The sequence below is a fragment of the Roseateles sp. P5_E8 genome (genome assembly GCF_054177665.1).
On sequence record NZ_JBGCUM010000045.1, the window covers coordinates 1 to 45295 of the forward strand.

At 69.0% G+C, this 45295-nt stretch carries 41 protein-coding genes, 1 tRNA gene and 1 pseudogene; 30 read left to right on the forward strand and 13 right to left on the reverse strand.

Annotation, left to right across the window (positions count from 1 at the left end):
* Window positions 1-477, reverse strand: a pseudogene (locus tag ACXRVZ_RS21005) (hypothetical protein); the annotation flags it as partial.
* Window positions 478-563: 86 nt separating this feature from the next.
* On the opposite strand from ACXRVZ_RS21005, the gene ACXRVZ_RS21010 reads away from it, so the two are divergent.
* The 7 genes from ACXRVZ_RS21010 to ACXRVZ_RS21040 are packed head-to-tail and all read left to right on the forward strand — an operon-like array spanning window position 564 to window position 10064.
* Window positions 564-4559, forward strand: a complete 3996-nt coding sequence (locus tag ACXRVZ_RS21010; protein WP_458232792.1) for a filamentous haemagglutinin family protein — start codon at window positions 564-566, stop codon at window positions 4557-4559.
* Window positions 4560-4577: 18 nt separating this feature from the next.
* The gene (locus ACXRVZ_RS21015; RefSeq protein ID WP_458232793.1) at window positions 4578-6263 is read left to right on the forward strand and encodes a DUF2341 domain-containing protein; all 1686 of its coding nucleotides are present in this window, start codon (window positions 4578-4580) and stop codon (window positions 6261-6263) included.
* Between the two features lie 3 nt (window positions 6264-6266).
* On the forward strand, window positions 6267-6677 hold the full coding sequence (locus tag ACXRVZ_RS21020) for an ExbD/TolR family protein (protein WP_458232794.1): 411 nt from the start codon (window positions 6267-6269) through the stop codon (window positions 6675-6677).
* A gap of 3 nt (window positions 6678-6680) precedes the next feature.
* Window positions 6681-7082 (forward strand): ExbD/TolR family protein, encoded by a 402-nt coding sequence (locus ACXRVZ_RS21025; protein ID WP_457422110.1) that lies wholly within the window; start codon window positions 6681-6683, stop codon window positions 7080-7082.
* Window positions 7082-7753, forward strand: a complete 672-nt coding sequence (locus tag ACXRVZ_RS21030; protein WP_457422108.1) for a TonB C-terminal domain-containing protein — start codon at window positions 7082-7084, stop codon at window positions 7751-7753. Before ACXRVZ_RS21025 ends, ACXRVZ_RS21030 begins: the two co-directional genes overlap by 1 nt.
* A 14-nt stretch (window positions 7754-7767) precedes the next feature.
* Window positions 7768-9438 carry a putative porin gene (locus ACXRVZ_RS21035; RefSeq protein WP_458232795.1) on the forward strand — a complete coding sequence of 557 codons (1671 nt, stop codon included), beginning with the start codon at window positions 7768-7770 and terminating at the stop codon, window positions 9436-9438.
* A 2-nt stretch (window positions 9439-9440) separates the two neighbouring features.
* Entirely contained in the window at window positions 9441-10064 is a 624-nt protein-coding gene (locus ACXRVZ_RS21040; RefSeq protein WP_457422104.1) for a hypothetical protein, read from the forward strand.
* A gap of 260 nt (window positions 10065-10324) precedes the next feature.
* On the opposite strand, the gene ACXRVZ_RS21045 is transcribed toward ACXRVZ_RS21040, so the two are convergent.
* Window positions 10325-10456: a hypothetical protein gene (locus tag ACXRVZ_RS21045; RefSeq protein ID WP_457422102.1), complete on the reverse strand. Its 132-nt coding sequence runs from the start codon at window positions 10454-10456 to the stop codon at window positions 10325-10327.
* A 525-nt stretch (window positions 10457-10981) separates the two neighbouring features.
* Here ACXRVZ_RS21045 and ACXRVZ_RS21050 point away from each other — a divergent pair.
* Window positions 10982-11605, forward strand: coding sequence for a tyrosine-type recombinase/integrase (locus ACXRVZ_RS21050; protein ID WP_457422100.1), 624 nt, complete (start codon window positions 10982-10984; stop codon window positions 11603-11605).
* Window positions 11606-11998: 393 nt separating this feature from the next.
* Here the strand turns inward: ACXRVZ_RS21050 and ACXRVZ_RS21055 are convergent, their stop codons facing one another.
* The gene (locus ACXRVZ_RS21055; RefSeq protein WP_056205443.1) at window positions 11999-12916 is read right to left on the reverse strand and encodes a LysR family transcriptional regulator; all 918 of its coding nucleotides are present in this window, start codon (window positions 12914-12916) and stop codon (window positions 11999-12001) included.
* Between the two features lie 181 nt (window positions 12917-13097).
* Between ACXRVZ_RS21055 and ACXRVZ_RS21060 the strand changes: the two genes are divergently transcribed.
* From ACXRVZ_RS21060 to ACXRVZ_RS21075, 4 genes are read left to right on the forward strand one after another with little or no spacing between them, the layout of a single operon-like run.
* On the forward strand, window positions 13098-13676 hold the full coding sequence (locus ACXRVZ_RS21060; protein WP_457422098.1) for a YceI family protein: 579 nt from the start codon (window positions 13098-13100) through the stop codon (window positions 13674-13676).
* Window positions 13677-13715: 39 nt separating this feature from the next.
* Window positions 13716-14324 carry an FMN-dependent NADH-azoreductase gene (locus ACXRVZ_RS21065; protein ID WP_457422096.1) on the forward strand — a complete coding sequence of 203 codons (609 nt, stop codon included), beginning with the start codon at window positions 13716-13718 and terminating at the stop codon, window positions 14322-14324.
* 46 nt (window positions 14325-14370) lie between these two features.
* Window positions 14371-14961 (forward strand): NADPH-dependent F420 reductase, encoded by a 591-nt coding sequence (locus tag ACXRVZ_RS21070; protein WP_457422094.1) that lies wholly within the window; start codon window positions 14371-14373, stop codon window positions 14959-14961.
* Between the two features lie 45 nt (window positions 14962-15006).
* Window positions 15007-15981: a pirin family protein gene (locus ACXRVZ_RS21075; RefSeq protein WP_457422092.1), complete on the forward strand. Its 975-nt coding sequence runs from the start codon at window positions 15007-15009 to the stop codon at window positions 15979-15981.
* Between the two features lie 454 nt (window positions 15982-16435).
* Here ACXRVZ_RS21075 and ACXRVZ_RS21080 read toward each other — a convergent pair whose 3' ends face one another.
* From ACXRVZ_RS21080 to ACXRVZ_RS21090, 3 genes are all read right to left on the reverse strand, one after another.
* The gene (locus tag ACXRVZ_RS21080) at window positions 16436-19408 is read right to left on the reverse strand and encodes a hypothetical protein (RefSeq protein WP_458232796.1); all 2973 of its coding nucleotides are present in this window, start codon (window positions 19406-19408) and stop codon (window positions 16436-16438) included.
* 12 nt (window positions 19409-19420) lie between these two features.
* On the reverse strand, window positions 19421-21655 hold the full coding sequence (locus tag ACXRVZ_RS21085; RefSeq protein WP_457422088.1) for a hypothetical protein: 2235 nt from the start codon (window positions 21653-21655) through the stop codon (window positions 19421-19423).
* A 128-nt stretch (window positions 21656-21783) separates the two neighbouring features.
* Window positions 21784-22149 (reverse strand): hemerythrin domain-containing protein, encoded by a 366-nt coding sequence (locus ACXRVZ_RS21090; protein WP_457422086.1) that lies wholly within the window; start codon window positions 22147-22149, stop codon window positions 21784-21786.
* A gap of 134 nt (window positions 22150-22283) precedes the next feature.
* Here ACXRVZ_RS21090 and ACXRVZ_RS21095 point away from each other — a divergent pair, with 134 nt between their 5' ends.
* From ACXRVZ_RS21095 to ACXRVZ_RS21105, 3 genes are all read left to right on the forward strand, one after another.
* Window positions 22284-22652 (forward strand): transposase, encoded by a 369-nt coding sequence (locus tag ACXRVZ_RS21095; RefSeq protein ID WP_457422084.1) that lies wholly within the window; start codon window positions 22284-22286, stop codon window positions 22650-22652.
* A gap of 620 nt (window positions 22653-23272) precedes the next feature.
* The gene (locus ACXRVZ_RS21100) at window positions 23273-23875 is read left to right on the forward strand and encodes a hypothetical protein (RefSeq protein WP_457422082.1); all 603 of its coding nucleotides are present in this window, start codon (window positions 23273-23275) and stop codon (window positions 23873-23875) included.
* Window positions 23866-24141 carry a hypothetical protein gene (locus ACXRVZ_RS21105; RefSeq protein ID WP_457422080.1) on the forward strand — a complete coding sequence of 92 codons (276 nt, stop codon included), beginning with the start codon at window positions 23866-23868 and terminating at the stop codon, window positions 24139-24141. Before ACXRVZ_RS21100 ends, ACXRVZ_RS21105 begins: the two co-directional genes overlap by 10 nt.
* Window positions 24142-24378: 237 nt before the next feature.
* Here ACXRVZ_RS21105 and ACXRVZ_RS21110 read toward each other — a convergent pair.
* From ACXRVZ_RS21110 to ACXRVZ_RS21120, 3 genes are all read right to left on the reverse strand, one after another.
* Window positions 24379-24455 (reverse strand) — tRNA-Val (locus tag ACXRVZ_RS21110).
* Window positions 24456-24499: 44 nt separating this feature from the next.
* Window positions 24500-26758 (reverse strand): RelA/SpoT family protein, encoded by a 2259-nt coding sequence (locus ACXRVZ_RS21115; protein WP_457422078.1) that lies wholly within the window; start codon window positions 26756-26758, stop codon window positions 24500-24502.
* Window positions 26759-26762: 4 nt separating this feature from the next.
* Window positions 26763-27644: an alpha/beta fold hydrolase gene (locus tag ACXRVZ_RS21120; protein ID WP_457422076.1), complete on the reverse strand. Its 882-nt coding sequence runs from the start codon at window positions 27642-27644 to the stop codon at window positions 26763-26765.
* A gap of 45 nt (window positions 27645-27689) precedes the next feature.
* On the opposite strand from ACXRVZ_RS21120, the gene ACXRVZ_RS21125 reads away from it, so the two are divergent.
* Window positions 27690-28460 (forward strand): 3-hydroxybutyrate dehydrogenase, encoded by a 771-nt coding sequence (locus ACXRVZ_RS21125; protein WP_457422074.1) that lies wholly within the window; start codon window positions 27690-27692, stop codon window positions 28458-28460.
* Here ACXRVZ_RS21125 and ACXRVZ_RS21130 read toward each other — a convergent pair whose 3' ends face one another.
* Window positions 28461-29147 (reverse strand): SIMPL domain-containing protein, encoded by a 687-nt coding sequence (locus tag ACXRVZ_RS21130; protein ID WP_457422072.1) that lies wholly within the window; start codon window positions 29145-29147, stop codon window positions 28461-28463.
* Window positions 29148-29281: 134 nt separating this feature from the next.
* On the opposite strand from ACXRVZ_RS21130, the gene ompR reads away from it, so the two are divergent.
* The 3 genes from ompR to ACXRVZ_RS21145 are packed head-to-tail and all read left to right on the forward strand — an operon-like array spanning window position 29282 to window position 32123.
* Complete coding sequence (gene ompR, locus ACXRVZ_RS21135) at window positions 29282-30016, forward strand: osmolarity response regulator transcription factor OmpR (protein ID WP_458232797.1); 735 nt, start codon at window positions 29282-29284, stop codon at window positions 30014-30016.
* Between the two features lie 18 nt (window positions 30017-30034).
* On the forward strand, window positions 30035-31354 hold the full coding sequence (locus tag ACXRVZ_RS21140; protein WP_457422067.1) for an ATP-binding protein: 1320 nt from the start codon (window positions 30035-30037) through the stop codon (window positions 31352-31354).
* Window positions 31355-31403: 49 nt separating this feature from the next.
* A complete protein-coding gene (locus tag ACXRVZ_RS21145) occupies window positions 31404-32123 on the forward strand; it encodes a substrate-binding periplasmic protein (RefSeq protein ID WP_457422065.1) in 720 nt (239 codons plus the stop codon).
* Here the strand turns inward: ACXRVZ_RS21145 and ispF are convergent.
* Window positions 32112-32609 carry a 2-C-methyl-D-erythritol 2,4-cyclodiphosphate synthase gene (gene ispF, locus ACXRVZ_RS21150; protein ID WP_457422063.1) on the reverse strand — a complete coding sequence of 166 codons (498 nt, stop codon included), beginning with the start codon at window positions 32607-32609 and terminating at the stop codon, window positions 32112-32114. The genes ACXRVZ_RS21145 and ispF overlap by 12 nt on opposite strands.
* A gap of 37 nt (window positions 32610-32646) precedes the next feature.
* Between ispF and ACXRVZ_RS21155 the strand changes: the two genes are divergently transcribed.
* From ACXRVZ_RS21155 to ACXRVZ_RS21185, 7 genes are all read left to right on the forward strand, one after another.
* Window positions 32647-34851 (forward strand): patatin-like phospholipase family protein, encoded by a 2205-nt coding sequence (locus ACXRVZ_RS21155; RefSeq protein ID WP_457422061.1) that lies wholly within the window; start codon window positions 32647-32649, stop codon window positions 34849-34851.
* Window positions 34852-34963: 112 nt separating this feature from the next.
* Complete coding sequence (locus ACXRVZ_RS21160) at window positions 34964-35530, forward strand: DUF4402 domain-containing protein (protein WP_458232798.1); 567 nt, start codon at window positions 34964-34966, stop codon at window positions 35528-35530.
* Between the two features lie 4 nt (window positions 35531-35534).
* On the forward strand, window positions 35535-35972 hold the full coding sequence (locus ACXRVZ_RS21165; protein ID WP_457422057.1) for a hypothetical protein: 438 nt from the start codon (window positions 35535-35537) through the stop codon (window positions 35970-35972).
* Between the two features lie 7 nt (window positions 35973-35979).
* Window positions 35980-36444: a DUF4402 domain-containing protein gene (locus ACXRVZ_RS21170; RefSeq protein WP_457422055.1), complete on the forward strand. Its 465-nt coding sequence runs from the start codon at window positions 35980-35982 to the stop codon at window positions 36442-36444.
* Between the two features lie 63 nt (window positions 36445-36507).
* Window positions 36508-37350: a fimbrial biogenesis chaperone gene (locus tag ACXRVZ_RS21175; RefSeq protein WP_457422053.1), complete on the forward strand. Its 843-nt coding sequence runs from the start codon at window positions 36508-36510 to the stop codon at window positions 37348-37350.
* Between the two features lie 28 nt (window positions 37351-37378).
* On the forward strand, window positions 37379-40423 hold the full coding sequence (locus ACXRVZ_RS21180; protein ID WP_457422051.1) for an MSCRAMM family protein: 3045 nt from the start codon (window positions 37379-37381) through the stop codon (window positions 40421-40423).
* Window positions 40424-40488: 65 nt separating this feature from the next.
* The gene (locus tag ACXRVZ_RS21185) at window positions 40489-41070 is read left to right on the forward strand and encodes a hypothetical protein (protein WP_458232799.1); all 582 of its coding nucleotides are present in this window, start codon (window positions 40489-40491) and stop codon (window positions 41068-41070) included.
* Here the strand turns inward: ACXRVZ_RS21185 and ispD are convergent.
* The gene (gene ispD / locus ACXRVZ_RS21190; RefSeq protein ID WP_457422047.1) at window positions 40976-41698 is read right to left on the reverse strand and encodes a 2-C-methyl-D-erythritol 4-phosphate cytidylyltransferase; all 723 of its coding nucleotides are present in this window, start codon (window positions 41696-41698) and stop codon (window positions 40976-40978) included. The two genes, ACXRVZ_RS21185 and ispD, sit on opposite strands and share 95 nt — an antisense overlap.
* An 11-nt stretch (window positions 41699-41709) precedes the next feature.
* Window positions 41710-42459: a class II aldolase/adducin family protein gene (locus ACXRVZ_RS21195; RefSeq protein WP_457422045.1), complete on the reverse strand. Its 750-nt coding sequence runs from the start codon at window positions 42457-42459 to the stop codon at window positions 41710-41712.
* A 73-nt stretch (window positions 42460-42532) separates the two neighbouring features.
* Between ACXRVZ_RS21195 and ACXRVZ_RS21200 the strand changes: the two genes are divergently transcribed.
* From ACXRVZ_RS21200 to ACXRVZ_RS21215, 4 genes are all read left to right on the forward strand, one after another.
* A complete protein-coding gene (locus ACXRVZ_RS21200; RefSeq protein ID WP_457422043.1) occupies window positions 42533-43567 on the forward strand; it encodes an RNA methyltransferase in 1035 nt (344 codons plus the stop codon).
* Window positions 43568-43686: 119 nt separating this feature from the next.
* Entirely contained in the window at window positions 43687-44286 is a 600-nt protein-coding gene (locus tag ACXRVZ_RS21205) for a chalcone isomerase family protein (protein ID WP_457422041.1), read from the forward strand.
* Between the two features lie 18 nt (window positions 44287-44304).
* Entirely contained in the window at window positions 44305-44634 is a 330-nt protein-coding gene (locus ACXRVZ_RS21210) for a hypothetical protein (protein ID WP_457422039.1), read from the forward strand.
* Between the two features lie 106 nt (window positions 44635-44740).
* Window positions 44741-45295: TolC family protein (locus tag ACXRVZ_RS21215; RefSeq protein ID WP_458232800.1), on the forward strand; the 555-nt coding region annotated here is incomplete at its 3' end.

Genomic DNA, 45295 nt, shown 5'->3' on the forward strand with positions numbered 1-45295 from the left:
CGCCGAGTCCGTCGCCCGCACCCGCACCCAGCCCGACCCCAGCACCTGTGCCGGCGCCATCGCCCACACCGRCCCCCGTCCCGGCACCGGTCCCTGCGCCTGTGCCCACACCTGCACCCGAGCCGGCACCGTCTCCGGTCCCAGCACCCTCGCCCACACCGGCGCCAACGCCCAGCCCGGCACCGGTCCCTGCCCCAGCGCCGGTGCCCACGCCTGCGCCCGAACCGGGTCCGGCACCAGCACCGACACCCGCACCGGTCCCTGCGCCGTCGCCCACACCAGCACCAACGCCCAGCCCGGCACCAGTTCCTGCCCCAGCGCCGGTGCCCACGCCTGCGCCCGGGCCTGGTCCGGCACCGGCACCGACACCCGCACCGGTCCCTGCGCCGTCGCCCACACCAGCGCCAACACCCAGCCCGGCACCGGTCCCTGCCCCAGCGCCGGTGCCCACGCCAGCGCCCGAGCCAGGTCCGGCACCGTCCCCGGTGCCCGCTCCGGCGCCTGTCCCCGCTCCCGTGCCTACGCCGGCACCGGTTCCCGCGCCTGCACCAACGCCCGCTCCCGTGCCTGTGCCCGCGCCGTCCATCGGCAACGGGCCGTCCACCGGCAACACGCAGCCACCCGCACCGCCGCTGCCGCCACCGCCGCGACCCTCCATCGGCGATGGCGACACGACGGGCACGGCGCAGCCGCCCGGCCCGCCCTTGGCACCCGCACCGCCCGCGCCCACTGCCCAGGGCAGCAGCCGCGCCCTCGCGCTGGCGCTGGCAGCCACAAGCACCGCCAGCATGCCGTCCGACGGCAACGGCCCATCCACCGGCAGCACGCAGCCGCCCAGCCCGCCTGGCGCTACGCCCTCACCGGCCCCGGCGCCCACAACACCGACACCTCCTCCACCCCCACCACCGCCGCCAGCCGCAACGCCCAACGGCCCACTGGGCCTGGCCCGTGTCGTGGCCGACAACGAGGCCTTCATGGGCGAAGGCCTGCAGACGGCCCAGGCCATCGCCGCGCGGGTGAGCGCAGCGCAGCCGGCACTGGCGGCGACGGTGCGCATACGCGCTGGCGTCGAGCTGCAGTCAGCGGGTGACCTGCTGCTGTCGGCCGACTGGCGGCTGCCCACCTTGAGCAACGCCCAGATCGCCGCAGCGCCGCACGCCGCCGAGGCCGCGCTGACCCTGCGCGCCGCCGGTGACGTGACGCTGCAGGCTTCCTTGAGCACCGGCCTGCGCGAGTCGCCGGCGGCGGCGGGCCAGTGGGTCGCGACCTCGTCGCGCGCTGGTGCCATCCGCATCGCGGCGGGTGCCGACCTGGGCGCGGCCGATGCGATGGCCACGCGCAACGACGCCACCGGCTCGGTGCTGATCGGCAGCGCCGACGCCAACGCCGCCGCCGTGCAGTTGCGCAGCAGCACCGGCCGCATCACGGTGGCCGCCGCGCAGGACATCCGCTGGCTGGACGGCCGCGCCACCATCGCCACGCTGGGCGTGCCCGTGACCGGCAGCAGCGCCGAGCCAGCCACCGTGCAAGCAGGCGCTAACGCGATGCGCGCGCTAACCGTCAACGGCAGCACCGGCCAACCCTCGCCCGGCAACGGCGACACGACCGGCAACACCCAGCCACCCGCCCCGCCGGGCAGCACGCCGGCACCTGCACCCACACCTGCCCCTACACCCGCGCCAACGCCGGCCCCCGCCCCTGCACCCGGCACGCCCGACCCACTGCCACAGACGCCCTACACGTCGCTGCTTGAGAACCTCGCGCCCGCGCTGGACGACTCGGGCCTGCTGCCCTTCACCCAGGGCGGCGGCGCCATCCGGCTGACGGCCGGTCGCGACGTCGTCGGCCAGGCGGCCAGCGCCGAGCAGCGCTATGGCACAGGCTGGATGTGGCGCGCCCAGGGCGTGCTGGACGGCACGGTGGCCTGGTTCGCACGCAGCGACCTGTTCGCGCAAGGCGTGGCCACGCTGGGCGGCGGCTCAGTCCAGGTGCAGGCCGGCCGCGACGCGGTGCAGGTGCATGCAGCAGCCGCCAGCTCGGGCTTCCTGGCAGCAAGGAGCAGCAGCACCAGCAACGACCTGCCGCAAACCTTGCAGCAGTTCGGCGGCGGCAGCGTGTCGGTCAGCGCCGGGCGGGACGTCGTCAGCGGCCAGTTGCTGGCCTCGCGCGGCGTTGACGTGTCGGCCGGCGGCGCGGTGCGCACGCAGGCGGGCGCCAACCCGCAGCTGGACCCGGGCCTGCAGCTGATTTACCAGGACGGTGCGCTGCGCGTGCAGGCAGGCGGCAACGCCACGCTGGCGAGCGCCCGCAACCTGGCGCTGGCCCTGCCGTCCAACGCCAACAAGGGCGCCCTGGGCGAAGGCCTGGCCACGCCGATGCTGGACGCCGACGCGCAGCTGCTGATGCAGAGCGCGGCCGGCTCGATCAGCTATCTGGGCGCCGGCCAGCCGCTGGAGAACAGCGCCGGTGGCCAGACGACGCCGGGCCGTGTCGTGCCGGTGGACCTGCGCCTGCTCGCACCGCAAGGCGGCATCAGTGCCAGCAACCTGTGGCAATGGAGCACCGCGGCCGACCCGCAGCGGGCACGTAGCTGGGTCGCCGCGCGCGACGCGGTCAGCCTGGACGGGCTGCAGGCGCTGGCCCTGGGCACGCCGCAGACGCCCGCCGCCGCGAGCATGGAAGACCTGGCCAACCTGACCCTGCCCGAAGCGCAGCGGCTGACACGCAACACGCTGGGTCAGGCCCAGTTGGACCAGAGCGGGCGCGCGCCCGTGCTGCTGTTGTCGGCCGCGGGCGACCTGCAGCTGGACAACCTCGTGTCGACCCGCCCGCTGACCGCCGCGGCCGGGCGCGACGTGCGCGTGTCTAACGTCACCATCCAGCAGCAACCCGCCACCACCGGCAACCCCAGCGAGCTGAGCCTGCTGCAGGCCGGCCGCGACATCCGCTTCAGCGCCGGCCTCGGCCTGGAGATCGCCGGCCCAGGCGACCTGCTGGTGCTGGCCGGCCGCGATGTGGACCTGTCCACCAGCACCGGCATCGTCGCGCGCGGCAACCTGTCCAACAGCGCGCTGCTGCCCGAGGGCGGTGCGCGGCTGACCGTCGTGGCCGGTCTGAGCGCCGAGGGCGACGACTACGCACGCGCCAGCGCCGCCGGCTTCCAGGTGCTGGGCGCCTCGGGCCTGACGGGCAAGCTGGGCCAGGCTTGGCTGCTGCTGGGCGGCACGGGCACGGCGGCGGCCTTCGATGCCGCCGCGCCGACAACGCAACTCGACCTGCTGCGCCAGCGCTTCGGCGCGCTAACGGTGGACCGCCTCGTCGCCGAGCAGGTGCGCTCCCAGCCGGCGCGGGCCGAGAGCCTCGACCAGCGCGCCCGTCAGGCCGCCCTGCTTGGCAAGCCGGTGGACGACCCGGCCGTGACGGCGGCGTTGGCCACGCAGACCAGCCTGCTGCAGCCCGCCTGGTCGGACCTAAATGACGCCCAGGCCGTGAAGCAGCTTGGCCAGCTCGGCACCGCCCAACAGGCCCTGCTCGTCAGCCGCGTGCTGATGGACGGCCTGGCGACGCAAGCCGCGCCGGCACGCGCCTCGGCGCTGGCCCAGCTCGCCGCGACGGTGGACCTGGCCAAGCTGGCCGACTACGTCGCGTTGATGGGCGGCGAGCGCGGTGTGGACGCGGCGGACACGCTGCGCCGCTTCGAGGCCCTGCCTCTGGAGCGCCAGATCCCATGGTTGAACCGCGTGCTGGTGGGCGAGCTGCGCAGCGCCGGCCGCGCCGCCTCGGTGCTGGAAGGTGACGAGCGCTGGTCCGCCTATGCCCGCGGCTACCAGGCGGTCAACCTGCTGTTCCCGCTGGGCCAGAGCGGCCGAGCGGCGGCCCAGGTTCGCATGCCCACCAGCCAGATCAAGACGCTGCAGAACGCCGACATCACCGTGCTCAACCCCGGCGGCGGCGTCAATGCCGGCGAGGTCACGGCGGGCGCCAAGTCGGCCACCGAACTGGGCATCGTCACCGTCAACGGCGGCGACGTGTCGGCCGTCGTGGCGCAGAACTTCGATGTCAACCAGTCGCGCGTGTTCACCCTCGGCCAGGGCAACCTGCTGATGTGGTCGTCGGCCGGCAACATCGACGCGGGCCGCGGCGCCAAGACCGTGACCGGCGCGCCGGCCCCGGTGCTGCGGCTGGACAGCAACGGCAACCTCGTCTTCGACACCTCGGGCTCGTTCAGCGGCTCAGGCATTGCCGTGCTGTCGGCCGGCAACGACCTGGACCTCTACGCGCCCACCGGCGAGATCAATGCCGGCGAGGCGGGCATCCGCTCCAAGGGCAATGCCTTCCTGGGCGCGGATCGCCTCGTCAATGCCAACGACATCCAGGTGTCGGGCACGCGTGCCGGCGCGACGGCCGACGTGGCCCTCGCCGTGCCCATCGCCGTGCCGACCACGCCCACAGGCGCCGCCCAGGCCGCCGCTGCGGCGGACAGCGACAAGGACAAGGACGAGCGCCGCCGCCGGCGCCGCAACCTGCTGCTGGAGTTCCTGGGCTTCGGCTCCTCCTGATTCGAGAAAACACAAGCCATGCGCAAAGCACTCACTGCACTCATCCTCGCTGCCCTACTGCCGGCCACCGCCCACGCCTGGTGGAACCCCGACTGGAGCGAGCGCGCCAAGATCACGCTGAACACGTCGAGCCAGGGGCTGGAGACCAAGGAAGCCGCCAACGGTGTGGCCGTGGCCGTGCGCCTGCACTCGGGCAACTTCGATTTCACGGCTGCCAAGGAGGACGGCAGCGACCTGCGCGTGGTGGCCGGCGACGACAAGACGCCGCTGAAGTTCAGCGTCGAGCGCTTCGACTCGGTCAACGAACTGGCCGTGCTGTGGGTGCAGTTGCCCAGCGTGCTGCCGGGCACGGACAAGAACGTTTTCTACGTCTACGGCGGCAATGCCAAGGCGGGCGCCGAAGGCGACGCCAACGGCTTTGACGCAGCCACCGTCATCGCGCTGCATTTCAGCGACAAGCCGGCGGGGGCCGACCAGCTCGGCGCCGTGAAGCCGCAGGGCACGCTGGTCACCGAACCCAACGGGCTGCTCGCCACCAGCGCCAAGCTGACGGGCGAGGCGGTCGTCTATGCGCTGTCCGACAAACCGGTCACTGACGCGGGCAACCAGCTGACGGTGAGCCTGTGGGTCAAGCTCGACGACGTGCAGCGCGCGACGCTGCTGAACTGGGGCGGGCTGACGCTGAGTCTGAACGGCGGCAAGGTCGTGGCGCGCGCAGACAAGGCCGAGGTGTCAGGAGGCGAAGTACCGGTGGCGCGATGGACGCAGGTCGCGCTGCGCATCGGCCTGGGCAAGGCGACCTTGTTCGTCAATGGCGCGCAGGTCGCGCAGGGCGACCTCGCCACGCCAGCCCTAGGCAGCAGTCTGCGCCTGGGCGAAGGCGCGCGCGGCCTGATGGACGAGGTGCAGGTGGCGGCCACGCTTCGCAGCGCGGAGTGGATCGCCGTCGCGGCTGGCGCACAGGGCGCGGAGAGCAAGCTGGTGGCCTCCACCCGCGAAGCCAAGGACGCCGCCGAGGCCGAGGGCGAGAGCCACGGCTACATGGGCGTGCTCGTCAAGAATCTGACGGTGGACGCCTGGGTCGTCATCGGCATCCTGGGCGTCATGTTCGCCATTGCCTGTTGGGTGATGGTCACCAAGGGCGTGCTGGTCACGAAAGTGGCGCGCGCCAACCGCAGCTTCGTGCTGAAGTTCCGCGAGGCCAACGAGGAGCTGCTGAAGCTGGAGACGCACGCGCCGCATCCGGCCTCGCCCATCTACCGGCTCTACCAGGCGGGCATTCGCGAGCTGGCCAAGCGCAAGGTGGGCGAGGCCGGCGCCAAGCCGCTGTCGGGCGCGTCGCTGGACGCGGTGAAGGCCTCGGTGGATGCCGACTACGTGCGCGAGAACGCGCAACTCAATTCCGGCATGGTGCTGCTGACCATCGCCATCTCGGGCGGGCCTTTCCTGGGCCTGCTGGGCACGGTGGTCGGCGTGATGATCACCTTCGCCGCGATTGCCGCAGCGGGCGACGTGAACGTGAACGCCATCGCGCCGGGCATTGCGGCGGCACTGCTGGCGACGGTGGCCGGCCTGGGCGTTGCGATCCCGGCGCTGTTTGGCTACAACTACCTGGCGGCGCAGATCAAGAACGCGACCTCGGACATGCAGATCTTCATCGACGAGTTCATCACTCGCGTGGCCGAGCTGTACGGGGCGCCCTGAGCCATGTCCGCCGACATCAAGGGCGACAACCAGCTCTACGACGACATCAACGTCACGCCGATGCTGGACCTCGCCTACGTGCTGCTGGTCGTCTTCATCATCCTGACGACCGCGTCGGTGCAGGGCGTGAAGGTGAAGTCGCCCGAGACGCAGGCCGCCAACAACCTCGCCAAGCCGCAGACGCGGGCCATCACGATCACGGCGGATGGGGCGGTGTACCTGGATGCCTACCCGGTGGACATGGAGCAGTTGAGCCGGTCGCTGGCTCAGTACAAGGCAGCCAATCCGTCACTGCCCGTCGTGCTGAAGGCGGACGCGGCCGCGCAGTACGAGAAGGTGATGCAGGTGTTGGAGGTGGCCAAGAAGCTGGACATCACGGAGATCGGCCTCGTCACCAAGCGGGCGGGGAGCTAGGCCATGCAAGTCAACCAGGACGCAAAGCCCTACGACAGCATCAACGTCACGCCGATGCTGGACCTCGCCTACGTGCTGCTCGTCGTCTTCATCCTGATGACGACCGCCTCCGTGCAAGGCATGCACATCACCATGCCCAAGCCGAGCAACAAGCCCAGCACCGAGAAGCACGACCTGAAGATCGTACAGGTCATGCCCGACGGCGGTGTGCTGCTGAACGGCGTGGGCGTGAGCCTCTCGGAGCTTGAGGCCCAGCTCATCGCCGCCAAGCAACGCGACGCCCAGATGTCCGTCGCCATCAAGGGCGACGCCCGTACGCAGTACGCCAGCGTCATCGCCGTCATCGACCTGTGCAACAAGCTGCAGGTCAACATGGGGCTGGTGACGAGCCGGATCGGCACGTGATGAAGACGAGCCACATCAAGGGCCTCGTCGCGGCAGCCTGCCTGCTGCTGGGCCTGGCCGTCTGGTGGGCCGTCAAGGGCATCAAGACCGACTCGCCCAAGCGCCAGGTCGCCAAGATCTCCATCCTGCCCGACACGCCGCCGCCCCCTCCCCCGCCGCCCAAGGAGGAGAAGAAGGAGCCGCCCAAGGAAGAGCCCAAGCAGGTCATGCGCGAGGAGCAGATCAAGCAGGCCGAGGCGCCCAGGCCAGCGGAGTCCATCAAGATGGAAGGCGCGGCGGGCGACGGGCCCAGCGCCTTCGCGGCCGGCAGCGTGGCCAAGGACTACGCGGGTGGCGCGCCGACAACCGGCTCTGGTGGCCCGGCCGGCACGGCCTCCGACCGCGCGCAGGAGCGCTTCTACGCCAACACCGCACGCCAGTTGCTGCAGGGCGAGATCGAGCGGCATCTGAAGGCCGACGCCGAGCAACTGACCGCGACGTTCTCGATCTGGCTGGACCGCGACGGCGGCATCCAACGCTTCGAGCTGGCCCCCAGCGGCAACGACAGCAATGACGGCGCCCTGCGCGCCGCCCTCGACGAAACACGCCGCCAGTTCAAGCTGCCGCCGCCCCCGGCGCTGGCACTGTCACAGCCCATGCGCTTCCGCCTGAGCGTGCGGCCGCAAGCCTAAGCCCCCAAACGATCATGAAACCCATCCTCACGCTGCTGACAGCCGCCCTTCTCGCGACCGCCCTGCCTGCCCACGCGCAAACGTCCGACAAGGAAGAACTCGCCCGCCTGCGCGCGACGACGCAAGCCCTCATCGACGCCCTCGTGGCCCAGGGCCTGCTGACGCGCGACAAGGCCGAGGCCATCCTGAAGCAGGCCCAGGTGGCGGCCACCGCGCCCCAACCCGGCACATCAGCGCAACCGCAGGCCGACGCTTCCAAACCCAACGTGCTGCGCATTCCCTACGTGCCCGAGACCGTGCGCCAGCAGATGCGCGAGGAGATCAAGGCCGAGGTGCTCGCGCAGGCCCGGGGCGAGCGTTGGGGCCAGCCGGATGCGCTGCCCGAGTGGATCGGCCGCATCAAGGTCAGCGGCGACCTGCGCGTGCGCGGTCAGGCCGAGTTCTTCGACAAGGACGCCAACGTGCCCGCCGAGGTCTACCGCGCCCAGACGGCCTCGCCGGCGTGGTCGCCCGACCTGAGCAACACCACCACCGACCGCCAGCGCCTGACGCTGCGCGGCCGGCTGGAGGTGGATGCCCGCTTGAGCGACCAGGTGCTGGCCAGCGTGCGCATCGCCACCGGCAGCACGGGCAACAGCGCCACGTCCACGTCGCAGACGCTGGGCAACGACTTCAACCGCTACACGCTGGGGCTGGACCGGGCCTACATCCGCTGGCAACCACCGTTGTTCACCAACGGCCTTTCGGCGGATTTCGGCCGCATGCCCAACCCCTTCTTCAGCACGGACCTGGCCTGGCCCGACGACCTCGCCTTCGACGGCGTGGCTGCCAAGCTCAGCCATGCGTTCACGCCGCAGCGCGGGCTGTTCGCGACGGCCGGCGTGTTCCCGCTGGAAGAGCTGAACCTGTCCACCAAGGACAAGTGGCTGCTGGGCGCGCAGGTCGGCGGCGAGATCGACCTGGCACGCGGCGTGCAGCTCAAGCTGGGCGTGGCGGCCTACGACTTCCGCCACATGCAGGGCCAGCGCGAGAGCAACCCACCGCCCAGCGGCCCGCGCAATGGCGCGACCGACTACTTCGCGTCGCAGTACCCGGCCAGCCTGCGCCTGAAGGGCAACACGCTGATCAACCTGAACGACCCGACCAGCACCGCCGCGCCGACCTGGGGCCTGGCGTCCAAGTTCCGCCCCATCAACCTCACGGCCAGCCTGCAGCTGGACGGCGTGCTGCCGGTGCCCGTGGGCCTGACGCTGGACTGGATCAAGAACACCGGCTTCGACCTGAAGGACATCGAGGCCCGCGCAGGCGTGCCGCTGGCCGACCTGAAGGAGAAGACGACGGCGGTGCAGGGACGCCTCCAGGTCGGCGCGCCGAGACTCTCGCGACGCGACGACTGGCAGGCCTTCGCCGCCTACCGGCTGGTGCAGCGCGACGCGTGGATCGATGGCTTCACCGACACGACCTGGCACCTGGGCGGCACCAACTACAAGGGCTGGAGCCTGGGCGGCAACGTCGGCCTGGACAAGAACTTCTGGGTCAGCGGCCGCTGGACGAGCACGCGCAACCTCGACGACGGTGTGCGCTTCCTGGCGGTGCCGGGCGACGCCTCGTCGCTCAGCGGCAACCTCAGCAGCGCGCCGCTGCGCATCGAGGTCTTCCAGATCGACCTGAACGCGAGGTTCTGATGATGAAGCGCTTCGCCATCGCCCTGCTCGCCGTCGCCAGCCTGGCCGCCCAGGCGCAGGACGCCAAGCCCTCCAAGGAACGCGAGGCCCTGCGCCGCGCCCAGGCCGCGCTGCGCACCTCGCAAGAGCAACAGAGCTCCCTGCAGGCCGACAAGGCCAAGGCGGAAGCCGACTTGGCTGCGGCGCAGAAGGCGGCCACCGCCGCACGCGCGCTGGCCGGCAGCACTGCCGCCCGGCTCAAGGCGCGCGACGCCGAGCTGCAGGCCCTTCAAGCTCAGCTGCAAGCTGCCCGCGACGCGCAGACCCGCTTCGAGGCGGAGTCCGTCAAGCGCGAGCAAGCGCTGCAACAGCAGGTGCTGGCCGCCCGCCAGGAAGGCGCAGACCGCCAGCAGGCAAACCAGGCCCTGACCCAGCTGCTGGAGCGCAGCACCGTGGCGCTGACCGACGCCGAGGCCAAGAACCGCAAGCTCCATGCGATTGGTGAGGAACTGGTGCAGCTCTATACCGGCCGCTCGCCACTGGACAAGGCGCTGCTGCACGATCTACTCCTCGGCCTCACCGCCGTGCGCCTGGAGGATCTCGCCGAGAAGCATCGCGCCGCGCTTGAGGCGAACCGGGTTCGCTGAGGCGGCTGAATGTCGACACGTAGTCCGAACGGACCACGGCATACCGTTTGCTGCCGTGGACGGCCAACATTGAAAGGTCAGCAACAGCCTGTTGCCGAGGTTCGGCGAGTTTCCGCTTTGGGCACGATCCTGACCGTCATCATTGAGTCGGCGGTAGCTCCGTGCGTGGCCGACATTCACAGGCGCAAGCTGTTCGCCTGGAGGCAGTCGTTCGCATTGCCAATGCCGGACTCGTCGACCTCTCGCCACAAAGGCGTGAGCTAACGACGCCTCGATCCGTCTTCGGCGCTGGAAAAGTCTTGCAGAAGATTGCTGCACTCCTGACGCCGGGCAGCGGGCGCCATGGCGCGAAGTTTCTGCGCGATGGCGTTGCCGGCGACGTCCAGGTTCATGGGTGCACCGTTCGGATCCTTGAACTGCGCGCTGAGCGAGCGTCCTAGAGCGATGTGCTTCCAGTTGGCGGCACGCCAGTTGGTAAACCTTGGCAAAAAACTCTGACATGAAGTCGGGAATCGATTCATTACAGGCACGAGCCAAGAACATGACGGCGCCGTCCCGCATATAGAAGTTCATGGCCGTCATGGTGTCGGGTTCGTCGTCGACAGTGCGTTCCTGCGCTACCGCGCTTGCCGCTACCAGGAAGCCGATACAAGTGGCTACGAGACTTCGAAAGCAATCGCCATTCAATTGACCTTGTGATTTCGGGCTTAGAGCCGCCCAACTTAACGCTACACACTCAAACTCGCAGTCGGATCCCCATCATGGGGGAAGCAAACTGCGCGACTGGCAGTTCCTGGCCGACAGCGTAAGGTCAACCAGGCGCCGGAAAGCTGACCCTCGTGCAGCGGACGGCAGCCAGCACGGTAAGCGCCATAAAAGCGCATGCTTGTTGGCCCTCAACTCGATGGGAGACCATCATGGGATCAGCAGCCAACACCCTGTCGCGCGAGCCCTGGAACAAGGGCAAGATCGTCGGCCAGAAGGCACCTTTCAAGGTCAAGGACATCTGGGCACTCCGAGTCCGGCTTCAAATGGAGAGCCGCGTTCGCGAGCTCGCGCTGTTCAATCTGGGCATCGACAGCAAGCTTCGGGGTTGCGACCTCGTCTCGCTCAAGGTGCGAGATGTCTGCCACGGCGACGCTGTGGCCAGCCGCGCGGTGGTGATGCAGCAAAAGACTCAGCGCCCCGTTCAGTTCGAGATCACGTCGGTGACCCGCGAAGCCGTGCAGCGTTGGATCAAGCAAGCGGGACTGAGATCTGACGGTTTCCTGTTCCCAAGCCGCATGCACTCCTCGCCGCATCTTGGGACGCGACAGTACGCCCGAATCCTGGAAGGCTGGGTGGAGGAACTCGGCCTTGACCCTGCCGACTACGGGACGCATTCGATGCGAAGGACCAAGGCGACGTTGATCTATCGCCGGACCAGGAATCTGCGCGCCGTGCAACTGCTGCTTGGGCACACAAAATTGGAGTCAACGGTGCGGTACCTCGGCATTGAGGTTGATGACGCACTCGAGATCTCCGAACAGACGGAAATCTGAGCGAGGCAACGGTCGTCGCCGCCCAGCGGGCCGGGTCGGCCGCTCGCAACGGGGCTCCCGGGAGACCGGACCGGCTGAACTCCAGCCGGTTCCGGACATTCGATGTCGCAGTTCCTTGAGCAGCTTGGTGCCCAAAGCCGAAGTTCCGGATCCGCGGCGATGGACAGCACTGCAGCGAGTGCCGTCATCTGCGGCAGGTCGCCGGGTTCACGGTCTTGGACAGGAAGCAGTCGTCGAGTCACCTGTCGACATGGCAGCATCGACTGCCTTCGAGCGGCGAGGGTGCGCCACACGCACCTCACCCCGACATCTCTGCAGCGGAAGCTGCAAGCAACCGTCCGATCGCTCAAGCGTCATCTGGGTATCCCTGAAAGAGCCTTCCTGCCGAAGGCATCATGGCAGTTCCCGCAAGTTCTCCCAGGACCGCTTCAAGTGGTCAATGAACCACCTGCCCGCGGGCCCGGGCGGTTCGGAAGCCGGGTGATACGCGGACATGGTCAACATGAAGCCCGTCCGCGGCATGTCGTCCACATCGAGGACAACCAGGGTGCCGTCAGCGATGTCCTTCTCGACCATGTGCAGTGGCATGCCGCCCCAGCCGACGCAGTCCTTCAGGAAGGCGTACTTGGTCGACAGATCGGCTAGGCGCCAGGTCGACGGCGACACCACGCCGTAGTCGCGTCCTGCCATCAGGTCTGATCGGTCGGTGAGCACCAGCTGGACGTGCTTCGCCAGCTCGCTCCGGGGAATCCGATCTGCCCATGCCGCGAGCGGATGGTTCGCCGCGGCGACCGATACCAGGGGCAATTCGCCCAAGCGCTCGCTCACCAGCGACGGGAACGTCACAGCCGGCAAGGTCGAGAGAATGCCCAAACTGCACCGCCCATCCAGCACGGGCTGGTAAGCCGCTCCCAGGCCCTCCACGAACAGGCGCAACGGCGTAAGAGGGAATTGGCTCGCAAATGCCTTTGCGGCAGCGCTGACGAGCGCAGTGGGGAAGAACACGTCAACCACCACCGAGAGCTCGGTCTCCTGGCCTGCCGCCATCAGCTTGGCTCGGGCCTTCAGCGTGTCCACACCAGACACGATGTTGCGGGCGTCGGCCAGCAGAAGCACACCCTCCGCGGTGAGCTTCGGAAACCGGCCTGAGCGGTCGAAGAGCACCACGCCGATTTGCTGCTCCAACCCGCTGACCCAGCCGCTCACCGCTGACTGCACGCGGTTGAGCTTGCGTGCGGCGGCGGAAAAGCTGCCCTCGTCCACCGCGGCGATAAACGTCCTGAGCTGGTCCAAGGAAACGCCGTCGAGCAATTGAGACTCCTTCCATCTCTTAAACAGATGGATCGAATCTCAATATACCGGCTTCTCAGAATGGAAGCCGGTCTCCATCATTCGTTCCCATGCAGCCATCGCTGCAAAGGATAGGAGGCAGCAGGGACCCATCTCTGTTTTAGCCCCAGTTTCTGCAAGCCACCCTCAAAGGACCCGTCCCATGCGCAAGACCCTCATCGCGGCCGCACTGGCCGCCGCCACCACACTCGTCGGCACTGCTCACGCGGAAGTCGCAACCTACAGCATCGACCCCACGCACACCTACGTGACCTTCGAGGTCACCCACTTCGGCACTTCGACCAACCGCGGTCGGTTCGACAAGAAGAAAGGAACCGTTCAACTCGACAAGGCGGCCAAGACCGGCAAGGTCGAACTGACGCTCGAGACCGGCTCCATCAGCACCGGCACGGCCGCGTTCGACCAGCACCTGCAGAGCGACAACTTCCTCAACGCCGCCGCGTTCCCGACGGCCAAGTTCGCCGCCAGCACGTTCAGCTTCAACGGCGACAAGCTCAGCGAAGTCGCGGGGCAACTCACGCTGCTGGGCAAGACCCTCCCCGTCATGCTGAAGGCCTCCAACTTCAACTGCTACACGAACCCCATCCTCAAGCGCGAGGTGTGCGGCGGCGACTTCGAGACCACGATTCAGCGCAGCCAATGGGGCATGGGCTGGGGCATCAACTTTGGCATCCCCGACACCGTGAAGCTCGCCGTGCAGGTCGAAGCCGTCAAGCAGTAAGCCCGCTGCGAACCACCCCCACCCACTTCGAGACCCAACATGCAACTCCTTCATCTTGACTCCAGCGCCCTCGGCGCCGCGTCCGTCAGCCGCCAGCTGACCGCTGAAATCGTCGCCCGCCAAAAGGCGCTTCACCCGGACATCCGGGTGACCTATCGGGACCTTGCAGCCGACCCCGCCTTGCACCTCACCGGCGCTCATATGGCCGCGCGCATGGGTGCTACCAGCGACGACGCCACCATCAACGCCGACCTGGTCAAGGGCAACGCCTACATGGATGAGCTGTTCGCCGCGGACGTCCTCGTCATCGGCGCCCCCATGTACAACCTGTCGATTCCGACGCCGCTCAAGGCCTGGATCGACCGCGTCGCTGTGGCCGGCAAGACTTTCCAGTACACCGCGACCGGGCCGCAAGGGTTGCTCAAGGGCAAGAAGGCGTTCATCGCTTCGGCGCGGGGCGGCGTCTACTCGGCCGGCAGCCCGGCTGCTGCGCTCGAGCACCAGGAAAGCTACCTCATTGGCCTGCTGGCCTTCCTCGGTGTGACCGACGTGAAGGTCGTGCGCGCCGAAGGCATCGCGTTCGGGCCGCAAGCCAAGGATGCCGCTATTGCCAAGGCCTTGCAAGACATTGAGGCGATTGCGGCCTAAAGGGCACGCGCTTCGCAAATCTCAAACCCCCATCGAAAGAATCATCATGACCTCCTACTCCATCATCGGTTCCGGCAACGTCGGCACCGCCCTGGCCCGTCACTTCGCCCGCAGCGGCATTTCCGTTCGGATCGCCAACACGCGCGGCCCCGAGTCCATTGCATCGCTTGCCGCTGAACTTGGCGACAAGGTGGTTCCCGTCGCGTTGCAGGACGCTCTTGCGGCCGACGTCGTCATCCTGGCTGTTCCGTTCCGTGCTCACGCAGCGGTCGGCGGAGCCCTCTCGAACTGGTCTGGCAAGGTCGTTGTAGACGCGATGAACACCTACGGCATCTCGCCGGAAGAGTTGAAGGGGCAGGCTTCCACGGACGTGGTGGCTGCCGCTTTCCCAGGCGCGAAGGTGGTCAAGACGCTGAACCAGCTGCCGGCCAAGCTGCTCGCGCAAGACCCCGCGGTCAACGGTGGTCGGCGTGTCATGTTCGTGTCGAGCAACGACGCCGGCGCTGAGGCGGCGATGGCCAAGCTGGTCGCGGACCTGGGCTTCGCGCCGGTCCCTCTGGGCAGGGCGAACGAGGGCGGGCTGCTGATCGGTATGGGCGGGCCGCTGATCCTGCAGAACCTCATCAAGCTGAGCTGACTGCCGCCCACGGGTGGCTCACCCACTGCTCTCTTCGGATTGTTCATGCCCCGTTCCATCATCAGCGTCGCCCGGCTCGGCTCCCACTGGGAAACCATCGACCCGTTTCTCGTGTGCGCCTATCACCTCGACCACTATCCACCGGGGAACGCAGCCTTGGGACCGGTTGAGCCACCACCTGCCGAAGCAGGTGCCCTAAAGCCCTGGCGCATGTACTTCGGGCAGACGGTGCCAGGCTTCCCTGCCCACCCGCATCGCGGCTTCGAGACCATCACCATCGTCCGCCAGGGCGTGGTCGACCACTCCGACTCACTGGGCGCCACAGCCCGGTATGGCGCGGGCGATGTGCAGTGGCTGACTGCGGGGCGTGGTGTCGTGCATGCGGAGATGTTCCCTTTGCTGGACCCCCTCGAGCCGAACACGCTGGAGCTGTTTCAGATATGGCTGAACCTGCCGGCGCGCGACAAGATGGCTGAGCCCAGCTTCAAGATGTTCTGGGCCGAGGACATCCCGAGGCATGTTGAAGCCGGCGTCGACGTCACATGCATCGTCGGCGCCTTGCACGGAGTGCACATGCAACAGCCGCCGTCACCGCCTTCAAGGTCATGGGCATCAGACCCTAGTTCGGACTTGGCCGTGTGGACGTTGAAGATGGCGCCGGGTGCGAGGTGGCAGCTACCGCCTGCCTTGGGTAGTGGCACGCGCAGGCAGCTCCTCTTCTTCAAGGGCTCCACGCTGACCATCGACGGTGAGTGCGTCGACGCGCGTTCTGCTATTGAGGTCGACTGCTCCGCCGTGGTCGAGCTGGTAAATGGGTCCAAGGAAGCAGAGGTACTGCTGCTCCAAGGCCGCCCGATTGAAGAACCCGTCGCGCAGCACGGGCCGTTCGTGATGAACACGCTCGACGAAATCCGAGGTGCCTACGAAGACTACCGACACACCCGGTTTGGAGATTGGTCTTGGGGCGTCTACGACCCGAACCATGGCTCGAAGCGGGGAAGGTTCGCGTCAACCGATTGACGTTCGAGGGGGTGGTCAAGCGACTGCTCATGGGCGAAGCTGCCGGTCGGTGCCAGCAGCGCTCAACGACCGGTCCGGACGGCTGCTGTCGCTGCTGCATTGGCATGTGAATGACTCAGCTCAGCCTCGTGCTGCCACCCGATCAATTTCGGCTTTGGGCACTGACCTGTCCCCCCGATGCGCGGACCGGCAGGCCGTCGGCAGCTTGGTGCCCACAAGAGACATTGACCGTCCCCATCTTGCCGCCCTGAAGCCGCCGGTCGGACACGCCCATAGTCACCCGTATGAGCCCCGCAGCGGCGGGCATACGCTGGCGGGCAGCCATCAAGCCGATGCACGCATGGGGCACGGCTTAAGACCTTGCTGGCATACCTCATCGGGCGCCGCCACCCTGAGGCTGAACACCCCGAAAACAGCGTGAGCGCGGGCGCCTCCGGTACTGGGGTACTGGGCTTCAGCGCGTGTCCATGCCTACATAGCGGACGAAGAACTCCAGCCGCACGGTCTTCAGCTGATCCCAATCCACCTTCTGGTCCTTGAAATCCTGCGGCCGCACGGCGATGCGCCAGGTGGTGAAAGGCCCGAGCGGGGTGTGGGCTGGCAGTTCGCCGAGCGGGTGTTCACCCCAGTACTCGGCCCGCGCCACTACCTCGCCGGGCGTCGAGGCATCGGCCGCGCGGCGGTACTCGAAGGTCTTTTCCACCGGGTCATGGTCGACATGCACCGCGCTCTTGCCGTCACGCGGCACGATCCGTTCATTGCCCCGGTGGATCAGGTGCACCTTGATATGGCCGGTCTGGTCGGAGGCCGTCATGCCCAGCAGCCAGCAGCGCACCTCGACCATGCGCACGTTCATCATGTCGTTGAACGGGCTGTCGCCGTCGGTGCTGTCGGATGTCGGCGGCTCGAGGTCGAACTCCCAGAACCGGGCCTTGTCGTTGAACAGCACATCCTGGCCACGGTCCGTCTGAAAAGCGGTCACGATGTCGGAGCCGCTGCCGGCCGCGAACTCCACCACCACCGGCTCGGTGCGCGGACTCAGGTCACTGCCCATGCGCTCGAGCTGCGCTATGTTGTTCTTCAAGATCATCTGCCGGCCATTCAGCGCGGTCAGGTAGGTGACGTCGGTCGGCCCCTCGCAGCCCAGCACGTCCTTGAACACATCGTAGTCGTCGAGCGACCAGCAGCGGTAGGCGCGGCTGGCCATGTACAGGCTGCGGATGCAGTCGCGCCGGGCCTGCTGGTAGACGCCATGCACCATGTGGCCCCACAGCGATGGCGTGACCGCCGCCAGCTGGGCGCCGCGCTGCCCCACGCGCCGCTGCACCTGGGCGATCTCGCCGCTCAGCTGGTCGAGCTGGGTCAGCGTGTCGTTGTAGACCAGCACCTGGGCATTGCGCGCCAGCACCTGCTTCACATAGGCGGCCATCGCGTCCTTGGCCTCGTCAGCACCGGCCACGGTCTTGAAGTTGTCGAGCAGCTCATCCATGTCCTGCTGCTGGACCAACAGCTTGCAACCGTCCGGATCCTTCAGCTGGATATAGCCCTTAACCAGGTCGTAAGCCTCGTCTAGGGTCTTGAGCCGCGCGCTGTACTGCTCCACGCGGTGGACCACATAAGCCTCGCGGTAGCTCTCGCCGTCGGCACCGGTCAGCTGTGTGGCACCGGTAGTCACCATCTTGCCCAGCTCGGACGCGCCCACCACGCCGGCATGCACCGGGTTGGCCGCGGCGAAGGCCATCTGTTCGACCACATCGATGAACTTGGTGAAGTCGATCGTGAAGGTGCTGCCGATGCGGGCCTTGAACTGCGCGGCCTTCAACAGCACCGCCGACTTGGCCTTGCGCAGATCTTCGCCGAGCCGGGCAAGCTCGCGCTGGAGCTTGTCGAGCTTGTCGCGTGCATCCTGGGCCTGCTGCTTGAGCGGCGCAAGCTGGGCGCCGGCGGTCTTCATTGCCGACTGCAGGCGCGCGCCGCGCGCGTCATCGTCGATGGCGGCAGCCTGGTACTGGGCCCAGTCCTCCTCGGCCTGCTTCAGCCGCTCCAGATCACCTGGGCTGCCGTCGCTGCCTCCCAGCAGGTTGTCATACACCTTCAAAGAGGCCAGCGGCACCCAAGTCGGCGGGTGGCCGAAGGCATCGATGTCGATGCGTGTGACCGTGTCGCGCAGGCCCCGGGCGGCCTGCGCGATGCCCACGGCATCGGGATCCGGCGCCTTGCCCTGGGGGCCGGTTGCGGCCGAGCCGACCGTGATCAGAAAGTCCAGCCGCGCCAGCAGGTCGTCCACAGTCGCCTGCACGGACCGGTCGAGCCGCAGCGTGTCGATGCGTGCGCGCTCCAGCGTCAGCTCGAACAGGGTCTGGCGCAGCGTGCCGTGCAGCGCCGACTTCAAAGGGTCGTTCGCGATCGACAGCGCGATTGCCGAGGCCGACAGCGGCGCGGCCGCCGCCCCCGCCACCAGACTGGCCTGGCCCGCACTGGGCTTGGTGCGATCGGGCTGTGCCATCGACCGGCGAGGCGAGGGCGCCCCGATACCGCCCGACGGGGCATCGGGGATCGCGAAAGGGGCGCCACGCCGTCTGACGACCGCACCGACGCCCCCGGCGCCAGGCTCGCCTGCGCCGCCCGCATCCGCGGGATCGGGCGTCGTGCCCGATGCACCGGCCAGGCACGCGGTCGTCAGGGTGGTCGGCAAGGCGCCCATGCAGTAAACGCGGATCGTGCCGCCCGATCCGCCATAGCCACCCGGCCCGCCCAGGCCGCCCAGCCCGCCGGCACCGGCGGCGCCGCCGGGTGTCGGCATTTCTTCGTCGGCCACGCCACCGGTCCAGTACGGTGCGCCCTTTCCGCCGTCGCCCCCGACCTGTCCAATCTGGCCAGGCTGGCCATCGCCCCCGCGCCCGCCGCAGGCCGTGAGCGTGAGTTTGTCGCCATGCAGCTGCTGGCAGCGGATGTCGATCAAGCCCCCCGGCAACCCGGGATTGCCCGCGACACCGTTCTCTCCGGGCTGACCGGGCTGACCGGCTTCGGCCCGCGTGCACGGGTCGGCACCAAGGAAGTTGTAGGTGTAGTAGCCGTCTTTGCCGCCATCAGCCTGCTGCCCGACCTGTGGCTTCGCCGGATCCGGTGCAGCACCGGCACGGCCGATCACGTCGATGGTCACCTCACCCTCAAGCTCGACCACCCGGGCCGCGACCAGAAACTCGCAGCCGGTCTGCACGAAGACGCCCGCCAGTCGCAGCATGTCGGCGTTCACGGTCACATGGGCATCGGGCGGCACCCACTGCAGGCGGTAGCCGTCCGGGGCTTGCACCGCGCTGCCGGCGGGCGCCAGCATCAGCGGCTCGGCCGTGGTGATCGACAGCGATGCCGCCACCTTGCCCTCGGCCAGCACCTCTTCCTTCAGCAGATAGGGGTCGAATGCCATCGCCGTACCTCCTTAGCCAGGGGTTGACCCGAAGCCATTGTGGCGGCCCAGGAAGACCGTGGTCGACGCCACCTGACCGGCGATCGCGCCCACCGCATCGCGCAGACCCTGGGCGATGGGCGGTGCCAGGCGCGCGGCCTTGGCGGCCGCGGCCAGTTGCGTGTCGAGGCTGTCGAGCCGGTCGGCCAGGTCGCGCGTGGCCAGCATGATGGTCGTTGGATCGAGCGAGCGGGCCTTGACGCTGTCCTGCCACTTCTGCATCAGCTTGGCGGGATCACCCGCGAAGATGTCCTTCAGCGCGGCCGCGCCCTGGGCATCGGCCTTGGCGGCCACGCGCTTCAGCGCGGTGGCCCAGAGCTCGGTGCAGGCACCGCTCTTGAGCTGCTGATCGCAGCTCAGGCGCCACTCGCTCGGCGGCAGCTTGGGCTTGGCCAGGGTTTCTAGCGCCGTGGCGGCGGCGGCCACCGGGTCTTCCAGCCCGCCCACCTGACGCGCCAGCTCCGCGGCCAGCATATCCAGCCCGCCTTGCAGGGCGATCACCTGCGGGCCGATGAAGCGGCTTTCGTTGTCGGTCACGTACTGCTTGGCGTCCTTCAGTTCGAGCAGCAGATCGTTCGCCGCACTGAGCAGCGCCTCGCGGTCGAAGAGGTCACGCTCCTGCGCCTTGCGCCAGCGTTTGAGCGCCGGCCCCAGGTCGGGCAGGCCGTCGAAGGCCTCGGCATAGCCGTCCTTCACCCAGTCTAGCTGTCGACTTTCGATGCCCTGCTTCGCAGCCGCGGTGATGACGTCGATGAAATCGGCCCAACGTCCTTCGAGGGCCCGGCCCGCCCCAGCCAGAGGCACGGTGCCGCCGCCCAAGGCCTCGGAGGCTTCGGTGGGCTTCATGGTCTCGAAGGCCTGGGCAGTCTCGCGCAGCGATGCGGGCGGGTCGGGCTGCGGTATGAGCGGCGGCGGGAAGTCGCCGGCCGCTGCGCGCGCGCGCGTGTCGGCCGCCACCCAGCCCGCCAGCGCATGCAGGCCTTCGCGCAGGCCACTCAGGTAAGAGCGATCGGCCAGCGAGATGCCCGTGGCCGCCGCGTCGATCGTCGCGAGTTGCTCATCGTAGGACGCGAGGATGTCGCAGAGCTGCCGGTTCAGCGCCAGCGCCTTCGACTCGGTCAGCGTGTGGCGCTCGTTTTCCCAGCGCTTGAGGGCAGGCCCAAGGCCTTCCCCGAAGACCGCATCCACCTGACGCGCCAGCGACGCGTCCGCGATCCGCAGCGCCGCCTTCAGATCCGACCAGAACGCGCCTGGCGTCGTGGTCTTCAGCTTGGCATCGAAGCGGTCGCGCATCACCCGGCTCAGGCTCACCGGCTGGGCCAGCGCGTCAAAATCCGCGAGAAGGGTCTGCACCGGGTCATGCAGCCGCTGCGCCTGCTGTGCGAGCTCGGCGCTCAGCGCCTCGACGGCCTTGCCGAGCAGGGCCTGGACCTCGGCATCGAAGTCCGACGCGCGGCGCAGCAGCAGGTCCTGCAGGCCTTGCAAGTCCTCAAGCAGGCCGGTGGCCAGGGTGGTCATCGCCTGCCCGTCGAAGATGTTGCGTTCCTTCAGGCGCTGCCACTCCTTCAGCGTGGCCGCCAGATCTGGCAGCCCGGCCGCGGCATCGGCGTAGCCATCCTTCTTCCAGTCAAGCTCGCGGCCCTCGACGCGTGAGCGCTCGGCAGCCAGCGTCTTGTCCACGAACCCGCGCCACGAGCCCGCCAGATCCTCGCCAGCCTCGCGAAACCGGCTGACCACATCGGCCGTGCCGCGCGTGGGGGCGCCGCCGGCGCGCGGTCCGAGCGCTGGGGCGGCTTCCGGATCACCAGCGCGGGCGGCGAACCGCGCCGCCGCCTCGGCCAGGGTCTTCGGAGGCTTCGCGCGGACGCCCGCCCCGGCGTCACCGGCAGCCGATGCCGCGCCGCCGCCGCTGCCACCCGTGGCACCTGCACCCGCAGCAGCCGATGGGTCTGGCGCCGGTGGCGTCGGGGGTGCGGGGGGCGGCGGGGGCGGCGCCACCGGCGGCGGTGACGGCGGCTTGCTTGTCGACGAACCACCACTGACATGTGCGGTGCCGCCTTCGAGGCCGGGGGGCGATTGCTCGTGCCCGGGGTCCTGCGAAGGATCTTGCGCCGGGTCATGCGGAGGGTCGTGCGAGGGGTCGTGCGGCGCCCCTGTCCCGCCGCTGGTCGTGCCATGCGTCGATCCACCTGCGCCTTCCGTGGCCATGCGTCGCTCCTCGTTCGATTGCGCCTTCTGCGCACTCTAGTGCAAGGCTGGCAACGGAACCGGGTCGCCTGCGCCCAGACGCCAAAAGGCCAATCGATCGCGAGTCGTGATGGCCCTGCTAAAGCGCGTCAGTCGATCAACCTGCGCCGCCGCATTGCGGCGCCGAGTGCGGCAATTGCCTCGTCCGACAAAAACCGCTCGGCCATGGGCAGCACCTCACCTTCTTGCACGGCGATGTGGTCAGCGTACTGCTCGACGAAGGCCTCCACCCGCTCAGCGGTCAGCACGGCGGGCTCGGCGACGGCGATGCGCGCGAGGATGGCCCGCAGCTCGTCCCACTGGTGCTCGAGCGACCGGTAATCGGCCTGCAATCGATCGACCAAGCCCCGCAGGCAGAGCGCGTCAGAACCGGCGACTGCCTCGAACAGGGCCGGGAAAAAGTCATCTTCCTCGTCGGCATGGTGCTTGGGCGCGGCCAGGCCGAAACAACGCATCACAACCTACCTGGCCGAACCCGACTCCGACGGCGAAGAAGCGCGCACGCTGCGGCCGCTGCAGCCGGCGGCCAGCACCTAACGCAACGCCTTCGGGCCGCGCGGGGCAGAAGGTGTTGATTCTGCGAGGAGCGATGCCGCGCGAGGGTGCGGCGCGTCAGCCGCTGAGCGCCGACATTGACGGCTTCAGTCTGCACGCTGCCGTGCGGGTCGAGGCGCACGGTCGCAAGCGGCTGGAGCAACGGTGCCGCTACATCACCCGCCCGGCGCTGCCAGACGAATGGGTGCAGCTCAACGCCGTCGGCCAAGTCGAGCCCAAGCTCAAGACGCCGTGGCGTGACGGAACGCCCCACCTGGTCATGAGCCCGCTGGAGTTCATGCGGCGGCTGGCCGCGCTGGTGCGGTGGTCGAGGCAGCACATGACCGGCTGGCCGGATAGCGGCCGTTCGCCAGCGGCAGCTCCTGGCCGACAGCATGAGCTCATCCAGGCGCCGGAAGGCTGACCTTGGTACAACGGACGACAGCCAGCACGGCCAGTGCCCTAGCGGCTGTCGACGTCAACAAGATGCGCAACGCGATCGAGACGATGCGCACCGACGGCACGCTCGAGACGATTCTTGCGCGCTATGTTGACCGACCGACAGCCCGAGCGCTTGCAGCGCGACCCAGCGGAAAGTAGCGGCGGTCAAGCGCCGATCACACGCCCTCGGCCTCAGAGCCGCAGCACAGTTTGCTGAGCAAATGCTGAGCTCGCTCGAGGGTCCCACCTACAGGACGGCTTGCAGCGAGGTTTTGCAGGTATTGCTTAAGCGCAGCAGCCAGCGGCGCAACTTCGCCGCGCAGCGGTGCGCTTCAGCGCCGCTAGGTGCCCGCGAGATTTGATCGGGAGGGCTTCGCAGCAGTCCACACAGCGCGTCGATGGGCGCCAGGTGCGAACCCGGCAGGCCCGGTCGGCGCAAAGCCCCAGCTCGTCCCTCATCAAAAGGAATCTGCTGTAGGCACTCGACATCCGGCAGCGCCTGCGATACTGTATGCACATACAGTATTCGGCTATACAGGCAACACAGCACCGCCATCCACGCGATCGATCAGTGGCGGCCGCCTCGCGCCCTCGGAGACAGGCATGAACATCAGGTTTTACATCCCCTACTTCCCCATCAACCCGTATGGCGGCGAGAGCCCCGCCACGGCCTTGGAAGCCGCGCGCGCGGCCCTGGAGGCCCGCTTGGGAGGGACCTGGCAGGTGCTGGCCGCCAAGGCTGCATTCGAGGAAACTGGTGGACTCCATGCTTACTGGCGCGGGATGGCCCCGCCGGCCATCACACGCTGGACTGAAGCCGTCCATGACGCGATCGACGCCGCCTACCTGGCGGAACCACCCCGGCAAAGAACGATCGAGGACATCGACCAGCTGAACGCGGCTTACCTCGACGTGATCGCCACGGCTCGTTATGCCTACACCGAGCATGAATGGCTTGACGCCTTCACGGCCCATTTCGGAATGAGCGACTACTGCGACTCCCACCACGAGGCCATCGCTGCCGGCCGCCATTGGCTCGCAATCGCTGCCGGCGCCTGCCCCATTGCCGCCGCGGAGCAGGAGATCAGGCAAAGGTCTCAGGCCTCTCAGGCACGCGGCCTCCCATATGACCTGGCAATCCTCGCCGCCGCTAACCTGCCGCGAGCCGCCGGCCCCGAAAGCCAAGGAGTGCGACCATGCTTCTGAACCTGAATGATCCGGAAAGCATCGTGGCTTGGTGGACGGTTCTGCCGGACCGCCATGACCAGTTCCTGGCGCACAAGCTGCGGGTCAGTCCGGAGTTCGCACCGGCGATCAACGAAGCACGGCGGCGGATCGCCGCACGGCCCGAAATGGCCGACTCGCTCCGCGAAGCCGAGCAACGCCGCCAGCAGCACGAGGCCGCACAGGCAGAACGAGCGGAGCGCCTGACCAGCCTCCAGCGTCGCGCTCAGGAGTTAGCAGCCGTCTAACGGCGTACGCCACGCCGCCTAGCCTTGCGCCTTTGATGCCACGATGGCTCGGGAGTCCAGGCGGTCAATAAATTGGTGTGCGCCGGTGGGCAAGTTTTCTGTCAGCGACCACCTTGGAACGGCGGTCCCACCCGGCCACCGTCGAAAATCTGGCTGCCTGTTTTTCGTACTTTTTTCGTACAGGCAAAGAAAAAGCACCTAGCGTCGCCGCTAAGTGCTTGTTCTACCTACCGTATTTGGTAGGCGCGATTGGATTCGAACCAACGACCCCCACCATGTCAAGGTGGTGCTCTAACCAACTGAGCTACGCGCCTGAAGAGCTGCGCACTATAGCAGGGTTTTCAGCGTGCTGTCCAGTTCACTTGCGGCGGGCCGAGCGCACACCGGTGATGGCGCAGAGATCGCGCAGCACCTTGTTGAGCTTCGTCGCGTCCGACAGTTCCAGCGTGAAGCTCATCCACGCCATGTCGCCGCCGCCCGTCTTCGGCTTGGCCGCACCGCCCTGCAGCGACTGCGTGTTCACGGCGACGACGTTCATCTTTTCCTTGGCGAAGATTTCCAGCACGTCGCGCAGCAGGCCCTGACGGTCGCCGGCCTCCACCAGCACGTCGACCGGGTAGACCGGCGCGCTCTTGCCCGCAGGTTCACCACCGCCCCACTCCACGGCGATGACGCGCTCGGGCGAGCGGCGACGCATCTCGGCGAGGTTGCTGCAGTCGCTGCGGTGGATGGCCACGCCCTTGCCGCGCGTGACGAAACCCTCGATGCCATCCGGCGGCGCGGGCCGGCAGCAGCGCGACAGCGTCGTCAGCAGCGAGTCGATGCCCACCACCAGCACGCCGCTGCGCGCACCGCTGCTGGCGTTGCGCGTATGCCGCTGCGCGAGCAGCTCATCCTCGTCGGCCACAGGCTCGGGCGGGCGCAGCAGCAGCTCGATGTTGCGCAGCGAGTACTCGTCCTTGCCGATCACCTCGAAGAGCGCGTCCGCGCCCTTGAAGCCCAGGCGTGAGGCCAGCTCGTCGAGCTTGAGAGCAGTCCTGCCCTCACGCTGCAGCAGCTTCTCGACCAGTTCCCGGCCCTTGGCAATCGTCTGAGCCTGCTGCAGCGCGTTGAACCACGCCCGCACCTTGGCACGCGAGCGCTGGCTCTGCAGATAGCCGAGCTCGGGGTTGAGCCAGTCCAGCGATGGCCCGCCCTCCTTGGCGGCAATGATCTCGACCGTCTGGCCGCTGTGCAGCGGCGTGTTCAGCGGCAGCATCTGGCCGTCGATGCGGGCACCACGGCAGCGGTGGCCGAGGTCGGTGTGCACCGCGTAGGCGAAGTCCACCGGCGTCGCGCCGGGTGCCAGTTCGACGATGGTGGCTTGCGGCGTGAAAACGTAGATGCGCTCGTCAAAGGCCTCTGCGCCGTCCCCTCCGGCTGCGCCCTGCACTGTGTCGCGCTCCCAGGCCAGCAACTGGTTAAGCACGGCCTTGCGGGCCCGGGCGACCTGCTCCTCGAACTCTCCAGCTGCACTGACTCCGGCATAGCCACGCGCGCCCGCCTCCTTGTATGCCCAGTGCGCGGCGACGCCGTGCTCGGCATGGTCGTGCATCTCGCGGGTGCGGATCTGCACCTCCATCACACGCTCGTCCGGCCCGAGCACGATGGTGTGCAGCGACTGGTAGCCGTTGGGCTTGGGCTTAGCGATGTAGTCGTCAAACTCGCCCGGCACGGGCGCGTAGAGCTCGTGCAGCCGTGCCAACACGGCGTAGCAGTCGGCCACGCTGGCGACGATGACGCGCAGCGCGCGCAGGTCGAAGACGCGGTCCAGCGCCAGGTCCTTGCCCTGCATCTTCTTGTGGATGCTGTAGAGGTGCTTGGGCCGGCCCTGCACCTCCGCGGCAATGCCTTGCGCATAGAGGTCGGCCTGCAGCGTCGCGCGCGCCGTCTCGATGCGCTGCTCTCGCTCGACGCGCTTCTCCTGCAGCCCCTTGGCCAGCGCCTTGTAGGCCTCGGGTTCGCGAAAGCGAAAGGCCAGATCCTCCAGCTCCCACTTGATCTGCCAGATGCCCAGCCGGTTGGCCAGCGGCGCGAACACGGCCTGCGACTCGGCCGCCAGCTCCGGCGGGCAAGGCGTCTTGCTGGCCGCGTACCAGCGCAGCGTCTGCAGCCGCGAGGCCAGGCGCAGCAGCACCACGCGCAGGTCGCGCGAGAAGGCCAGCAGCATCTTGCGCACGCGCTCGGTCTGCTCGGCCTTCTGGTCGGTGCTGACCTTGGCGCTGCGTGCGGCGCGCTGCATCTGCACCAGCTTGCGCGTGTGCGTGACGAGGCTGGCATGGCTGTCGCCAAAGGCCTTGGCGACGACCTCCTCGGGTTTGGTCAGGAAGTCGGCCGCGTAGACGAGATAGGCCGCAGCCTGCAACTCCTGCGCGGCGCCCACGCTTTGCAGGATGGTGGCGACGCCGTCGGCATGCGCGAGCGCGTTCTCGCCAGTGTCCAGGGTCTCGGCGGCCAGCAGCGGCTCGGCAAAGGCGCGAGCGCGGGCCATCTCGGCGTTGGAATGTCCCGTGCTGGTGTCCAGCAACGCGACGATGGGCGCGGTGGCCGCGCCCTCGGGCATCAAGCCTGTCTTCATGAGCTCATGAACTCAAAAAATCCCTCACGATGGCGATCTGGTCGTCGTGGATCAAGGTGGGTGCGTGGCCGATGCCGGGCAGCTCGACGAGACGGGCGCCCGGGCCGCGCTGCGTCATGGCGCGGGCGGTCTCGGTGGTGAGCAGGTCGCTGTCGGCGCCGCGAATCACCAGGGTCGGGCAGGTCAGCGTGTCATAGGCGGCCCACAGCGCGGCCTCGCCGGCGGCGGCGATCTCGGGCGTAATGGTGGCAAAGGGCAGGCCGATGGCGGGGTCGTAACGCAGACGCCATTCGCCGCCCTCCTCGCGGAACAGCGGCGTGGACAACCCCAGCCAGGCCTCGTCGCTGTGCGGGCCGAAGCCCTCGGAGATGGTGCGCAGATAGGCCGCGCCCTCGGCCAGCGACGCGAAGCGCAGCGTCTTGCCGATGTAGCTGCCAATGCGCTGCAAGGCCTCGAAGCGGATGGCCGGGCCGACGTCGTTCAGCACCAGGCGACGCACCATGCCGGGCTGGCCCTCGCGCCCGCGCAGCGAGGCCACACCCAGCCCGATGAGGCCGCCCATGGACGTGCCCACCCAGTCCACCTGCTCCACATCCAGCCGCGCCAGCAGCGCCACCATGTCGGACACATAGGCCGGGATCTGGTAGCCGCCGGGCTGGCGCAGCCAGTCGGACCGGCCGCGGCCGGCCACGTCGGGGCAGACGACGCGATAGCGGCTGCTCATCACGCGGGCCAGCGCGTCGAAGTCCCGCCCCTGGCGCGACAGGCCGTGCACGCAGACCAGAACAGGGGCGTCCGCGCTCGGCCCGGCCCACTCCCAATAGGCCATGCGATGCAGGCCTGTGGCGTCGAGGCAATTGACGAAGCGCAGGTCGGGCTGGGTCATGGTTCAATCCTTTGAAACCATCGTAGCAACCCCGAAGGACCCTCCATGTTGAAAGGCAAAACCGCCCTCGTCACCGGTTCCACCAGCGGCATCGGATTGGGCATCGCCCTCTCGTTCGCGCGCGAAGGCGCGAACGTGATCCTGAACGGCTTTGGCGATGCCGACACGCCCAGGGCCGAGGTCGCTGCACTCGGCGTCAAGGTGGGCTACCACGGTGCCGACATGAGCAAGCCCGGCGACATCGCCGCCATGCTGGCCTACGCAGACGCCGAATTCGGCGGCGTGGACATCCTCGTCAACAACGCCGGCATCCAGTTTGTCGCGCCGGTGCAGGACTTCCCGGTCGAGAAGTGGGACGCCATCATCGCCATCAACCTGACCTCAGCCTTCCACACGACGCGCCTGGCGCTGCCGGGCATGCTGACCAAGGGCTGGGGCCGCATCATCAACATCGCCTCGGCGCACGGCCTGGTGGCCTCGGCGCAGAAGTCGGCCTACGTGGCGGCCAAGCACGGCCTGGTGGGTTTCACGAAGAGCATTGCGCTGGAAACGGCCACCACGGGCGTCACCGTCAACGCCATCTGCCCGGGCTGGGTGTTGACGCCGCTGGTGCAGAAGCAGGTCGACGCGCTGGCCGCGAAAGACGGCGTGAGCAACGACGAGGCGAAGCGCCGCCTGCTGGCGGAGAAGCAGCCCTCGCTGCAGTTCACGACGCCGGAGGAACTCGGCGCGCTGGCCGTGTTCCTCAGTTCGGACGCCGCCATCAATGTGCGCGGCCAGGCCTGGGCGATGGACGGCGGCTGGACGGCCGTCTAGCTATTTGGTGAGCTGCACGGAGCCGTTCACGTTGACCGTCACGGTCGCCTTGCCGGCCTCGGTAGGCAAGGCCGCATCGGCACTCTCGGCCTTCATGCGGGCCATGGCCATCATCGGCCGCGGCGCCGAGTTCTCGTCGCTGGCGATGTTGACCTCGCCGACGACATAGCTGCCGTAGCCGAACAGCTTCGCGTATTCCGACGCCTTGGCTCGGTAGCGGGTAATCGCCTGAGCGGTGATGTCGGCCTCGGCCTTCTCTCGTGACTCACGCGACAGGCTGTAGCCCACGCGGGCAATCGTCAGCGTGCTGATGCGCCCCGTCAGCTGGGCAATCGCAGCGGTGTCGCGGCCCTCGACCTGCAGCTCCGCGCTGCCCTGCCAGCCATTGATCTTGCCGGTCTTGGGGTCATGGCGCGGGTAGAGCGAGAAGCCGCCCGTCTGCACATCGACCTGGCCCGGCTTGGCGACCTTGCGCGCCTCGGCCAGCGCGGCGTCAAGCGCCTGCTTGAGCGCGGCCTGCACCGCCGCCGCTTCGACACCCTCGCGCGTCGTCGAGAAGCTGACGCCGAGCACATCGCGCACGATCTCGGCGCTGGCGCTGGCTGACAGGCTCAGCCGCTCTCGCGGCGTCTCGGCGTGGGCAGCCAGGGCCAGAGCAAGGGCGGGCAGAAGGACGAACGTACGCATAAGGCTTCCTTTCAAGACGGGAAAACCAGCTTAGCCCGGCCAGATGGCAACAAGCTGTAAGCCATGCCTGCTGTCCTACAGGCCGGGGTTTCAAACCTGAACACAATGGCGCTGTTACAAATCAAGGAGCCGCGATGAATAGCAGCGCGAACCCCCGCCAAAACCGAATTCTTGTCGTCGACGACGACGCCCGCATCCGCGACCTGCTGCGCCGCTACCTGACCCAGGAAGGCTTCGAAGTCTTGCTGGCCGAAGACAGCCGCGCCCTGAACAAGCAGCTCACCCGTGAGACCGTCGACCTCATCGTGCTCGACCTCATGCTGCCCGGCGAAGACGGCCTGACCATCTGCCGCCGCCTGCGCGCCGCCAACGACCAGACGCCCATCATCATGCTGACGGCCAAGGTCGAGGACGTGGACCGCATCGTCGGCCTGGAGGTCGGCGCTGACGACTACCTCGCCAAGCCCTTCAACCCGCGCGAGCTGCTGGCCCGCATCAATGCCGTGCTGCGCCGCCGCCCGCCGCCGGAAGCCCCGGGCGCGCCGAGCAAGGAGCCGATGACGGTCACCTTCGGCCCCTTCGAATTCGACCTGGCGCTGCGCCGCCTGATGAAGAACGGCGAGCAGCTGCCGCTGACGACCGGCGAGTTCTCGATGCTGAAGACGCTGGTGCGCCACCCGCGCCAGCCGCTGTCGCGCGACAAGCTGGCCCAGCTGGCACGCGGCCGCGAGTTCGAACCTTTCGACCGCAGCCTGGACGTGCAGATCTCGCGCCTGCGCAAGATGCTGGAAGCCGACCCGGCCCAGCCACGCTACATCCAGACGGTGTGGGGCGTGGGCTATGTGTTCGTGCCGGATGAGAACTCCTAGGCTGGGTTAGCCTAGGCGATGGCCCGCCCTCACCTCGCGCTCAACCTCTTCTGGCGCACCTTCGCCTGGCTGGCCCTGCTGCTGGCCGGCGCGGTGCTGGCCTGGCAGTACACCTTCAAGCTGCTGGAGGCCCAGCCGCGCGCATTGCAGTCGGCCGAGCAGCTGGCCGGCCTGGTCAAGCTCAGCCGCATCGCGCTGGAGCACACCGACCCGATCAACCGCGTCGCCGTCATCACATCGATGTCTCGCGGCGACACGGTGCAGGTGCGCGTGGCCGAGACGAGCGACCGCTGGCTGCCCTATGACACCACTCCCTTTGCCGAGAAGCTCGCCGCCGAACTCAGCTCCACGCTCGGCCCGCACACGGTCGTCGCCCGCAGCGTCAACGACAAGCCGGGCCTGTGGGTGCGCTATGTCGTCGGCGAGGACGCCTTCTGGCTGCGCACCAGCCCGGCACCGTTGTCCGTCTCGCTGGCCGGCAACTGGTGGTGGGTGGCCATCGCGCTGCTGGCCACCGTCGTCGGCTCGGCGCTGATCGCGCGCCTCATCAACCAGCCGCTGCGCGAGCTGGCCGACGCGGCCGGCCGCATCCGCGACGGCGAGTACGACTCGCGCCTGGACGAGAACACCATGACCAGCGAGATCCGCGAGGTCAACATGGGTTTCAACCGCATGGCCCGCGAACTCGCCAAGCTGGAGGAGGACCGCGCCGTCATGCTGGCCGGCATCTCGCACGACCTGCGCACGCCGCTCGCCCGCCTGCGGCTGGAAACCGAGATGAGCGTGGCCGACGAGCAGGCGCGCCACTTCATGGCTCAGGACATCGACCAGCTCGACGCCATCATCAGCAAGTTCATGGACTATGCGCGGCCCAACGAGACGCAGCTGCGCGAGACACGGCTGACCGACGTCGTCGAACGCGAGGTGCAGGGCTTCCGCGACCCCGACCAGATCCGCTTTCGCGTGCAGGTCAGCTCGGCGCTCAAGGTCTTCGTCGACGATACCGAGCTGGGCCGCGTGCTGCTCAACCTGTTCGAGAACGCGCGCCGCTACGGCCACGCCGAGGGCGAGCCGGCGCGCGTGGATGTGAGCGCCACGCGCCAGGGCACCTGGGTGGAGCTGCGCGTGCGCGACCACGGCCCCGGCGTGCCGCCCGACCGCCTGCAGCGCCTCACCGTGCCCTTCTACCGTGGCGACGCCGCACGCACCGCCGCCAGTGGCGCGGGGCTGGGGCTGGCCATCGTCGAAAAGTCCGTGCAGCGCCTGGGCGGCACGTTGACCATCGCCAATGCGGACGGTGGCGGGCTCATCACGGTGCTGAAGCTGCAGGCGGGCTGAGCTAACCTGACGAGCCTGTCAACCTCAGGCGCTCCTCCCGCCTGCTGCCATGCGCCTATCTGGCCGACTCGCGCTGTTGCCACTGCTGCCGCTGCTGCTGCCGCAGGCCGCCATCGGCGCGCAGGCGCTGGACGTGCTGGTCTACCCCAATGCCGGCGTGTTCGAGGCCGCGCCCGGGCAACCCGGAGGGCCTGGCGGCGCAATGCTGGAGCGCATGCAGACGCTCAGCGGCATCACGCTGCGCCAACAGATCGTGCCCATCAGCCGCGCCCTGCTGCTCGCCGAGCAGAAGCCAGGGAGCTGCGCCGTCGCCCTGTCACGCACGGCTGAGCGCGAGCCACGCTTCCTGTGGGTCGGCCCCTGGGCACGCGGCGCGCTGACGGTCTATGGTCGCGGCGACGAGACCCGGCAGGTCGACGGTGCGCAGGACCTGCGCGGGCGCAGCATCGTCGTGCTGCGCGACTCGTCGCCCGCCGCATGGCTGAGGGAGCACGGGCTGCCGGCCGAGGAGGTCAAGGACAACGGCACCGCGCTGCGCATGCTGCAGGCGCGGCGCGTGGATTTCTGGCTGGCCAACGACCTGGCCGGAAACTTCGTCATCCGCGCCGCTGGCGGCGCAGCGCCGCGCGTGCTGCACAGCGCAGGCCGCATCGACCTCTACTTCGCCTGCCACCCGGCCACCGATCCGGCCGTGCTTGGCGTACTGGATCTTGCCATCACGCAACTGCGCCGCAACGGCGAGCTGGCCGAGTTCGGCCTAGGCCGCTGATAGCAGGCACACGGCGCGCGCCTCGATGGCGCGGCCCTCGCCCACCGGGCCCATCTTCTCGGCCGTCTTGGCCTTCACGTTGATCTGGCCCAAGTCCACGCCCAGCACCTCGGCAAGACGAGCGCGCATGGCCGGGATGTGCGGCGCCATCTTGGGCGCCTGGGCGACGATGGTCGTGTCCAGATTGACGAGCTGCCAGCCCGCCTCGCGCACGCGGCGGTAGGCCTCGGCCAGCAGCACCATGGAGTCGGCGCCCTTGAACTCGGCGGCCGTGTCAGGGAAGAGCTTGCCGATGTCGCCCAGGGCCGCGGCGCCGAGCAGGGCATCGGTGATCGCGTGCGCCAGCGCGTCGGCGTCGGAGTGGCCGAGCAGGCCGTGCGTGTGCGGGACGGTGATGCCGCCCAGGACGAGCGGGCGGCCGGTGACGAGCTGGTGGGTGTCCCAGCCTTCGCCAATCCTCAGTGCGGGGAGCGCGGGAAGAGTCATGCCGGCATTCTCGCTGCCTGATATGGTGCGCCCCGCCATGAAACGACTCGCCCCTTTCTGCTGGTTCGTCTGCCTGCTCGCGCTCTGCCAGCTGGCCCTTGCCGAAACGCTGCCGCCCCGCCCCAAGATCGGCCTCGTGCTGTCCGGCGGCGGCGCGCGCGGCCTGGCCCACATCGGCGTGCTGCGCGTGCTGGAGGAGATGCAGGTGCCGGTGGACCTCATCGTCGGCACCAGCATGGGCGCCGTCGTCGGCGGGGCCTATGCGTCGGGGCGCAACCTCGACGAGCTGGAGGCGCTGGTGAAGAGCGCCAACTGGAACGCCATCCTGGCCGACCGTCCGGCGCGCGAGCGCCTGGCCATCCGCCGCCGCGAGGATGACGAGCGCCTGCCCTCGCGCATCGAGTTCGGCTTCAACCTGCAGCGCGGCGCCATGCTGCCAGGCGGCGCGGCGGCCAACGGCCTGCTGGAGGCAACGCTGACGTCGCTGCTGCCGGCCACGCGCACCGACGACCCGCTGCGCCGGCTGCCCATCCCCTTTCGCGCCGTGGCGACCGACCTGCTCTCCGGCGCCATGCTGGACCAGGCCGACACGCCGCTCTTCGAGGCCCTGCGCGCCTCCATGGCCGTGCCCGGCGTGTTCGCGCCGCTGCGCGTCAACGGCCGGCCGCGGGTGGACGGCGGCCTGGTGCGCAACCTGCCCATCGACCTGGCGCGCCAGCTCGGCGCCGACATCGTCATCGCCGTCAACGTCGGCACGCCACTGCTGGAAGAGCGCGAGATCACCAGCGCCGTAGCCGTCGCCAACCAGATGCTGCAGATCCTGACCGAACAGAACGTGCAGCGCTCGCTGCGCGAACTGACGACCCGGGACATCGTCATCGACCCCGACCTGGGCGGCATGGGCTTCATGGACTTCTACCGCGCCGACGAAGCCATGGCCACCGGCCGGCGCGCGGCGCTGGCGGCCGGCGAGCGCCTGGCCCTGCTGGCTTCGCCCGCCGCCTACGCCGCCTTGCAGGCGCGCCGCCTGGGACCGCCCGAGTCGGCACTGGCCGCGCTGCCGCTGGGCGAGTTGAAGATCAGCGGCACGAGCCGGCTCAACGCCGAGGCGCTGCGGGCCGAGCTGGCGCTGGCGCCGGGCGACCCGGTCGGCCGCGAGGTGCTGACCCGCGCCGTCGAGCGCCTGGACGGCACCGGCGACTTCGAGCGCATCGAGACCGAGATCGACGACCGCGACGGCAGGCGCAATGTCGAGTTCAAGCTCACCGAGGCCGACTGGGCCGCCAGCCGCGTGCGTCTGGGGCTGGAGCTGTACAGCAACTTCGCCGACGCCAACAGCTACTCGCTGGTGGCCATGCATGTGGCCAACTGGCTCAACCCCTGGGGCGCGGAGCTGCGCAGCGTCGCACGCCTGGGCTCCTCGCGCGGCCTCAACACCGAGTTCTACCAGCCACTGGGCCCCGGTTCGCGCTGGTTCGCCAGCGCCAAGCTCAGCTACGCGGCTGGCAGCAACGACCTCTTCGACCAGGGCCAGCGCGCGCTGCGCCTGTCCAGCAGCCTGACCAGCGCCCAGCTCGAGCTGGGCCACCGCATCGCCGGCCTGGGCGACCTGCGCGTCGGCATCGGCCGCCTGCGCGCGGACGACGAGGTCGTGCTGCCCGTCGTTCCCGGCGGCAGCCGGCGCGCACAGACCTATGGCCAGCAATACGTGGAGCTGCACACCGACTCGCTGGACTCGCTGGCCTTTCCCAGCCGCGGCCAGTGGACGACGGCGCGCATCGAATGGCTGCACCCGCGCGGCGAGCCGAGCGTCATCAACGCCTCGCTGCTGGGCCTGGCGGCCTTCCGCCTGGGCGAATGGGCCGGCCAGCTCTACGGCGAGTTCGCCCATGCTGAGCGCGGCCAGGCGCGCTCTCTGGGCGGCTACCTGCGCCTGTCCGGCACGCCGGACGGCGCGTTGCTGGGCGAGAACATGGTGCTGGCCCGCGTCGTCATGGCGCGGCGCATCGGCGAGATGCCGGTCGGCCTGGGCGGGGCGGTGCGCGTGGGCTTCTCGCTGGAAGCCGGCGCCGTCGGCGCGGGTGCGGGGCTGAAGCTGTCCAACCTGCCCCGCAGCGGCTGGCAGCAGGCGGCCAGCGGCTTCCTCAGCGTGGACACGCGCTTCGGGCCGTTCTTCCTGGCGCTGGGGACGACACGGCGCGGCGAGACCTCGGCCTATCTGCTGCTCGGCCCCACTTGGTAAGCCGCGCGAGGAATGAATTGCCGGTCAAGCCCGGCGTTCATCGGCCGATAAGCCTTTGGAGTACGCCCGCACATTCGCGGTTCCGTGCCCACCAGGAGCCGAGGAGCAACCCATGACGAAAATCTTCCACCGACCCACGCACCTTCAGGCCTCGCTGGCCCTGAGCGCCCTCGTGCTGCTTGGCGCAGCCGGCATGCGCGCCGTGCAGGCCGCCGACAACGCCACCGCGACCGCGACCGCCGTCGTGCTGGCGCCCATGGCCGTGACCRGGTTTTCCCACCTCGCCTTTGGCAACGTCGTCGCCGGCAACGGCGTCGTCACGCTGGCGACCGACGGCACGCGCACCAAGAGCGGCACGACCGCCCTGCCCACCGGCGTGGCCGGCGCCGCCGCGCGCTTCGACGTGACTGGCACCGGCAACAACACCTTCTCCATCGACTACACCGGCAGCGACTCGACGCTGACCGATGGCAGCACCACGATGGCCGTCGACTGGATCACCGAAGCCCTGACGACGACGACGGCGACCGGCAAGACCGACGAGACCACCGACGCGGCGACCGGCACGCTGTCCTCGGGTGCGGCCTATATCTTCGTCGGCGGCAAGCTGACGGTGGGTGCGGCCCAGGCGGCGGCCACCTACACCGGCACCGTCAAGGTCACCGTCGCCTACAACTGAAGCCATGACGACCGCTCGCCACTGCGCACTGTGTGCCGCAGCCGGCCTGCTCTGCGGCCTGACGCCACTGATGCCGGCCTTCGCGGCCAGCACCACGGCCCAGGCCGGCGCGACCGTGGTGCTGCCCGCCAGCGTCAACGCCTGGCTGGGCGTGCCCGTCAGCGTGCAGGACCTGCTGCTGGCCCAGGACGCACCCGCCGGCCCTGCCACCGGCGGACTGGTGCCGCGCGTGGCCAGCGCGTCGACGCCGGCCATCCTGCGCGCCCTGCCCGTGTGGATAGGCGCCGCCATCGAGAGCCGCCAGGCCTTCGGCATCGACATCGTGCCGGCGGCCGGCGCGAGCCTGCTGGCGCGCGGCCCGGCCGCGGCGGTGTCGGTGGCCTCCGCCGCGACCGGCGGCGACGGCGAGGCGCCTCTGGTCATCACCGTTGCCTTCAACTGATCTGCCGATGCGCTTGCCGGCCCGTCGCTGCGCCCTGCCCTGGGCCCTGCTGCTCGCCAGCATCGCCGCACCAGCGCAGACGCTGAACAACACCGCCGCCCTGTCTTTCGGCGCCTTCACGGCCGGGGGCGGCGGCAGCATCAGCGTCGGCACCGGCGGCGCGCGCATGAAGACGGGCAGCGTCATCCTCGTCAACCAGGGCGGCGCTGCCAGCGCCGCGCAGTTCACCATCACCGGCACGCCCAACGCGATGTTCGACATCACGCTGCCGGTGGACGGGACCGTCTTCCTCAGCGACGGCGCCAGCGGCAGCATGGCCTTGAACGGCTTCGTCAGCAGCCCCGCCGCCGTGGGCGTGCTGTCGGGCGGCGGCACGCAACAGATCAACGTCGGCGCAACGCTGAGCGTGGGCAGCTCGCAGGCCACGGGCAGCTACACCGGGTCGTTCAACGTCACCGTCAACTATCAATAAAGCCAGGAAATCCTGGCGCTATTGCGCGCTTTGAAGCGCTCAAGTCCTGGCGACGATGGCGGCATGCGTGCATCGATCAAGCTCATCCAGCTGGCGGCCTTCGGGCTGCTGTCGCTGCTGTCGCACGCGGCCCAGGCCGACCTGATGCTGTTCCCGACGCGCATCGTCTTCGACAAGCAGCAGCGCGCCGCCCAGGTCGAGCTGATGAACCAGGGCAAGACGCCCGAGACCTACCGCATCAACCTCGTCAACCGCCGCATGGGCCCGAACGGCGAGTTCATCGCCGTCGACCAGCCCGGCCCCGGCGAGCAGTTCGCCGACGCCCTGCTGCGCTACTCGCCGCGCCAGGTCACCATCCCGCCCGGCGGCTCGCAGATCGTGCGCATCCTGCTGCGCAAGCCCGATGAGCTGGCCAGCGGCGAATACCGCTCGCACCTGCAGTTCGACCGCGTCGCCGAGGCCACCGGCGCCAGCAGCGTCGAGGAAGTCGCCAAGCGCGACGGCAAGACGCTGGGCGTCGTCATCCAGGCCCTGGTCGGCGCGTCCATCCCGGTCATCGTGCGTCAGGGCGACACCCACGCCAGGCTCGATCTGACCGACGTGGCCGTGCAGCCGGCGTCCGCCCAAGGGCCCGGCACGCTGTCCTTCCAGATGAAGCGCGAGGGCAACCGCTCGGTCTATGGCGACCTGCTCGCCACCTTCACGACGACGGCCGGCGTGACCTTCGAGGTCGCGCGCGCTGGTGGCGTGGCCGTCTACGCACCCAATGCGGCGCGGCGCGTGCAACTGCCCCTGCAGCTGCCGGCCGGCAACGCCCTGCCCGGCGGCACGCTGAAGCTCGCCTTCAGCGAGCGTCCCGAGTCCGGCGGCAAGCTGCTGGCCGAGACCAGCCTCAACCTCCCGTAAGGCGCCGGCGCTCCGCGCGCGACGCGCCATGGCCCAGTTCCACGCACGCCTTCTCGCCACGGCGGCCCTGCTGCTCGCGCCGCTGCTGGTCCTGGCCGCACCGGACGACGCACCGACACCGCTGCGCCGCCTGGAGGTGCAGCTCGACGGCCGCGCGCTGGCCGAGCCGCTGGACGTCTTCCAGACCGACTACCAGGTGCTGCTGCCGCTGGGGGCCGTGTCGCGCCTGCTCGGGCTGGACATCCGCGTACAGACGGCATCCAACCGCGCCGCCGGCACCCTACCCGGCTCGGGCGAGCCCTTCTGCCTGGACCTGGTCGAGTCGACCATGCGCATCGGCGAACGGCGCCTGGCCTTCGAGCCACGCCTGGCCCAGGCCATCGGCGGCGACATCTATGTGTCCACCCAGCTGCTGGCGCGCTGGCTGAACCTGGAGCTGGCCGTGGACCTGCCGCACTGGCAGCTGCGCCTGCGCGCCCGCGACGCCATCGCCGCCGCACCGCCCCCGCCAGTCCAACCCGCAGACCCGCGCCGCCTCGACGACAGCAACCTGCTCGTGCTGGAGGTGACGCTGGACGGCCAGGTGCTGTCCGACAGCTTCTCCGCCTACCAGGACGGCACGCAGACCCTGCTGCCGCTGGGCGAGCTGTCGAGGCTGCTGACGCTGGCCATCCAGGTCAGGCCCGAGCGCGGCAGTGCGGACGGCCTGCTGCCGCACGAGCGCGGCTTCGCGCTGAACCTGGCCGAATCCCTGGCCAGCATTGGCGGCCGCGAGCAGCGCTTCGAGCCGCGCCTGGCCGGTGTCGTCGGCGACGACATCTACGTCTCCAAGCAGCTGCTGACGCGCTGGCTGCCGCTGGACCTGCAGGTCGACCTGGCCACGCTCAAGCTCAAGGTCGTGCCGCGCGAGAAGCTGCCGCTGCAGGAGAAGCTGGAGCGCGAACGCCTGGCCGCTGCCCTGGCCGGCCTGCAGCCCGCCGAGCGGCCCAACTACCCCTACACGGCGTCCAGGCCCGGGCTGATCGACGTGCCGTCCATTGACCAGTCCTTCGGCGCCGACGCTCGCTTCGGCCGCCACTCGCGCCAGTACAAGGCCGCCTACACGGCCTACATGACCAGCGACCTGGTCGGCATGGAAGGCTCGGCCTATGTGCTCAAGACCCAGGACAAGGCCAGGCCCGACCTGCGCCTGACCCTGGCCCGCAACGACCCCGACGGCGGCCTGCTGGGCCCGCTGCGGGCGCGCTCGGTGGCCCTGGGCAATATCGCCCTGCCCAGTGTGCGCAACGTCATGCAGGGCAGCGCCAAGGGCAATGGCGTGGCCGTCAGCAACCGGCCGCTGGACCAGCCCAACAGCTTCGACCGCCACAGCCTGCGCGGCGACCTGCCGCCGGGTTGGGACGTTACCCTGTACTACAACGACCAGCTGCTGGGCTACCAATCCTCGCGCGCCGATGGCCAATACGCCTTCGACGACCTGCCGCTGTCGTTTGGGCAGAACGAGTTCCGCCTTGTCTTCCACGGGCCGCTGGGCCAGCTGCGCGTGGAGAAGCAGAGCTTCCTGCTCGACCAGGCCAGCGTGAAGCCCGGCGAGCTCTTCTACACGCTGGCCTCGCAGGTGGCCGACGACGGCTCGGTGCGCAGTGTTGCGCAGGCCGACATCGGCCTGGGCAAGAAGCTCACCGGCAAGGTCGGCCTCGTGCGCCGGCCGCGCATCGTCAACGGCGTGGCCACCGAGTCGCTGGACTATGGCCAGCTCGGCCTGCTGGCCTATCTGGACGCGATGATCGTCAGCGGCCAGATCGCCACCATGCGCGGCGGTGGCGCCCTCGGCGAGCTGGGCCTGAAGACGCGCCTGGGCAGCTTTGCGCTGGACCTGCTGCACACCCAGCGCCAGGGTCACTTCATCAACGACCAGTTCGCCGACGTGGCCGGCGGCGTGCGCCAGCGCGACGAGCTGCGCCTGCAGGGCAGCGTGCGTCTGGGCGGCCTGCCGCGCGTCGCCCTCGACGTCAGCGCGCTGCGCAACGCGATGGAGGTCGGGCCCAACCAGTTACAGCTGGGCCTGCGCACCTCGGCCATGCTGTGGGGCACGGCCATCTCCAACAGCCTGCGCTGGCAGCACAGCGGCGAGTTCACCGGCACCGACGGCGCACTGCAGGTCAGCCGGCGCGTCGCCAACGTCGGCCTGAACGCGCAGTTCAACTACCGCCTGCAACCCGGCGCCAGCCTGCAGGCCATCGCCATCAGCGCCGACCGCAACCTGGCCGACGGCTACCAGGTCAACGCCGGCCTGCTGCGCACCATGGACTCGGGCCTGACGCTGGTCTCCGGCGGCTTCAGCAAGAACCTTGGGGCATTTGGCCTGGCCCTCAGCGCCAGCTACTCCAGCCAGCGCGAGCTGGCCCTGGGCCTGCAGCTCTTCGTGGCGCTGGACCGCGACCCGCGCAGCGGCCGCTGGCAGCTCGACGGCCAGCCGCTGGCCGGCAGCGGCGCCGTGTCGGCCCGCGCCTTCGTCGACCGCAACATGAACGGCATCCGCGACCCCGGCGAGGACTTCGTGGCCAACGCCGGCTTCATCCTCAACGGCGGTGGCCGCCACCCACGCCTGACCGATGCCGGCGGCGTCGCGCTGCTGAACCGCCTGGCCCCCGGCCGCTACGCCGACATCGCGCTGGACCCAACCACGCTGGAAGACCCGCAGTGGAAGCCGCTGACCCCCGGCGCCCGCATCCTGCCGCGGCCCGGCCGCATCGAGCAGCTGGAGTTCCCGGTCATCACGACCTCCGAGGTCGAAGGCACCATCTACCTCGTCGAGGCTGGCAGCAAGAAGCGCGGCATCGGCGACGCGCAGGTCGAGCTGGTCAATGGCGAGGGCCTGGTCATCGCCACGACGACCAGTTCAGCCGACGGCTACTACCTCTTCCACCAGGTCACGCCCGGCGCACTGCGGCTGCGCATCGCGCCGGAGCAGGCGGCCAAGCTGAAGCTGGTGGGTGCGCTGGAGCGGGCCTTGGACGTGCCGGACAACGGCGATTTCCTCAGCGGGCAGGACCTGGAACTGCGGCTCTGAACGGCTGGCCGCCATGGCTTTGCACCGATTGACAGTTCGCCTGGCCGTCGCATAGCTTGCAGGCAATGAAGAACACCGCTTTCGCCCTGTTGGCCGCCATTTCCGGTGTCGCGCACGCGGCCATTCCATCCGACTACGAGCCCACCGTCGTCGAGGCGCCGTTCAGTTTCTCGGAGCGGGTTTTCGACCTCTCCCCCGCGCTGCTGCGCGCCGAGCGGGAGCACAAGGGCCTCTACATCTATCTGGGCGCCAAGGATTGCCCGCCCTGCCGTGCCTACGAGGTGTTCCTCAGCCAGCACCGCGCCGAATTGCTGCCCGCGTTCCGCAATTTGGTGTTTGTCGACCTCCGAACCTGGGTGAGGGGCCCGGACATCAAGTTCAAGGTCGGCGACAAGCTGTATGCGTTTCAGGAGTTCAGGCAAAAGGTCAGGGACAGCAACAAGGGCTGGTCCTACCCGTATTTCTGGCTGGTAGATCCCGCCTTGAAGCGGCTCAAGAAGATGCCTGTCGGTTCGGACAATTACCTGACCGTCGACAAGCAGCTGGAGGTGCTCAGGCTGCCGGCCGAGCCGCTCGATCGTCGGGCGGTTGAGGCCCCACCAGAAGCTGCGTCGCCAGAGCAAAGTCCTCCGGCCAGGTCACCTTGAAATTAGCCATGGACGCGCGCACGAGGCGAGGCGCCAGGCCCAGGGCCTCGATGGCACTGGCTTCGTCGGTAGCCGCAGCACCCATCTCGGTCAGGGCTTTCTCGACGAGGCCGAGGCGGAACATCTGCGGCGTCTGCGCGGCCCATTTGTCGCGGCGGTCCACCGTGGCGGTGACGCGGCCGTCGGCGTCGCCGGCCTTCAGCGTGTCGGCAATCGGCTGGGCCAGCAAGCCGCCAACGGCGTCGTGCTCGCAGGCGACTATCAGCGCATCGACCCACTCGGGGCGCAGCAGGCAGCGGGCGGCGTCGTGCACAAGCACCCAGTCGTCATCGCTCGCACCGCGACGGCGCAACTCGGCCAGGCCGCCGAGCACGCTCTCGGCCCGGCTTGCGCCACCCACACGGGCGACCCAGCCTTTGTGATCGGGCAGCGCGGCCTCGAAGCGGTCGTCGTCCGGCGACAGCACCACCAGCGTCTGCGCAATACGCGATACCTCAGCGAGTGCTGCCAGCGTATGGGCGAGCATGGGCTTGCCGGCGATGGCTACGTATTGCTTTGGCATGCCGGCGCCGGAGCGCTCGCCAATGCCGGCGGCGGGGACGAGGGCGAAGAAGCGGGGACTGGTCATCCCCGACATTCTCAGGCGTCGTGCCCGGGGTTCTGTCGCGCGAGGCGCCGCAGCAGCCCTGGCCAGGCCAGTTCGGCACCGGAGCCGCGCATGACCTTCTCGCTCTGTGCGCGTATCCCGGCCAGGATCTGCGCCGGGATGCGGATCAGCTCGCCACCACCCGCCTGCGCGGCGATCTGGATCTCGCAGGCGCGTTGCAGCATGAACATCTTCAGGAAGGTGTCGGCGGCGCTGCGGCCCAGCGTCAGCAGGCCGTGGTTGCGTAGCATCATCAACGAGGTGTTGCCCAGGTCGGCGACGAGACGGACCTTCTCGTCCGGATTGAGCGCCACGCCCTCATAGCCGTGATAGCTCAGCGAAGCCAGCGGGAACAGGCTGTGCTGCGAGATCGGCAACAAACCCTCACGCTGCGTGCTGACCGCCACACCGGCCACCGTGTGCAGGTGCATGACGAACTGCGCGTCCTCGCGTGCCTCGTGCACGGCGCTGTGGATGATGAAGCCGGCCGGGTTGACGTTGTAGTCGCTGGGGGCGACCTTCTCGCCCGCCTGGTCCACCTTCACGAGACTGCTGGCCGTGATCTCCTCGAACATCATGCCGTAGGGGTTGATGAGGAAGTGGTGCTCCGGGCCGGGCACGCGCGCCGAGATGTGGGTGAAGATCAGGTCGTCCCAGCCATGCAGCGCCGCGAGGCGGTAGAGGGCTGCGAGGTCGCAGCGGACGGCCCATTCTTCGGCGGTGCAGGTCGGCGTCTGGCTCATGGTGGTCTCCTCACGGGAAAGCGTTTTTCAGCATAGCGCCGACAATCGCACAGCCCCTGTCACCTCCGTTCCCATGCTGATTGCCGACCTCCGCCAGCGCCTGCGCGCGCTGGGCGCCAACCCCGACCATGAAAGCCGCGTGCTGCGCCACTGGGTGCAGCTGCTGCCTTTGGACGGCGGCAAGCGGCCCTTGCAGGGCTTCCTGCCCAAGGCGGTCATGGCAGCCCTGCCCGCACTGATGGCCGAGCTGGAAAGCCTGGTCGCGCTGCGCAGCGAGCATGCCGGCGGCGACGGCGAGTCGGCGCGGCTGCTGCTGGGCCTGAATGACGGTCAAACGGTGGAGACCGTACTGCTGCCGCGCGACGGCGTCTGCGTGTCCAGCCAGGTGGGCTGCGCGGTCGGCTGCCGCTTTTGCATGACGGGCGTGGACGGGCTGATACGCCAGGTCGGCAGCGCCGAGATCGTGGCCCAGGTGGTGCTGGCGCGGCGCAAGAACGCGAAGCTGAAGAAGGTCGTCTTCATGGGCATGGGCGAGCCCTCGCACAACCTCGCCAGCGTGCTGGACGCGATCACGCTGCTGGGCCGCGAAGGCGGCTTTGCGCACAAGCAGCTGGTGTTCTCCACCGTCGGCGACGAGCGCGCCTTTGAGGCGCTGAATGCGGCCGAGGTGAAGCCGGCGCTGGCGCTGAGCCTGCACACGAGCGACGCCGCCAAGCGCGCCGACCTGCTGCCGCGCGCACCACGCCTGTCGCCCGAAGACCTCGTCGAAGCGGCCGACGCCTATGCCCGCGCCAGTGGCTACCCCATCCAGTACCAGTGGACGCTGCTGAACGGCGTCAACGACGGGCCCGAGGAGCTGGACGGCATCGTCCGCCTGCTCAAGGGCCGCTACGGCCTGCTGAACATGATCCCCTTCAACAGCGCCCCCGGACTGCCCTTCACTCGGCCGAGTTGGGAGCGCGCGCGGGCCATCGCCGCCGAGCTGTGCAGCCGCGGCGTGCTGACCAAGCTGCGCGACTCCGCCGGCCAGGACGTGGAAGGCGGCTGCGGCCAGTTGCGCGCCCGTGAGGCCGTAGGCCGCCCCATTCGCGTCGTGCGGGCGTCGTGAGGATTCACGCCTGACGGAGTGAACCGCCACCACAAACGGTGACAGCGCTAGCCCCATTGGCACGCAGAATGCACGCGCCGCGTCGGCTCCGATGCGAGAAAACATTCCATTGGAGAGACATGACCCTGCTTCAGACACTCGCTGCGCAAGCCCGCATGGCCGCATTGATCGCCGGCACCGCGCTGTGCCTTCAGGCCACGGCCGCTCCCACGGTCAACAAGTTCGAGCCCACGGCCCAGCTGGGCGGCAGCACGCTGCAGCTCAACGGCAAGGGCACGCGGGTGCGCCTGGTCTTCAAGGCGTATGACATGGGCCTGTACACGACCAAGCACGCCAGCACGGCGGCTGAGCTGTTCGCGATGCCAGGCCCCAAGCGCCTGCAGTTCACGGCGCTGCGCGACCTGCCCGGCACCGACCTGGGCCGGCTCTTCCTGCGCGGCATCAGCGACAACACGCCCGCCGCGCAGCTGACCCGCCACACGCTGTCCACCACCCGCCTCATCGAGATCTTCTCGGGCAAGGCCAAGCTCGTCTCGGGCGACACCTTCGCCATGGACTTCATTCCCGGCAAGGGCACGCAGTTCTACATCTCCGGCCAGGCCCAGGGCGAGCCGGTGGGGGACGACGAGTTCTTCACGCTGGTGCTGCGCATCTGGTTCGGCGACTCGCCAGCGGACGTGCAGTTGCGCGATGCCCTCTTGGACGGCGGAAAGAACTAGCCTCCTAGAATCCTTGCCGTGCGCCGCTTCTTCCTCGCCCTCCTCGCCCTGCTCGTGACAGCCCAGCTGTCGTGGGCCGGTGCGGCGCTGTGCTGCGTGGATGAACTGGCCGAGCAGAACATCGCCCTGCTGAGCGGCGAGCCAGCCCATGCGGCGGCGGCGGGCGATGCGCATCCGGTCTGCGAGACCGGCCACTGCCATTGCCACCACACGGGGTGTGCGGCGCCGCTGGCTGAAGGCCAGGGTCCCGCTGCATCTCAGGCCGTGGCGCCGGAGCCCGCTGCGGCTGTGCGGCTCCAGTCCCACACGCCTCAAGGGCTTGAACGCCCCAATTGGCTGCGCGCCTGATTCGGCGCGCCGCTTCCCACTTCCTTCTTCACTGTTGAAGCGTGGCACCCGCCGGGTGCCGGCCGCGCGCCGAACCGTCCGTTGTCCCAACAACCTGGAGAGTTCGATGCGAAGCCTTGCTGGCTTACTTTGGATGACGCTGTTCGCCAGCGCGTCCCATGCCCTGACCCTCGCCGAGGCGCAAGCCCTGGCCCTCACCCATAACCCCGACCTTGCCCATGCGCGGCTGGAGCTGCAGGCGCAGCAAGGCGCGGAGCTGCAGGCCGGCGCGCGGCCCAACCCCGAGCTGGGCGTGCTGCTGGAAGACAGCCGCAGCGCCACGCGCACGACCACCCTGCAGCTGTCCCAGGCCATCGAGCTGGGTGGCAAGCGCGCCGCCCGTCAGGCTGCCGCCGCGCAAGTGCGCGAGCAGGCCGCCGTGGCGCTGACCGCGCGGCAGGCCGACGTGCGCGCGGCCGTGGCGACGGCCTTCTTCGAACTGCTTGGCGCCCAGGAGCAGCAGCGGCTGGCCGAGTCGTCGCTGGCGCTGGCACGCAGCGTCGCGGGCGCCGCCGACAAGCGGCTGCAGGCCGGCAAGGTGGCGCCGCTGGAGCTGGCCAAGGCCCGCGTCGCCGAAGCGGGGGCGCGCGCCGAGCTGGCGCAGGCGCAGAGCGACCTGCTG

Coding starts and splice junctions, on each gene's coding strand:
- ACXRVZ_RS21015 (WP_458232793.1), top strand. CDS start 4,578: ATGCGCAAAGCACTCACTGCACTCATCCTCGCTGCCCTACTGCCGGCC.
- ACXRVZ_RS21020 (WP_458232794.1), top strand. CDS start 6,267: ATGTCCGCCGACATCAAGGGCGACAACCAGCTCTACGACGACATCAAC.
- ACXRVZ_RS21025 (WP_457422110.1), top strand. CDS start 6,681: ATGCAAGTCAACCAGGACGCAAAGCCCTACGACAGCATCAACGTCACG.
- ACXRVZ_RS21030 (WP_457422108.1), top strand. CDS start 7,082: ATGAAGACGAGCCACATCAAGGGCCTCGTCGCGGCAGCCTGCCTGCTG.
- ACXRVZ_RS21035 (WP_458232795.1), top strand. CDS start 7,768: ATGAAACCCATCCTCACGCTGCTGACAGCCGCCCTTCTCGCGACCGCC.
- ACXRVZ_RS21040 (WP_457422104.1), top strand. CDS start 9,441: ATGAAGCGCTTCGCCATCGCCCTGCTCGCCGTCGCCAGCCTGGCCGCC.
- ACXRVZ_RS21045 (WP_457422102.1), bottom strand. CDS start 10,456: ATGAACCTGGACGTCGCCGGCAACGCCATCGCGCAGAAACTTCGCGCC.
- ACXRVZ_RS21050 (WP_457422100.1), top strand. CDS start 10,982: ATGGGATCAGCAGCCAACACCCTGTCGCGCGAGCCCTGGAACAAGGGC.
- ACXRVZ_RS21060 (WP_457422098.1), top strand. CDS start 13,098: ATGCGCAAGACCCTCATCGCGGCCGCACTGGCCGCCGCCACCACACTC.
- ACXRVZ_RS21065 (WP_457422096.1), top strand. CDS start 13,716: ATGCAACTCCTTCATCTTGACTCCAGCGCCCTCGGCGCCGCGTCCGTC.
- ACXRVZ_RS21070 (WP_457422094.1), top strand. CDS start 14,371: ATGACCTCCTACTCCATCATCGGTTCCGGCAACGTCGGCACCGCCCTG.
- ACXRVZ_RS21075 (WP_457422092.1), top strand. CDS start 15,007: ATGCCCCGTTCCATCATCAGCGTCGCCCGGCTCGGCTCCCACTGGGAA.
- ACXRVZ_RS21080 (WP_458232796.1), bottom strand. CDS start 19,408: ATGGCATTCGACCCCTATCTGCTGAAGGAAGAGGTGCTGGCCGAGGGC.
- ACXRVZ_RS21085 (WP_457422088.1), bottom strand. CDS start 21,655: ATGGCCACGGAAGGCGCAGGTGGATCGACGCATGGCACGACCAGCGGC.
- ACXRVZ_RS21090 (WP_457422086.1), bottom strand. CDS start 22,149: ATGCGTTGTTTCGGCCTGGCCGCGCCCAAGCACCATGCCGACGAGGAA.
- ACXRVZ_RS21095 (WP_457422084.1), top strand. CDS start 22,284: ATGCCGCGCGAGGGTGCGGCGCGTCAGCCGCTGAGCGCCGACATTGAC.
- ACXRVZ_RS21100 (WP_457422082.1), top strand. CDS start 23,273: ATGAACATCAGGTTTTACATCCCCTACTTCCCCATCAACCCGTATGGC.
- ACXRVZ_RS21105 (WP_457422080.1), top strand. CDS start 23,866: ATGCTTCTGAACCTGAATGATCCGGAAAGCATCGTGGCTTGGTGGACG.
- ACXRVZ_RS21115 (WP_457422078.1), bottom strand. CDS start 26,758: ATGAAGACAGGCTTGATGCCCGAGGGCGCGGCCACCGCGCCCATCGTC.
- ACXRVZ_RS21120 (WP_457422076.1), bottom strand. CDS start 27,644: ATGACCCAGCCCGACCTGCGCTTCGTCAATTGCCTCGACGCCACAGGC.
- ACXRVZ_RS21125 (WP_457422074.1), top strand. CDS start 27,690: ATGTTGAAAGGCAAAACCGCCCTCGTCACCGGTTCCACCAGCGGCATC.
- ACXRVZ_RS21130 (WP_457422072.1), bottom strand. CDS start 29,147: ATGCGTACGTTCGTCCTTCTGCCCGCCCTTGCTCTGGCCCTGGCTGCC.
- ompR (WP_458232797.1), top strand. CDS start 29,282: ATGAATAGCAGCGCGAACCCCCGCCAAAACCGAATTCTTGTCGTCGAC.
- ACXRVZ_RS21140 (WP_457422067.1), top strand. CDS start 30,035: ATGGCCCGCCCTCACCTCGCGCTCAACCTCTTCTGGCGCACCTTCGCC.
- ACXRVZ_RS21145 (WP_457422065.1), top strand. CDS start 31,404: ATGCGCCTATCTGGCCGACTCGCGCTGTTGCCACTGCTGCCGCTGCTG.
- ispF (WP_457422063.1), bottom strand. CDS start 32,609: ATGACTCTTCCCGCGCTCCCCGCACTGAGGATTGGCGAAGGCTGGGAC.
- ACXRVZ_RS21155 (WP_457422061.1), top strand. CDS start 32,647: ATGAAACGACTCGCCCCTTTCTGCTGGTTCGTCTGCCTGCTCGCGCTC.
- ACXRVZ_RS21165 (WP_457422057.1), top strand. CDS start 35,535: ATGACGACCGCTCGCCACTGCGCACTGTGTGCCGCAGCCGGCCTGCTC.
- ACXRVZ_RS21170 (WP_457422055.1), top strand. CDS start 35,980: ATGCGCTTGCCGGCCCGTCGCTGCGCCCTGCCCTGGGCCCTGCTGCTC.
- ACXRVZ_RS21175 (WP_457422053.1), top strand. CDS start 36,508: ATGCGTGCATCGATCAAGCTCATCCAGCTGGCGGCCTTCGGGCTGCTG.
- ACXRVZ_RS21180 (WP_457422051.1), top strand. CDS start 37,379: ATGGCCCAGTTCCACGCACGCCTTCTCGCCACGGCGGCCCTGCTGCTC.
- ACXRVZ_RS21185 (WP_458232799.1), top strand. CDS start 40,489: ATGAAGAACACCGCTTTCGCCCTGTTGGCCGCCATTTCCGGTGTCGCG.
- ispD (WP_457422047.1), bottom strand. CDS start 41,698: ATGACCAGTCCCCGCTTCTTCGCCCTCGTCCCCGCCGCCGGCATTGGC.
- ACXRVZ_RS21195 (WP_457422045.1), bottom strand. CDS start 42,459: ATGAGCCAGACGCCGACCTGCACCGCCGAAGAATGGGCCGTCCGCTGC.
- ACXRVZ_RS21200 (WP_457422043.1), top strand. CDS start 42,533: ATGCTGATTGCCGACCTCCGCCAGCGCCTGCGCGCGCTGGGCGCCAAC.
- ACXRVZ_RS21205 (WP_457422041.1), top strand. CDS start 43,687: ATGACCCTGCTTCAGACACTCGCTGCGCAAGCCCGCATGGCCGCATTG.